This is a genomic window from Micrococcus lylae (assembly GCF_900163825.1).
Lineage (GTDB): Bacteria > Actinomycetota > Actinomycetes > Actinomycetales > Micrococcaceae > Micrococcus > Micrococcus lylae.
The window spans coordinates 1-56,386 of record NZ_FUKP01000056.1; the positions used below are offsets into that span (position 1 = coordinate 1).

Below are 56,386 nucleotides of genomic sequence, written 5' to 3' on the forward strand. Positions count from 1 at the left end.
CCGCCCTCCCGCCCCTTCGTACACGGCACGGATAGGCTGGCGAGCATGGAACACCGCCACTCCACCGCCACCGGCACCCTGCCGCAGGTGGAGGAGCTCGGCCTCGGCGAGCGGCTGCGGCGCTTCGTCGGACGCCGCGCCCGCGCCGGCTGGATGCGCGCCCGCTCCTCGGCCGGCCATGCGGCCCTGACCACGCTCGCCGCCGTGGCGGCCTACTGGTTCGCCGAGGCCGTGCTCGGCCACGAGGGGCCGCTGTTCGCCGCGACCGCCACACTGGTGGGCCTCGGCTGGGGCCGCGAGCCGAAGCTGCGCCGCGTGCTCGAGGTGTCCGTCGGCTGCACGCTCGGCATCCTGGTCGGTGACGCCCTCATGCTCGGGCTCGGCCGCGGGATGTGGCAGGCCGGGATCGTGCTGTTCGTGTCCATCATGGCGGCCCGGTTCCTGGACTCCGGGCCGATCTTCACCACGCAGATGTCCCTTCAGGCCGTCCTGGTCGTGCTGCTCCCGGCACCCGCGGACGGCCCGTTCTCCCGCAGCCTGGACGCAGTCGTGGGCGCCGGCTGCGCTCTGATCGTCACCTTCCTCAGGCCGCACCGCACGCAGAGGTCCACGGCGAAGCGACTGCAGGCCCTGTACGACCCCATGGTCTCGATCCTGCGGGACCTGTCCACGGCGTTGCGCACGCAGGAGTCCAGCACGGCATGGATGGCGCTGATCACCGGGCGCGGCACACAGTCCGTGCTGGACGAGCTGCGCCGCGAGGTGAAGATGGCGCGCGAGGTCACCACCTACTCCCCGCTCGAACGTCGGCAGAAGGGCTTCGTGACGGTCGTCGCCTACGCGGTGGACCGCTCCGACCTGGCGATCCGCTCCCTGCGCATCGTGGCCCGCCGCGTGGTCAGCCTGATCGACTCGGGCGCACTCACGGACGAGGCGGCCGAGGCCCTGAGCAGCTGGTTCGACGAGGCCGCAGACGCCGTCCAGATCCTGAACCGGTGCTTCGACGAGCCCACGCCCGCCGGCCGCCGCCAGGGCCGGCTCGACGCCCGCGAGGCACTCGGCGCCGCGGCCTCCCGGCTGCACCCGACGCACCTCGGCGGCGGCTCGCTGCACGGCGAGGCCCTCGTGATGCTGCTGCGGCCCATGATGGTCGACCTCCTCGAGGCCTCCGGCGCGGACCACGAGGAGGCCGTGGGCTACCTGCCGGGCGTCTGATCGCGTCCGGGTCCGCCCCTAGAGTGGCGTCCATGGCGAGCTCGAAGTCCTCCTCCCGCAGGCCCCCCGGATACCGGTGCACCGAATGCGGCTGGACCACGGTGAAATGGGTCGGCCGCTGCGGCCGGTGTCAGGCATGGGGAACCGTGGAGGAGGCCGGCATGACGGCCACCACGGGCAAGACGAAGGCCTCCACGGTGGCCGAGGCGGCTCCGCGCATCGCGGACGTGGACGCCACCCTCGCCTCCTTCCGCAGCACCGGGGTGCGCGAGCTGGACCGCGTGCTCGGCGGCGGGCTCGTCCCGGGCGCCGTGATCCTGTTGGCCGGCGAGCCGGGCATCGGCAAGTCGACCCTGCTCCTGGACGTGGCGGCGCAGACCGCCCGCGGCACGGACGGCACGCCGCGTCCGGTCCTGTACCTGACGGGTGAGGAGTCCGCGGCCCAGGTGCGCTCCCGCGGCGACCGCATCGGCGCCCTCGCGGACACCCTGCACCTGGCCGCTGAGACGGACCTCGGCCGGGCGCTGGGGCAGATCGAGCGGATCCAGCCGTCCCTGGTGATCGTGGACTCCGTCCAGACCCTGCAGTCCGCCGAGGTGGACGGCATCGCCGGCGGCGTCACCCAGGTGCGCGAGGTGGCGGCCTCCCTGATCCGCACGGCGAAGGAGAAGGGCATCACCACCGTGCTGGTGGGCCATGTGACGAAGGACGGGACCATCGCCGGCCCGCGCCTGCTCGAGCACCTCGTGGACGTGGTCTGCCAGTTCGAGGGCGACCGCCACTCCCGGCTGCGCCTGGTGCGCGCCGTGAAGAACCGCTTCGGGCCGACGGACGAGGTCGGCTGCTTCGACCTGCGCGAGGACGGCATCGAGTCCCTGGACGACCCCTCGGGGCTGTTCCTCTCCGGCACCGCGGAGCCGGTGGAGGGCACCTGCGTGACCGTGACGCTCGAGGGCCGCCGCCCGCTCGTGGCCGAGGTGCAGTCCCTGCTCACCCCGTCCGCCGGGGGCAGCCCGCGGCGCACCGTGTCCGGCGTGGACTCGGCCCGCGTGAACATGCTCCTCGCCGTGCTGCAGCGCCGCGCCCGCTTCGCCCTGGCCCAGGACGACTGCTACGTGGCCACTGTGGGCGGCGTGCGCCTGTCCGAGCCGGCCTCCGACCTCGCCGTGGCGGTGGCGGTGGCGTCCGCGAAGCTCGGCGCACCCGTGCCGACCGGCATGATCGCGGTCGGTGAGCTGGGCCTGGCCGGGGAGGTGCGGCCGGTGCCCGGCATCGGCCGGCGGGTGCGAGAGGCGGCCCGGCTCGGCTTCACCCGGGCGATCGTGCCCCGCTCCCCCGAGCCGCTCGGCGAGGTCCCGAAGGGCTTCACCGTCGCGCAGGTGGGTTCGCTGTCCGAGGCGCTGAACACCATCCCCACATGGACCCGCTGAGGCGAGCCGACGGACGGGCGAGGCCGCCGGCGGACGGTGGGCGGCCGTCGTCGTGGAGGGGACGGGGGAAGACGAGGCCGGACAGGCCGCCGTCGCTGCTCAGCCTTGGCCCTCGGGCTTGTCGTCGGTGAGGCGGAAGGCGACCGGCTGGGAGGAGTGGTCGCCCAGCGTCACGGTGAGGCGGTAGGAGCCGGGATCCACGAGCTCACCGCGCTCGGTGCAGTCCTTCTCGGAGTTGCGGCGGTTCCATTCGAACAGTGCGGTCTGCTCGTCGTGCGGGACGAGCACCATGTCCTGGTCCTGCGGGTCGGCCTGGCAGATCTCGGTGGAGAACACGTCGTCCCCCTCGGCCGTGGTGACCTCGAAGACCTGCTCGGTGGTGCCCACGTTGAGGGTGCACGGCTCCTGGGACAGGTTCATCACCTTCAGTGCCAGCTCCGGACGCTCGCCGCGGTCGTAGACGGTCTTGTCCGTGCCCGCCGTGACCTGGATGGCAGAGCCCCGGCACGGCGGCTCGAGCGCCTCCGGAGCGGTGGAGGACGGCGAGGGGTTCGGCTCCTCCGAGGGCTTGTCACGGGCGTCGTCGGAGGGCTTGCCGGACGGGCTCTCGGTCGGTTCGGCGGAGCCGCTGCCGCCGGCATCGTCCGAGGCGGATCCGGACGGGGAGGGGCCGGAGGACGGCTCCTCGGAGGGGCCGGGACTCGCCGAGGGTGTCGGGGTCGCGCTGACGGCGGCCGGCTCCGGGTCGGACTCCCCGGTGATGTCCTGCACCAGGCGCGAGATCAGGCCGCCCAGGGCGATGCCCGCCAGCACCAGGAGCACCACCACGGCAAGGGCCACGACGCCGAACACGATCCGGCGGCGGCGGAACATGGCGGCACGCTGCCGGGCGCGCTCGGACTCGGTGGGGGGAAGGCCGTCCATGCCCACCAGGGTAGGGCTGGAGCCCGCCGCTACAGTGGACGCCATGCCCGAGGTCGCCGAACTCACGCCTGCCGCCCAGGATCGCCTCCACACGGCGGTCCTGGACTGGTTCGACGTCCACGCGCGGGACCTGCCCTGGCGCAGCGCCGACTGCTCGCCGTGGGGCGTGATGGTCTCCGAGATCATGCTCCAGCAGACCCCGGTGGTCCGGGTGCTGCCGCGCTGGCGGGACTGGATGCAGCGCTGGCCGTGTCCCGCCGACCTCGCGGAGGCCTCCACGGCCGAGGTGCTCACCGCCTGGGACCGGCTCGGCTACCCTCGCCGGGCGCTGCGCCTGCAGCAGGCGGCCGCGGCGATGGTGGACCGGCACGGCGGTAAGGTGCCGGCGGACCCTGCCGCCCTGCGCGCCCTGCCGGGGGTCGGCGAGTACACCGCGGCGGCCGTGGCGAGCTTCGCCTTCGGCATCCCCGAGACCGTCGTGGACACCAACGTGCGCCGGGTTCTCACCCGCGCGGTCCGCGGGCAGGGGTTGCCGCCGAAGACCCTGACCCGCGCGGAGATGCGCGACGCACACGCGCTGATGCCGGCGGACCGCACGCGGGCCAACCGCTGGAACGCCGCCGTGATGGAGCTCGGGGCGCTGGTCTGCACGGCCCGATCGCCGCGCTGCGACGACTGCCCTCTGCTCGAGCAGTGCGCCTGGGTGTCCGCCGGACGGCCGGAGCCGGAGCACACCCCGCGCGGGCAGGACTGGGCGGGAACGGACCGCCAGCTGCGCGGCGCCGTCATGGCCGTGGTCCGGGAGGCCGGCCGCGTGGAGGTCGGCGCCGTGCGCCAGGCCGTGGCCGGAACGCGGCGCCTGGGCACACACGTGCCGGACGAGGCGCAATGGACCCGTTGCCTGGCCGGCCTTCTCGACGACGGTCTCCTCCTCGAACGCGACGGCGCCTACTCGTTCCCCGACTGACAGCCGCCCCTGCGGGACGTCAGAGGGTGCGGATCATGCGGGTGTTGCCGAGAGTGTTCGGCTTGACCCGGGCGAGGTCCAGGAACTCGGCGACGCCCTCATCCTGGGAGCGCAGCAGCTCGGCGTACACCTCAGGGTCCACGGCGGACTGGTCCTCCATGACGTCGAAGCCGTGGGCGGAGAAGAAGTCCACCTCGAAGGTCAGGCAGAACACCTGGGAGACGCCGACGGCGCGGGCACGCTCCAGCAGCTCCTCCAACAGGGCGTGTCCCACTCCCCTGCCGCGGGCACGGTCCGCGACGGCCAGGGTGCGGACCTCCGCGAGGTGCTCCCACATGACGTGCAGGGCGCCGAAGCCGACGAGCTCTCCGGCCTCGTCCTCCGCCACCACGAACTCCTGGATGGCCTCGTAGTAGGCCACCGTCTCCTTCTGCAGCAGGACGCGGCTGTCCGCGTGGGGGCGGACGATGTCCTGGATGGCCGGGACGTCGGTGGTGCGGGCGGGACGCAGGGCGACCGGGAGCTTCGGCATCCGCCCAGTGTAGGACCGGCACCGTGCCCGGCGTCCACGGCGTGTGCCGCACCGAACCAGTGTGTGCTGCACCGAGCCAGAAGAAATGGTCACTTCACCGGGTCTTGAACCGGCCGAATCCTCTGGTTCGGCGCGAGGGGCCGGGCATGCCGGACATGACGAAGGCCCCCGCGACACCGTCCCTCGAGGGGAGGCTGCGGGGGCCTTCGGACGACCGGTTCAGGGCCGGTCAGGACCCGGGCAGAGTCACTTCTGCTCGTTGTCCTTGTTCTCGCCGCCGTTCAGGAACTTGTCCTGAGCGCCGTCGATGCCCTTGTTCACGGTGTCCTTGTGCTCGCCGAGCTTGTCGCCGTGCTGCTCCTGAGCCTGGTCGACAGCGTCGTTGATCTTGTCAGAGTGCTCGTTGGCAAGGTTGCCGAGATCGCCGATGCCCATGGTGTGGACCTCCTTGGAGTGGGGGACATTTCATCCGCTCCGGATCCCGTGGACCGAAGTCCTCGATCTCCGTGGCGACCGGTCGGCCGCCTGAGCGGTTGCCCCCACCGTAAGCAGATCCACAGACGCGGCGCCACCCTCGGGGCCGCCTATTCCCTGGGAACATCCTGGGCATTCTGGTACCCGATGTACCGCCTTTTCCTCACAGCGGAGCAGGGACGATGCTCACGGCGCCGCCCCTGCCTTGCGTCTGCCCAGGTCGGCCTGGGTCTGCCGCCTCAGTCCTTCGTGAAGGCGTTCTTCACGCCGTCGGCGGCACCCTTGAGCTTGTCGCCGGCGTTCTGGACGGCATCCTTGGCTCCGGCGGCGGCAGACTCGGTGCGTCCCTCGGCCTTCATGCGGTCGTTGCCGGTGGCCTCGCCGAGGCCGGACTTGGCGTCGCCCTTGATCTTGTCGAACGTGTTCTCCATGTCAGCCATGGTGTCTCCTCTCATCCGGGCAGGGCCGCCCGCCTCTCGGGCGGCCGCCCCGCCGGACCGTTGCTCCCGGCTCCGTCCGGGCGGGGCCGTCCGGCGGGGGACGGTGTTACCTGCGAGTCAACGCGCCGCGGGGGCGAGGGTCAAGCCCCCGCCCCCGCGTGCTGCATCGACCGCCGGACAGCGGCGCGGCGTCACTCGGACACGCCGGCCTCCAGCTCCTGCATCTGGGAGCCCTCGACCTCGCTGCGGCCGCCGGAGAACGTGAACGTCAGCTCGCGGCCCTCGCCCTCGCCCGTGGTGTCCACGGTGATGAGGGAGCCGGCCGGGATCTCGCCGAAGAGGATGCGCTCGGAGAGCTGGTCCTCCACCAGGTTCTGGATGGTGCGGCGCAGCGGACGGGCGCCCATGGCCGGGTCGTAACCCCGGTCCGCGAGCAGCTCCTTGGCGTCCTGGGTGAGCTCGATGGACAGGTCCTGCTCCGCCAGGCGCTTGCCGAGGCGGGCGATGAACAGGTCCACGATCTCCACGATCTCGGACTTCTGCAGCTGCGGGAAGACGATCACGTCGTCCACGCGGTTCAGGAACTCCGGGCGGAAGTGCTGGCGCAGCTCCTCCCGCACCTTGCCCTTCATGCGCTCATAGCCGGTGGCCGTGTCCGTGGCGGACTGGAAGCCGGTCATGACGCCCTTGGAGATGTCCCGGGTTCCGAGGTTCGTGGTCATGATGATCACGGTGTTCTTGAAGTCCACCACACGGCCCTGCGAGTCGGTCAGGCGACCGTCCTCGAGGATCTGCAGCAGCGAGTTGAACAGGTCCGCATGGGCCTTCTCCACCTCGTCGAACAGCACCACGGAGAACGGACGGCGGCGGACCTTCTCGGTGAGCTGGCCGCCCTCCTCGTACCCGACGTAGCCGGGAGGCGCGCCGAACAGGCGGGACACCGTGTGCTTCTCCTGGAACTCGGACATGTCCAGGGTGATCAGGGCGTCCTCCTCGCCGAAGAGGAACTCGGCGAGAGACTTGGCCAGTTCAGTCTTTCCGACGCCGGTGGGGCCGGCGAAGATGAACGAGCCGGACGGGCGGTTCGGGTCCTTCAGGCCGGCACGGGTGCGGCGGATGGCGCGGGACAGGGACTTGATGGCCTCGTCCTGGCCGATGACGCGGCGGTGGAGCTCGGCCTCCATGTTCTTGAGACGGTCGGTCTCCTCCTCGGTCAGCTTGAAGACCGGGATGCCGGTGGACTTGGACAGCACCTCGGCGATGAGGTCCTCGTCCACGGTGGCGACGTCGGAGGCCTGACCGGTCCGCCAGGCCTGCTCCTTCTGCTTCTGCTCGTCCACGAGCTGCTGCTCCTGGTCGCGCAGGCGCGCGGCACCCTCGAAGTCCTGGCCGTCGATCGCGGCCTCCTTCTCGGAGCGCACCTCGGCGATGCGGCCCTCGTAGGCCTTGATCTCCGGCGGCACGGTCATGCGGCGGATGCGCAGGCGGGCGCCGGCCTCGTCGATCAGGTCGATGGCCTTGTCCGGCAGGAAGCGGTCCGAGATGTAGCGGGCGGACATCGAGGCGGCGGCCTTGAGGGCGTCGTCTGTGATGGACACCTTGTGGTGCGCCTCGTAGCGGTCGCGCAGGCCGCGGAGGATCTTGGTGGCGTCCTCGACGGACGGCTCGTTGACCTGGATCGGCTGGAAGCGACGCTCGAGCGCGGCGTCCTTCTCGATGTGCTTGCGGTACTCGTCCAGTGTGGTGGCGCCGATGGTCTGCAGCTCGCCGCGGGCCAGCATCGGCTTGAGGATGCTGGCGGCGTCGATCGCGCCCTCGGCGGCACCGGCGCCGACGAGGGTGTGGATCTCGTCGATGAACAGGATGATGTCCCCGCGGGTGCGGATCTCCTTGAGGACCTTCTTCAGGCGTTCCTCGAAGTCGCCGCGGTAGCGCGAGCCGGCCACGAGCGAGCCGAGGTCCAGCGAGTACAGCTGCTTGTCCTTCAGCGTCTCCGGCACGTCGCCACGGTCGATGGCCTGGGCCAGACCCTCCACCACCGCGGTCTTGCCGACGCCGGGCTCACCGATGAGGACCGGGTTGTTCTTGGAGCGGCGCGAGAGCACCTGCATGACGCGCTCCATCTCCTCGGCGCGGCCGATGACCGGGTCCAGCTTGCCGTCGTGGGCGGCGGCGGTGAGGTTGCGGCCGAACTGGTCCAGCACCACGGAGCCCGCGTTCTGCCCCTCGGACTGCCCGCCCGGGGCGACGCCGGCGGTCTCCTTGCCGCCCGGGCCGGAGCCCTGGTAGCCGGAGAGCAGCTGGATGACGGTCTGACGGACGCGGTTCAGGTCCGCGCCGAGCTTCACCAGCACCTGGGCGGCGACGCCCTCGCCCTCGCGGATCAGGCCGAGCAGGATGTGCTCGGTCCCGATGTAGTTGTGGCCGAGCTGCAGCGCCTCGCGCAGGGACAGCTCGAGCACCTTCTTGGCACGCGGCGTGAAGGGGATGTGGCCGGGCGGGTTCTGCTGCCCCTGACCGATGTCCTCCTGCACCTTCTCGCGGACCGCGCCGAGGGAGATGTCCATCGACTCGAGGGCCTTGGCTGCGACGCCCTCACCCTCGTGGATCAGGCCGAGCAGGATGTGCTCGGTCCCGATGTAGCTGTGGTTGAGCATCCGCGCCTCTTCCTGCGCGAGCACCACCACCCGCCGCGCGCGGTCGGTGAACCTTTCGAACATGGACACACTCCTTGGCTCTTGCCTTGGCTTTCGATTGGTCCCGAGCCTACGCACGCAGACAGGGCGACGGGCGGCTGTTCGCCACAGGGTGAAGCGATCAGCCGCCCGTCGTCACGGACCCCGTCGGGGCCGATCCACGGGGCCCCGGCTCCTGGAGCCGGGCTCCGCAGGTCACCTGCGCTTGGCGTTGCGGTAGGCCTCCACGACGTCGCGGTGCAGGCGGCCGCGGGAGGAGACCTCATAGCCGTTGTCCGCGGCCCACTTGCGGATCTCCGCGGCCTCGGCCTTCGGGGACGGCGGCGCCACGGCGCGGCCCTTCTTCATGTAGGGCTTGAGGAAGTTGCGCAGCTCGCGGGCGTTGTCCTCGGACAGGTCCACCTCGTAGTGGCGCCCGTCGAGCGCGAACTTCACGGTCTCGGCGGCCTCCGAGCCGTCCAGATCGTCCACCAAGACGACTTCGACCTTCTGTGCCATGTGCTTGCCCATCTCCCTCATTCGTCTGCAGCGACCGGGATTTCACCCTGGCAAGCCGATTCACCCAAGGGAAAAGGCTGCGCTGGAAGGTTCTCCGGCCACCTGGCTCTCTGTGTCCGCTTCCACGGTAGCCGATCTATGCCTTTCCTGCGGATGAACATTTCTCCTGCGGGCGTCGTCTGTCAGCAGAATCCCAGGTACGGGGAAACCTGCCTCCGGGGGGGTCATTCCCCTGCAGCGGATACTCGCTGCATGAAAGGGTGTCCGCCGGACGGAACCGCGCCCTCAGGCGCGCGGCGCACCCTCCTCCGGAGCCCGACCCTCGCCGACCTCCTCGGCGGGCGCCTCGGCGTCGGCCTCCAGGCGATCCTCGCCGTCCCCCTCGGCGTCGGTCTCCAGGCGACCCTCGCCGACCTCCGCGGCGTCGGCCTCCGCATGCCCCGCGGCGGGCGTCTCATCCGTGCGCCGCCTGCGCGCCCATTCCCGGGCTTCGGCCTCCTCGGCCGCCGCGCGCGCGTCCGCGCCCGAGCGCCTCCGGCCCTCCGCCTCACGCTCACCGGTGTCCGCGCGGAGCAGGGAGCGCATGATGAGCCAGAACAGCAGCGCCAGGCCCACGGACGGGGCCAGCACTGAGAAGTAGTCCCAGAACGTCGCCATGGCGGATCAGGCCTCCGGCTTCAGCAGCGGGAAGAGGATGGTCTCGCGGATGCCCACGCTGGTGAACAGCATGACCAGGCGGTCGATGCCGAGGCCGAGGCCGCCCATCGGCGGGGCGCCGTACTCGAGCGCACGGAGGAAGTCCTCGTCGAGCTGCATGGCCTCGTCGTCGCCGGCGGCGGCGGCGCGGGACTGGGCGGTCAGGCGCTCGCGCTGGATGACCGGGTCGATCAGCTCGGAGAACGCGGTGCCGCGCTCCGTGCCGCCGATGACCAGGTCCCAGGCCTCGATGACGCCCGGCTCCTCCCGGTGCGGCCGGGCCAACGGCTGGGCGGCCGGCGGGTAGTTGTACACGAAGGTCGGGTTGATCAGCGTCGGCTCGACGATCTCGCCGAACAGCTCGATGACCAGCTTCTCGGCGCCCCACTGCGGGTCCACCGGCACCTCGTGCCGCTCGGCGATCTCCCGCAGCACCGCCACGTCGGTCTGAGGGGTGATCTCCTGGCCCACGGCCTCGGACAGGCCGGGGTAGACGGCCACCCATGCCCACTCGCCGTCGAGGTCGATGGTGCCCTTCTCGGTCTGGATCTGCCGGCCGGCGCCCACGGCGTCCGCGGCGGCGAGGATCATCTGCTGCATGCGGTCGGCCATGACGTGCATGTCCGCCCACGCCTCGTAGCACTCGAGGGTGGTGAACTCGGGCGAGTGGGTGGAGTCCACGCCCTCGTTGCGGAAGACACGGCCGATCTCGTAGACGCGGTCGATCCCGCCCACCACGGCGCGCTTGAGGTAGAGCTCGGTCGCGATGCGCAGCGTCATGTCCTGGTCGAACGCGTTGAGGTGCGTCTGGAACGGGCGGGCCTGGGCGCCGCCGTGGACGAGCTGCAGGATCGGGGTCTCGACCTCCACGTAGTCGTGGCCTTCCAGGGTGCGCCGGATCGCGGAGACCACCTTGGCGCGGGTGTAGACCATCTCACGGGCGGCGTCGCGCACGATCAGGTCCGCGTAGCGCTGGCGGACGCGGGTCTCCTCGTTGAGCTCGGCATGCAGCACCGGCAGCGGGCGCAGCGCCTTGGAGGCCATCTGCCAGGAGTCGGCCATGATGGACAGCTCGCCGCGGCGGGAGACGATGACCTTGCCGGTCACGGACACGTGGTCGCCGAGGTCCACGGCCTTCTTCCACTCGGCCAGGGACTCCTCGCCCACGTTGGCCAGGGACAGCATGACCTGCAGGCGCACGCCGACGCCGTCGGGGCCGCCCTCCTGGAGGGTGGCGAAGCACAGCTTTCCGGTGTTGCGCTGGAACACGATGCGTCCGGCGACCGACACCTCCGGGCCGTCCTCCCAGCCCGGCTCGTGCTTGCCGTCGAACTCCTCGCGGACCGCGGCGAGCGAGTGGGTGCGCTTCACCTCGACCGGGAACGCCTCTGTGCCCTCGGCGAGCAGGGCGTTGCGCTTGGCGGCGCGCACGGCCTGCTGGTCGTGGTGGTCGACTGCGGTCTGAGCGGGGGTGTTCTGCGTGGTCACAATTCCCCAGTCTAGAGGCGTGGCCAGGCGGTTCCACGACCCCGGCCAGTGGGGCCCGCCACGTGGGACGGGCTCCGGGCGACGGTAGCGTGCAGGCATGCCCGCACGCCGTTCTCCCCGTCGCACGCTGGAGCGCCTCGTGACCCTCGACGGCGGCACGCGCCTGCGTCTGCGCACCCACCTGCCGCCGGGGTGGGCAGAGGGCACGACGACGGCCGCCTCCCCCGCCTCCCGGCCCACCGGGGCGGGAGGCGGGGCGGGCAGGTCGCCCGCGGGGGCCAGCGCCGCGCCGACAGTCGCGGACGCGGCGACAGGCGACGCCGAGGCGAGTGCCGTCGTCGTGATGGTGCACGGGACGCTGGTGACGGACGCGGCCTACGCGGCCACGGCACGGGCGCTGGCGAAGCGCCTGCGGGCCCCGGTGGCCACCTACGCGCGGCGGGGCCGGTCCGGGTCCTCGCCGCAGCCGGAGCAGGACCTGCTGGCCGCCGAGGTGGCCGACCTGCGCGCGGTCATGGCGCTGACCGGGGCGCGGTCGGTGCTGGGGCACTCGTTCGGCGGGTCGGTGGCGCTGCTCGCCGCCGCGGAGCACGCCGCGGCCGGGGGCCGGCCGTGGTCCGTGGTCACCTGGGATGCGGCGCTGAACCTGGACGGGATGCTGGCCGGGCTGTGGCGCCCCGGGATGGCCGAGGCCGTGGCGGACGCCCGCTGGGGCACCGCATGGGCGCATCTGGTGCGGGACCTGGGCACGGCCGGGCCGCTGTCCCGGCTGCCGGTGACGGTGCTGCGCGGAATGATCGGCGCGGCGTCCTTCACCCGGCCCGGGAAGGGGATGCTGCGGCTGCTGCCGGCGTCGTCGGCGGAGATGCGGGCGGCCGTGGCCGAGCCCGTGGACGCGCAGGCACTGGCGCGGAACCTCGCGGACACTCGGGTGACCCTGGTGACGGGAGGCCGCTCCCCCGGGTTCTTCGCGGACACCGCGCGCGTGCTGACGCAGGCCGCCCACCGGGCCGGGGCGCCGCAGCGCACAGCGGCCATGGCCTGGCGCGTGATGCCGGCCCGCCTGCATGACGGGCCCATCACGCCTGAGCCGTTCATGCTGCGGGCGCTGGCGTCCGCCCTGCGCTGACCGACGGGGCGGCGGTGAAGTGCTCGGCGAGATCGGAGAGCACGGCCTCCACGGCGAACGGGATGGCGCCGTGCATGCAGCGCGGGGAGCGTTCGAAGGTGGTGGTCGGCATGGCTGCGTGCAACCGGCGGACGACCTCCTGGAAGTACTGCGGGGACAGGCCGCCGCACATCAGGTGCACCGGGGCGGTGATGGCGGCGAAGTCCTCGGGGCGGTCGTCCTCGTGCATCGCCGCGATGAGCTCACGGGACAGGGTCGGCAGCATGCGGCGGGCCATCTTCCCCAGCGGGGTGGCCACGAGGCCGGCGAAGGTGAAGGTGAGGAACCACTCCGGCACCTGGGACAGCACGGCGGAGGATTGAAGGCCACGCTGGAGGATCGCCAGGCCGCGGGCGGTCTTCCCGTCCTCCACGGCCTGTTCCAGGCGGGACAGCCAGTGGGCGGTCCGGGGGCCGTCCAGGTTCACGCAGGGGTCGTAGAGCGCGGTGCGGTCCGGGACCAGTTCGGCAGGGAACAGCCCCCCGGCCTGCTGCAGCGCGTTGAGCACCACGGAGCCGCCGAGCGAGTGGCCGATCAGCTGGCGGGCGCCGGTGTGCTCCAGGACGGCGGCGAGGTCCGCCACCTCGGTGTCCATGGAGTAGTCCTCCGGCTGCGGGGCCGAGTCGCCGCGGCCGCGGCGGTCGTAGACGTCCACGGCCCAGTCCTGCCCGGAGATCTCCCGCAGGCGAGCCCGCAGCACATGGGCGAAGGGACGGTAGTACCAGGCGCTGAGATGCGCGCCCACCACCACGACCACGCGGCGCTCCCCCGGGGCCGTCTCGTCGCCGCAGGTCGTCATGGCCAGGGCGGCGCCGTCCGCGGCGGTCACCACGTCATGGGTACGGCGGGCTGTGCGCAGCGCGCGGACCAGGCGGCGGGCGCGGGTCAGGAGCATCACGCGGGGTTCACGCAGGCCGGGATGTCCCCGCCGGTCGCCATGGCGATCGCGTTCCGGGCGGTGAGGACGGCCATCTCGTCCCGCGTGTTGCGCGTGGCCGAGCCCAGGTGCGGCAGGACCATGACGTTGTCCAGCTCGGCGAGGCCGGCGGCCATGGCCGGCTCGTCCTCGAACACGTCCAGGCCGGCACCGAACAGATGCCCGGAGCGCAGCGCCTCCACCAGGGCCGACTCGTCCACCACCGGGCCGCGGGCGGTGTTGATGAGCACCGAGCCGCGCTTCATGCGGGCCAGGACGTCCGCGTCCACGAGGTGGCGGGTGTCCTCGGTGAGCGGCACGTGCAGGGAGAGGATGTCCGCGCGCTCCACCATCTCCTCCCAACGGACCTGCTCCACACGGCCGGCCAGGTCACCGAGCTCCGCGGCGGACACGTCACGATGGGCCGGCGGGCGCGGGGCGAAGACGACCTGCATGCCGAAGGCGAGGGCGCGCTCGGCGACCGCCCTGCCGATGCGACCGAAGCCGGCCAGGCCCAGGGTGGCGCCCGCGACGTCCTTGCCCACCAGCAGGTCCGGCGCCCAGCCGGTGAACTGCCCGGCGCGCATCATCCGCTCTCCTTCGTAGGCACGGCGGGTGACGCCGAGGATCAGCAGCAGCGCGATGTCCGCGGTGGCGGCGGTGAGCACGTCCGGGGTGTTGCCCACGCGGATGCCGGCGGCGGTGGCGGCGGGCACGTCGATGTTGTTGTACCCCACCGCGTAGTTGGCGATGCCCTTGAGCTGTGCCTTCTCGAGCGTGGCGGCGTTGAACGTCTGGTCAAGGGCGCAGACGATCACGTCGTAGTCCCCGGAGGCGGCCAGCTCGGGCAGGGCGGCGTTCCCGCCCACGTCCTTGCCGTGCGTGATCTCGCCGGCCTCGCGCAGCAGGGCCAGCCCGGACTCGGGCAGGTCGATCATCGTCAAGAAGCGAGCAGTCATGGGGCACCTCCGTGCGGGTGGATCAGCAGGGCGAGGGTGGCCGGGGGCTGCGGCGCCGGCCGCCACCGGGCATTGCGTCCCAGGCTAGCGCTGACGCGGACGGAGGCCGCCGGAGGTGTCAGGAGGCGTCAAGAAGCGACCATTGACGATCGTCAATCATTGACTAGAATCAACCGTTGACTCCACGCAATGACCTGACCGGAGTGCCCCGCCGCACGCACCGGCCCGCCGCAGCCTGAAGCACCTTCCCAGGGGTGCCGCTGCCGCCCGCCGCCGCCACGACGTCGCCTCCCTTCCCCGGAAGGACCGCATGTCCACCACGAACCCCGAGACCTCGTCCGTCTCGATCGTCGCCGCCGACCCGCAGGAACGGCACCGCAAGATCCTGCAGGCCCTGACCGGCCTGCTCCTGGGCATGTTCGTGTCGATGATCGCCAACACGGTGGTCTCCACGTCCCTGCCGGTGATCGTCCATGACCTCGGCGGAGACCAGGCCACCTACACGTGGGTGGTCACCGCGATGATGCTCGCCACCGCGATCGCCACCCCGATCTGGGGCAAGTTGGCGGACCTGTACTCCCGCAAGCTGCTGTTCCAGATCGCCATCGTCGTGTTCGTCGCGGCCACCGCCGCGGCCGGCTTCGCGCAGGACCCGGCGTGGATGATCTCCTGCCGCGTCCTGCAGGGCCTGGGCGGCGGCGGTCTCATCGCCCTGTCCCAGGTGATCATGGCGGACATCATCAGCCCCCGTGAGCGCGGACGCTACATGGGGCTGTTCGGTGCCGTCATGGCCGTCGCCACCGTGGGCGGCCCGCTGCTCGGCGGCCTGATCACGGACACCCTGGGATGGCGGTGGAACTTCTTCGTCTCCGTGCCGTTCGCCCTCGCCGCCCTGGTGATGGTGGAGAAGAACCTCAAGCTCGAGCGCCTCTCCCCCCGGAAGGCCAACATCGACATCCTCGGCATCGCCCTGATGGCCACCGCCACCACCCTCCTGCTGCTCTGGGTCACCCGCGCCGGCCAGGACTTCGAGTGGGTCTCGGCCACCAGCGCCTGGATGGTCGGCGGATCCCTGCTGGCTGCCGCGCTGTTCGTGGTGGTCGAGCGCAGCGTCTCCGAGCCGCTGATCCCGTTGCGTCTGTTCCGGAACCGCACATTCACCCTGGCCGTCGTGGCCTCGCTGTCGGTGGGCCTGGCCATGTTCGGCTCCGGCGTCTACCTGGCCCAGTACATGCAGCTCGCCCGCGGTGCCACGCCGTCCCAAGCCGGATTCATGACCCTGCCACTGATGGCCGCGTTCCTGATCTCCTCCACGCTGGCGGGCCGGCACATCACCAAGCACGGCAACTGGAAGCCGTTCCTGGTGGCGGGCTCCGTGTTCCTGACCATCGGCCTGGCACTGCTGGGCACCCTGCGCTACGACACGAACTTCGCCCTGGTCTGCGTCTACATGGCACTGGTGGGCCTGGGCATGGGCATCACCATGCAGAACCTCGTGCTGGTGGTGCAGAACACTACGGATCCGCACGCCATGGGCGTGGCCACCTCGGGCGTGACCTTCTTCCGTACCCTCGGCGGCTCGGCCGGCGTGGCCGCGATGGGCGCCGCCGTGGCCACCACGGTGACGGACGGCATCCAGTCCCGCGCCGCCGAGGTCCAGGCCGCCCTCGCGGGCATGGGTCCCGAAGGGGCCAAGTGGGCCACGGACATGCAGGCCGGCCGCCTGCCCGCCGTGGCCTCCATGCCGCACGAGCTGCGCGTGATCTTCGAGGAGACCTACGCCCAGGCCATCTCGAACGCCTTCCTCTGGACCGTGCCGCTGGCCGTGCTGGGCATCGTGGCGGTGCTGCTGCTTCCGAACATCCCGCTGGGCCGTCGCAACGCCCAGGAGCAGCGTGCCGCCCAGCGCGCCCGCCGCAGCGCCCAGCAGGAGGCGGCGGCCGCCGCGGTGGGCCCGCACACCGGCTCCCTGCCGCAGATCCGTGACGAGCGCCCGGACGCCGGCGGACAGCCGGGCGTCTCCCGCGGCACGGACACGGCCCGGGGGGACACCGGCGTGCAACCGGACGCCCCCCGGGGTACCGGAACCGAGGCGACCCGCCGGACCGGAGGCGACCGATGAGCAGCACCCCGCTCCCCCTGGGCGCCGCCGCCGAGCACCCGGAGGAGTTCGAGGCCGCCATCCGCGACCTCGAGGGCTCCTTCGTCACGCTCGTCCGCCAGTACCGCCAGCTCGTGGCCCGGCACGCCGAGCAGCTCAGCCCCGGCATGTCCTCCGGTGCGATGAAGGCGTTCCTGACGATCGTCAACGCCGCCCCGCTGTCCCCGTCCGCCCTGGCCGAGACGATGCTCGCCGACCGTGCGCAGATCTCCCGCTTCGTCAAGGAGCTCGAATCCCTGGAGCTCATCACCCGGGAGGCCGATCCGAAGGACCGCCGTGCGGCCGTCCTGCGCCCCACCGAAGAGGGCCTGCGCCGCCTCCACGAGGTCCGCACCGGACCGGTCGGCGGCGGCATGCGCCGCGACCTCGCCGGCTGGGACCTGGAGGACGTCCGGCAGCTCGGCACCCTGCTGCACCGCTTCACCGAGGAGCGCGCCCGCCGCGCCGAGTGAGGCCTCCGGCGCCGCAGGCGCCCCTCCCCGCCGCGCACCCCGGGTGCCGCGGTGCGCCGAGGCCTCCGAGACCCCGAACCCACGACGACGGCCGCTCACCGTCCGACTGCACATGCAGTCGGACGGTGAGCGGCCGTCGTCGTTGTTCCCCTGCGGGGTCGGGTCACCAGATGGAGACGCGCTCCTCCGGAGCCAGCCACATCGGGTCCTGCTCGGTGGTGCCGTAGGCGGCGTGGAAGGCGTCCAGGTTCTTCACCACCTGGTTGCAGCGGAACTCGTTCGGTGAATGCGGATCCGAGGCGATGCGCGTGACCATCGTCTCCGGACGCGTCAGCTGACGCCACACCGAGGCCCAGGAGGAGAAGAACTCACGGTCCTGCGCCGCAGTGTCCTCGTCCGCGGACTCAGACTGCTCCTCACGCCAGATCTCCAACGCCTGGTGCGCGATGCCCAAGCCGCCGAGATCGCCGATGTTCTCACCCAGAGTGAACTCGCCGTTGACGTGGTGGTCCGGGGCCTCCGCCGGGGACAGGGCGCTGTACTGGGCGACCAGCTTGGCGGTGCGGTCCGAGAACGCCTCCCGGTCCTCGTCCGTCCACCAGTTCTTCAGGGTGCCGGTGCCGTCGTAGCGGGAGCCCTGGTCGTCGAAGCCGTGGCCGATCTCGTGGCCGATCACCGCGCCGATGCCTCCCAGGTTCGCGGCCATGGAGCGCTCCGGGTCGAAGAACGGGGGCTGCAGGATGGCCGCCGGGAACACGATCGCGTTCTCCAGCGGCGAGTAGTAGGCGTTCACGGTCTGGGGAGTCATGTGCCACTCCTCCGGATCCGGGCCCTTCTCGATCTTCGCCAGGTCCCAGTCCCAGGCGAACTCATCCGCGCGGCGGGCGTTGCCGAGCAGGTCGTCCGCGTCCACCTCCAGAGTGGAGTAGTCGATCCACTTGGACGGGAATCCGACCATCGGGCGGAACATGGACAGCTTCTCCAACGCACGCTGGCGTGTGTCCTCCCCCATCCAGTCCAGGCGGGAGATGGAGCGCCGGTAGGCCTCGTTGAGGAGGCCGACCAGCCTGTCCATCTGGTCCTGATGGCCGGCCGGGTAGTGCTTGGCCACGTACAGCTGTGCCACGTCCTCGCCGGCGGCGGAGTTCACGAACGCCACGGCGCGCTTCCAGCGCGGGCGGACCTCCTCGGTGCCGGCCAGGCGGCGGCCGTAGAACGAGAAGTTCTCCTGCACGAACGCCTCAGGCAGGTACGCGGCGAAGGAACGAAGGACCTGCACCTCAAGCCAGTGCTTCCAGGTCTGCAGGTCCACGGCGTCCTCGCCGGCGAGCAGCGACTGGACGCCGGCGAGGAAGTCCGGCTGCCACACCACGACCTCGTCCGAGCGGGTGCCGGCGGCACCGATGCCCTCCAGCCAGGCCTGCGCCAGCGGGAACGTCTCGTCCAGCTGAGCGCGGGTGAGCAGGTTGTAGCGGGCCACGGCGTCGCGGGAGCGCACCACGTCCCAATGGTGCGAGGCGATCTTCGTCTCCAGGTCCACGACGCGGCCGGCGATCTCGGAGGCCTCCGCCTCGTCCGCACCGATGCCTGCCAGGGCGAGCATGCGGCCCAGGTGGGCGCGGTACTCGGAGACGATCTCCGCGTAGGAGTCCTCGCGGTAGTAGGACTCGTCCGGCAGGCCGAGGCCGCCCTGGAGCAGGTGGAGGAGCATGCGCTCGGGGTCGCCGGCGTCGTTCATGGCGCCGGTGTTGATCAGGCCGGAGACGCCGTGCCGCTGCAGGGCGCCGGAGAGGGTGAGCAGCTGCTCCGGGGTCTCCACGGTCTCGATGGCGGCGAGGTCTCCGGCGATCGGGGCCACGCCGCGGGCCTCCACGACCTCCTCGTCCATGAACGAGGTGTAGAGGGCGGCGATGCGGCGGCGCAGCGCGGTCCGGTCGGCGGAGGTGTCATCGGAAGAGGCGTCCGAGGCGGCGGCGTCCTCGGCGGAAGAGGTCTGCTCCGGGGCGTCCGCGGAGGCGGCGTCCAACACGGTGTCCGGGGAGGCGATGTCCGCAGAGGCCTCCACACGGGCGCGGGCGGCATCATGGCCGGTGCCGACGGCGCGCACAGCGTCCTCGCACAGGTGCCGGACCGCGAGCTCGGCGTTGTCCCGCAGCTCGAGGAACGCGCCGTAGGCGCCCTGGTCAGAGGGGATCTCATGGGAGGCCAGCCACTCGCCGTTGACGTGGCGGTAGAGGTCCTCGGTGGGGCTCGGGACGGCGTTCTCGGCAGGTGCGGTCACAGGTGGTGCTCCTTTGGATGCTGTGGACGATGGGCGGGCATGCTTCCCCGAAGCCTAGTGGGTCAGGTCACACCCGCGCAGGGACGACGACGGCGGCGCACCCGGGGAGCACTGCATGCAGTGCCCGGGTTCGCCGCCGTCGTCGGGTCGGCTCAGAGGACTTTGCTGGGTGCGGAACTCCTCCGGCGGGCCGTCACTGCCCCGCCGACCATGCCTCGCTCAGGTCAGGAGACCGCGGCCGCGAGCTTGGAGACGGACTCCTCCATCTGCTCCTGGCTGATCAGCGGGAACAGGTTCTTCGCAAGGAGGTCCGGGTCGGTGACCTTGGACCAGTCGTAGGTCAGGGTCACCTCCGTGGAATCCTGGCCGGTGGCCTCGAGGGTCCAGATCCACTCCCATCCCGGCGGCTCGGTGCCGGCGGGTGCGGTGGCCCAGCCGACCATCTTGTTCTCGTCGTAGGCGACCACGTGGTTGTCGGTCCGGTACTCGCCGCCCATGTGCTCGCCCTGCATGTTCATGGTGAACACGTCGCCGACCTTCTGGATGCGCTGCGTCTTCTCGTCGTCCACGACGAAGCCGCTGGAGTCGAAGAGCTTGTGCTTCTCCGGCAGGGTCAGCACCTCGAAGATGTCCTTGGCCGGAGCGTCGATCGTACGGGTCACGGACTGCTTCGTCTCGCCCTGGGGGCTCTGATTCATGCTCATGCCTGCACCGTAGACACGCCCGCCCCCGCACTGGCAAGGGCGCAGGAGCGACGCGCTTCCGCCGCGGCTTCCTGAGCGGCTCTTGATCTGCACTCGGATCTGCGCCTGCCCGCGCCTCGATCTGCCACTGCCCGCGCCTGCCCGCGCCTCGATCTGCCACTGCCCGCGCCTGCCCGCGCCTCGATCTGCGCCTGCCCGCGCCTGCCCGCGCCTCGATCTGATCCAGAGCCTGCCCGGCGTGCTCCCTTTCGGAACGAAGCCCCCCGGGGCCAAGCGCTCTTCCCCTCCCAAGCGCTCGATCCGATCCGGAGCCTGCGTGGCGTGCTCCCTTTCGGAACGAGGCCTCCGGCACCGAGGCGGCCCTCGTTCCCAAGCGCTCGATCCGATCCGGAGCCTGCGCGGCACGCTCCGTTTCGGAACGAAGCCTCCGGGGCCTTGGACATCGCGGCCCGCGGCAGGCGGCCGCCCTCAGGCCGGCACGTTCCGGCCCGCACGGAAGCGGCTCACCGAGGCGTCGCCGGTGATCCAGTGCCGCCACGGGAACCGCGCCGATCCTCCCTCGCCGGAGACGCCCACCCGGGGCCCGGTCGACACGTGCGGCGGTGCCGAGCCGGCCGGCGGCGGAGCGAGGACGAACACGGCGGGTGCGAGGCCGTCGTCGGGACGCGGGATGCGGGGAACAGCAAGCCCGGGTGCTCCCCCGGGCGCAGGAGCATCGGCGAGTGTGATCGGCAGGTGCCCCATCTCCAGGGTGATGCCGAGGCCCTGGCCGAGGTTGCCGGGGCCGGAGAGCAGTCGGGCGCCGGTGTCCCGGCCCCGGCGGAGGACGGCGAGGTCATGACCGGCGACGACCTCGGCGGCGCGGACGAGGAGGCCGCCGGCCGCGTCGGGCTCGTGGACGACGAGGTTGAGACAACGGTGGATCCCATAATTCAGGTACACGTACGTCCGCTGCGGCGGCCCGAACAGCGCCGCGTTGCGCTCGGTGCGGCCACGGTAGGAGTGGGCGCCCGGGTCCTCGCCCCGGTCGCCGTAGGCCTCGAGCTCGGTGAGGCGGACGGTGACCGCCCCGTCGGCGGTGATGACCGTGAGCAGGCAGCCGAGCAGGGCCGGCGCCGCCTGCGTGGGGTGGACGTGGAAGAGTGCGGCGAGGTCGTCGCAGGAGCGCGGGACGGGCGTCGAGACCGCGTCCTCCGGGTCCCCTCCCGGCAGGCCGCGGTGAGCTGGGGACGGCATCTTCATCCTTCCGGAGACGTGCATGCGGACGCTGGACGAACCTCCACCCTGGCAGCGTGGACCGTCAGAATCCCAGCCGGGGCCGGCCTGCCACCAGGTGCCGACGCCTCAGTCCTGCGCCGCCGGCAGCACCATGTTGTCGATCAGCCGCACCGGCGGCACGTGTGCTGCCACGAGGGCGAGGGCGTCCCGGCGCAACGGCTGACACAGCAGCTCCGGGCCGAGCTCGGCGAAGGTGTCCCGGTCCACCACCACGAGGTGGTCCAACTCGACGCCCGGTTCGTCCTCGACCATCCGGCGAGCGGCTTGGACGTCGACGGGCTCGCCGGCCGCCGCGGCGTCGGCCAGGCCGCGCAGAGCGCGGCTGAGGACGAGCGCGTGCTCCAGGCCCGCGGCGTCCAGGCGGGTGTTGCGGCTGGACAGGGCAAGGCCCTCGGGGGAACGCACGATGGGCACGGCACGGACGTCGACGTCGATGTCCAGATCCGTGGCGAGGCGGCGCAGGACGGTGAGCTGCTGCGCGTCCTTCTGACCGAAGTAGCTGCGCAGGACCGGCACCGCAGGGCGGGCGATGTTCCACAGCTTGGCCACGACGGTGGCCACGCCGTCGAAGTGCCCCGGGCGGGAGGCGCCCTCGAGGACCTCCCCCATACGGCCGGCCGAGACGGTGACGATCGGCGCGTCAGGGTAGCCCGGATACATCTGCTGCACGTCCGGGGCGAACACGACGTCGGCCCCCGCCGCCGCCAACAGGTCCAGATCGGCGTCCAGGGTGCGCGGGTAGTGCTCGAGGTCGGCCGGATCGCCGAACTGCAGCGGGTTCACGAAGATGCTGACCGCCACGACGTCGTTCTCGGCGCGGGCCCGCTGCACCAGGGCCGCGTGGCCGCCGTGGAGGGCTCCCATCGTGGGGACCAGGCCGACAGTGACGGGCTCGGCGTCGGAGGCATCGTCGTCCGCGGCGCCGGCGACGAGCTCACGGAGGGCAGAGCGCATCTCTGCGACCGTCCGGGTCAGACGAGGACGCGCAGGCACACCTCCGGCCTCGGCCTTCTCAGGTGCCGGGAGGGCGTCCTCGAGGGTGAGGCCGGTGCCGGCGGGAACGGGACGCTGGTCGGGGACGCGATCATAGGGGGTCACCGTCCAAGTCTAGGTGTTGGGGGTCATGAGGTTCTCTAGGTGTTGACAGTCATGAGGATCTCGCCACGAGGCACGGGGCCGGCCGGCGGGCGGCGCGCAGGGCGGTCGCGGCCCCTGACCGGATGCCCTCTGTAGCCCACGTGCTACCGTGGCCGGCACCCGGGCCGACACCCGTGCCCACCCCGTAAGGACTCCGACGCGCCCACGCGCCGTCATCCCCGCGCCCACGCGCCGTCGTCCCCGCGTCCACGCGCCGTCGTCCCGAGGAGGACCCGTGAACACCCCGCTCATCGTCACACTCGTCGTCGCCGCCGTGGTGGTGGTGCTCGCGGTGTGGGCCGTCTCCGTCTACAACGCGCTCGTCCGCCGCCGCAACGACTCGAACGAGGCCCTCAGCGGGATCGACGTCGCCCTGGAGACCCGCTATGACCAGGTGAGCCAGCAGGCCAAGGTGGTCGAAGGTGCCGTGGGCCAGGAGGTCCGCACCATCCTGGACGCGACGGCGCTGCGCACCGGCCGCAGCATCCGCGACCTGAGCGTCCCGGAGAAGGCCGAGCTCGACCAGACCCTCGGCGACGTCCAGCGGCGCATCATCAGCTCCCCCGGCAGCCTGGCCAGCTTCGAGGCCTACCCGGAGATGCGGTCGCTGGCGAACGTGGAGACCCTCCAGCGCACCGTCAACGAGACCGAGGAGCGCCTGCAGGCCGCCCGGCGCGCCTACAACGCGGCCGCCACGGAGTACAACACCGCCCGCGGGCAGTTCCCCACCGTGCTCATCGCCGGCCTGCTCGGCTTCCAGCCGCACACGCTGTTCACGCTCACCGATCCCGTCAAGCGCGGCCAGACGGACCTCGACGGCTTCCTCTCCGGGGGGCAGGCATGAGCGGCATCGAGGTCCCCCCGTTCGAGGAGGTCTGGTCCGGGCTCGACGCCGAGCGGACCCGGCAGGTGGGCGAGCAGGTCGACACGGCCCGCACCGATGTCCCCTGGTACTTCAAGGTGATGCTCGCCGGAGGACTCGCGGTCTTCGTCCTCGCACTGCTGCTGGGCCAGGTCCTCATCGCCCTGGGCGCCGCCGTCGTGTTCGCGATCCCGGCCTTCGTGGTCGTCCGCCGCCTGGCGAACGCGTCCCGCACCGTCAGCACCGACGTGACCGCCCCCGTGTTCGAGGCCATCGCGGCGGGGCTCACCCTCCCCCACGCCGCCCACGACGGCGCCGCCCTGCGCGCCGAGTACGAGCCGGAGGGCAGCGTCCCGCAGCCCCGCCTGCGCTCGGCCGGCTTCATCGTGGACACCAGCGTCCTGCAGGAGGACGTCGTCACCGGGACCCTGGGCGAGACGGACTTCGTGCTGGCCGACCTGAAGTGGCAGCAGATGCGTCCGCCGGCCCCCGAGGCCGACCCTGAGAAGGAGGCGCGGGACCGCCGGCGCATGGAGCGCCTTCAGGACTCGGCGCGCCGGGGCACCCTGGACTCGCGACGCCGCCAGGACGAACTGTCCAGACTGGAGGCACGCTTCGAGCGCGGGGGCGACCTCAGCGCGCTGGTGCCCAAGTCCCTGCGCACCTCTGTCCAAGGCTGGGCGGAGCAGGTCACCACGGACACCGCGATGCTGGGCCCGTCCTCCGTGTTCTTCTCCGCGGACTTCCACAAGGACTTCACCTCCACCGTGTACCTGCTGCCCCGGAAGGACCACCAGGCGTTCCGCGGACTCAGCGAGGACACGGCCCGGGAGCGCGGGATCACCCCGCTGCGTCTGGAGGACGTGCGCATCACGCGCCAGTACGAGGGGTGGGCCTCGGACCAGGTCGAGGCGCGCTACCTCATCACCCCGGAGCTGATGGACACGCTCGACCGGCTGCGCGAACGCTTCGGCACCGAGCACATGGCCGTGTCCTTCACGGGAGGGCGCATGAACATCGGTGCGGCACTGGACACCAACCGGTTCGGCTTCGACCTGGCCCGGCAGCACGAGCGCACCATCGAGGACATGGGCCGGGACATCTACGAGGACCTCGTCCTGTTCCTCGGCCTCGTGGAGGACTTCCGCCTCAACACGCGCATCTGGTCCAAGGACTGAGCCGCGGGCCGACGCGCAGTCAGCGCACCGTCAGACCGCGCTTGGAGCCCTTGCCGGCCGTGCTCGGCGGCGGCCTGGACGGTGCCCCCTCCCCGGACACGACGTCGGCCGCCCGCCTTCTGTAGGGAAGGCGGGCGGCCGGCGTCGGGCAGGGCCGTCAGGAGGGCCGTCAGGGGTTCAGGCCGAGCTCCTTGGGCAGGGGTGCGGCCTCCTCGCCGAGGACCTTCTCGGCGAGGAACGCCTGGACCACCTCGTACCAGACCTTCGCGTGCTGCGGGGTGAGGATCCAGTGGTTCTCCTGCGGGAAGTACAGGAACCGGTGCTCGGTGGAGCCGTCCTCGCCCGCCGGCAGGCCGGACGTGGCGAGCAGCTCGTACCAGAGGCGCAGGCCCTCGCCGATCGGCACGCGGTAGTCCTTGTCCCCGTGGATCACGAGCATGGGGGTGACGATGTCCTGCACGAACCGGTGCGGGGAGTTGGCCGCCATCATCTCCGGGCTCATCTCACGGTCCCAGTAGAAGGAGGCGTCCGTCGTCGGGCCGAAGCCCTCCAGAGCCCAGAGGGAGGCGTGGGTGACGATCGCGTTGAAGCGGTCCGTGTGGCCGGCCACCCAGTTGGCCATGTAGCCGCCGAAGGAGCCGCCCATGGCGGCGGTGCGGGTGGCGTCGATGTCCGCCCGGGCCTCCACGGCGTCCGTGATGGCCATCAGGTCCGTGTAGGGCTCGGCGCCCCAGCGGCCCCAGCCGCGCTGCACGAAGTCGCGGCCGTAGCCGGTGGACAGCGCCGGGTCCGGCAGGAGCACCGCGTAGCCCTGGGCGACCATGAGCCACGGGTTCCAGCGCCAGGACCAGGCGTTCCAGGAGGACACCGGGCCGCCGTGGATCCACAGCAGCAGCGGGTGGCCGCCCTCGGGGGCCTTCCCGGCAGGCAGGGCGAGCCAGCCGCGGACGCGGGTGCCGTCCTCCGTGGTGGTCTCCACGTCCTCGAGGGTGCCGGGCACAGCCGGGCGCTCGGACGGGTTCTGCAGGCGGGTGGCCTCGCCGGTGGCGAGGTCCACGCGGGCCACCTCCGGTGGGAACAGGTAGGAGGAGCGCACACCGTACAGGGTGGTGCCGTCCGGGGAGACGACGACGTCGGACCACGCCTCGTCCTGGTGCGTCACCTGGGTGACGGCGCCGGAGGGGACGTCGATGCGGAAGAGGGGGGCGCGGCCGTCCTGGTCCGCCACCGCGATGACCGCGGAGTCGTCCGGCAGCCAGCCGACCACGTGGGGCCAGCGGTCCCAGTCATGGGCCAGCGGAGTGAGCTCCCCGGTGACGGTGTCCATCAGGTACAGGTGCGGGTCCTGGGTGGACTCCGGGGTGGTGTGCGGGCCGACGACGACCACCGCGCGGGTCCCGTCATGGCTGATCGGCCCGGCGTGGGCGTCCTGGCCTGGCTCGTCCACGAGGGCGGTGACCCGGCCGGTGGCGGTGTCCACGCGGGCGATCCACTCCCTCATGTCCGCCTTCGCGCCGGCGCGGGACGCCGTGACCAGCGCGAACGAGCCGTCCGGGGCCACCTGGGCGGAGACGCCGAAGCCGTGGGAGCGGTCGAAGCCGGTGAGGTGGCGCAGATGGTGTTCGCCCTCCTCCGGAATGCCGCCGGCCTGCTCGATCGTCGCGGCGCTGGGGTGATCGGCGGAGGCGTCGTCCTGGTCGGCCGGGGCGTCCGGGTCCGGGCCGTCGGCGAGCACGAACAGCTCGGGCGTGGCCGGGCCGAGGTCGTGGTCCCAGAAGCGGACCGGGTAGCCGGTGTGGAGGATGGCGTCCACGCCGGCGTCCTTGCGGGCCTTCGACAGCTCGGCATGCTCGGCCTCGGTGGCGGCGCCGGGCAGGCGCGGGGCACCGAGGACCACCGTGTCCGCCGCGGAGGCGCAGGAGACGGAGGAGACGCCACCGGGGCGGGTCAGCACCACGCGGGCCTCGCCGCCCTGGGCCGGCAGCGCCCACAGCGCAGAGGACTTCTCCTCCTCTCCCGGGGCAGGGCGGCCGGAGGTGAAGTACAGGGTGCCGTCCGCCGCGAACTCGGCACCGGCCTCGCCCTCCACGGAGCGGGTCAGGCGGTGCGCCGGCCGCTCGCCCGACGGGTCCACCTCCCACAGGGCGGAGGCGTAGCCGGTGCCCTTGACGTTCGGTGTGGCCAGCGTGGTGACCAGGCGGGTACCGTCCGGGCTCAGGGTCAGGCCGGAGGTGCGCGGCAGCGCGATGAAGTCGGTCAGGTCGTGGAAGGACGTGCGCGGTTCACTCATGAGAACCGTTCTATCCGCGGGGTGTGATGCGGGTCAATCGGCTTCGCGGCGGACGGAACCGGTGGAGCGGGAGGTGCAGATCAGGGCAGGGCCAAGAAGTCTCGAAGCCAGACGTCCACCTCGCGCATCGTCGTGACGTCGACCCGCCCGAGCAGGGATCCCAGCCTGTCCCTCGTGATCGTCCGAGGCTGCTCCGTCAGGACGAAGGTCGGCCGAGGCAGCTCCAGGTGGGGGCCCGTCAGGCGGACATGGTTGGGCCAGCCCCGGTCGGCGGTGGCGCAGGGAAGCACGATGGCCAGTGTGTCAGCTTTGGCCAGGAAGAGGTCGCTCGCCACGACCAACACCGGCCGCCGGCCGGCCTGTTCCCTCCCCAGGGTCGGGTTCACATCCGCCCACACCACGTCTCCGCGATGGAGCTCAACGGTCACCGTCGTGCCCCTCTGGCGCAGGAAGTGCGACGTCCCATTCCCAGAACTCCAGCCTTCCGCCCGCCCACGGACGCCCATGGCGCGGCTGTGCGAACGCATGGAAGGATCGAGGCATGCGCATCATCACCGTCTGCCTGGGCAACATCTGCCGCTCCCCCGCCGCCGAGGCCGTGCTGAAACGCGCCCTACAGCGCTCCGGCCTGGACTCCCAGGTCTCGGTGCGCTCGGCAGGGACAGCGGACTACCACGTGGGCGAGCAGCCCTACCCGCTGGCCCTCGAGGTCGGCCGGGAGCGCGGCTACACCTTCGACTCCGTGGGCGCGCAGCTCACTCGCGAGGACATCGACGACGCGGACCTGATCCTCGTCATGGACGAGTCGAACTATGACGACGTCCTGGCCCTGGCCGGACCCGGCGACGCGGAGGACAAGGTGCACCTGCTCGGCGAGTTCGCCTCCTCCGTGGACACCCAGGGCGTCCTGGAGGTCCCGGACCCCTGGCAGCGTCCGAAGCACGTGTTCGTGGACATGTACGAGCAGATCGAGGACTGCGTGGAGGGAGTCGTCGCGGCCATCAAGGCCGGAGACCTCTAGGACCTCCGCCGACGGCGAGACGTCGTCACGCCTGCGCCGGCAGTGCCTCGGCGAGCGCCGTGATCAGCGCGCAGAGGGCCTCGCCGGTCCGGGAGGCCTCGTCCGGCCGCGGCGCCGGATGCACCCGCCAGGTCAGCGGGGTCCCCGGGACGTGGACCGCGTCCGCGATCACCCAGTCCTGGGACGTGCTGCCGTCGATGACAAAGAACTCGGTCTGCGCCTCCTCCACCCGGTGGCTGACATGCAGCTCCACATGCCACGGCGTGTCCGCGCCCGGCCCGTGCCAGGTGGCCGTCATGCGCACCACCTCGTCCCCCGCGGCCTGCTCACGATGGGCCAGCCACAGCCGAGCCTCCACGGGACGGTCCGGCGCAGTGTCCACGACGATGTTCCAGGCCCCGCCGAGGGCGCGCTGCACCGGCGCCGGCTGGTCCCCGTCCGGAAGGCCCCCGGCCAGACCGTTGGGGGCCACCACCGCGTCCCACGCGCTGACCTGTGCCACCCGTGCGCGCGGTGCCGCCACCGGCGGTGCGCTGACCTGCGCAGCCGGTGCCGCAGCACGCAGGACCTCGACGGCGGCGGCCAGGATCTGCCCGGCATCGGAACGCTCCGGTGCGGACAGCCAGACCACCTCACCGCCGCCGTCCGGCACCAACGCGGCACCGACGGAGCACAGGTCGCCGCACAGGCCCGACCGCAGCACCTCCACCCGCACCCCCGGGACGGGGCTGGGGCACCTCTGTGTGCTGAGGGCAAGGCCGAACGTCGGGCCCGGATCCTCCAGCGTCAGTCGCGGCAGCGCGTCCGGTCCTCCGTGGTCGCAGCGCAGGACGACGACCCCGCCATCCGTGAGAATGCGCACCGCCCCCACGTCAGCCCTGCCCCCGCACCTGACGCACCTGTCCGCCGAACCACTCGACGAACTGCGGGACCCACCCGGTGGCGCCGTCGTTCCAGTGGGTGCCCACAGTGGACTGCGGGAAGACCACCGCAGAGGAGAAGGGATCCCGCAGGCCGAGGTGCGTGCCGTCGTCGTCCCTCACGGTGACCCACTGCAGACCGTGCGCGGCGCCCAGGTGCTCGCCGAGCAGCACGGCCACCACGTCCAGCATCACGGAGGCGACCTCCGGCTCCAGCTCCCCGGCCTGCACGGCCGCGAGCTGCCGGTCCGCGTAGGCGCTGACCTGGTCCAGCTCGAGGTGGTCCACGCCCTCCTGACGGGCGAAGCCGAGGCGGTCCTGGACCCACTGCTCCTCCGCATCGGTGAGCGGGCCGACGGCGTCGGTGTGCGGGGCGTTCTTCTGCGCGGCATCCTCGGTCATGGACACCATTCCATCACGGTGGTCGTTCCCCCGGCCGGGCCCATGCGCTAGCGTCTCACCCGGACAGGGATGGCCACAGGCCGCCGGACAGACGGACTCCCGGAAGGCGCGGGAGGCAGAGGAGGGAACCTTGCTCGGATTCGGGCCCGGAGGGTTCAGCACGTTCCAGCTCATGTTCGCGGCGGTTCCGCTGTTCATGATCGCCATCGCCGGATGGGGGCTGGTCTCCGTCGCCCGGCGCCGCGCGGACGCGAACCGCATCGTCCGCGTCGGGCAGCGCGTGCAGGGCAAGGTGATCACCGCCTACGTGGGCCAGAGCGGCTCCGGGGACAACCGGCAGACCTACATCGTGGAGACCATCGAGTTCATGACCCTGGACGGCCGCACCGTACGCGCCTCCCCCACCTATTCGGACGTCGGACTCACCGACCGCGGCGGCATGTTCGTCACCGTCATCTACGACCCGCAGGACCCCTCCCGCTTCCTCGCCCCCCAGGACGGCCAGGAGCTGCGGATGCGCGGCCATGGTGTCCAGATCGGCGTCCGGGTGTTCATCATCCTCTTCGCCCTGTTCTTCCTGGTGTCCTCACAGCTCATGTTCTTCAGCTTCACCTCCCTGCTGGACCGCTGAGCATGGCGGGAACCGGCTCCACGCACCGCGTCCGCCACGACGACGGCACGCTCGCCTTCCGCAAGACCGCCGCCCTCCCCGGGCTCCTCGCCTTCGAGGCCCGGGGCCTGCGCGCCCTGGCCGGTGCCGGCGCACGGGTGCCGGCCGTGCTGCGGGCCGAGGACGACCTGCTCGAGATCGAGTGGATCGAGGACACCGGGCGGGCCACCCCGCAGACGGAGGAGGCGTTCGGCCGGGAGCTGGCCGCCCTGCATCGGGAGTCCCGACCGCCGGAGGCAGGTGCCGACTGGTTCGGCGCGGTGGACGGACACCCGCACCGGCCCGCCGGATCCGACCGTGGGCCGGTGCGGGCCTGGCTCGGCGCCGCCGCGATCGACCTGGCCCCGTGCGACACCTGGGCGGAGTCATGGGTGGTCCGACGCATCGTGCCGCTGGCCGAGCAGGCCGTGGACGCAGGCAGCGCCCCCGAGCGCGTCCGAGAACTGGCGGCCGCGCTGGCGGAGCTGACGGCCGGCTTCGGACCCGACTCCCCGAACACGCACCCGGGTGCGGCGGTGCTGGGAGGGGCGGAGCCGTCGTCGTTGGTCCACGGTGACCTGTGGGCCGGGAACCGGCTGATCGACGCCGCCGGGCGCAGCTGGCTGATCGACCCGTGCGCGCATCGCGGACACCGCGAGGTGGACCTGGCCATGATGGACCTGTTCGGCGGTTTCGGGCCCGGGGCGTGGGAGGCGTACGAGGAGGCCTTCCCACTCGCCGACGGGTGGCAGGAGAGGGTGCTCGCCTATCAGGCGGTGCCCCTGCTGGTGCACGCCGTGCTGTTCGGCGGCGGGTACGGGCGGCAGGCCGAGGCGGCGCTGGAGCACGCCGTGCGGCTGGGAGGCTGAGGCGCCGGCCAGGGCGGAATGAGTTCCTCCTCCCCTTCCACCAACTGGTGAGGACTCACCCCCTCGGGGCCCGAAAGCAGGGCGGGAGAGGGTGAGTCCTCACCAGTAAGCGGGGGGACCAGAAAGCGGGGGACCAGAAAGCGGGGGCGTGGAGGGGTCAGAGCCCGCCGGTCTCGCCGCCGGTCTCGCTGCCGGTCTCGCTGCCTGTCTCGCCGCCGGTCTCGCCCGACTCCTCCGCGCCGTCCAGGGCGGCGCGGATCCGCCCCGCCGCATCCGGGCGCAGGGCGCCGCGGTCCTCGGCGCGGTCTGCGGTCGTGCGGGCCATGGCCTCCCAGGCGTGGAGGATGTCCGCGGGCATACCCTCCTCCACCATCTGCTCCAGGGTCTCGCGGTGACCACGCACCGTCTCCACGTCCCCGCGGGCCACCGGGCCGGTCAGCGCAGCGTCCCCGTTGGACAGGGCGTTCTCCAGGGAGGCCGAAAGCAGGGGCCGCAGCAGGCGCTCGGTGTCCGTGACACCGATCTCCGCCAGCAGCTGCGCCGACTGTGCGGTCAAGGTCACCAGATGGTTCGAGCCGTGGGAGAGGGCCAGGTGATAGGCCGGCCGGTCCGCCTCCTTGATCACCACCGGCTCACCGCCCATCTCCACGGTGAGCGCCTGCGCCACCGGCAGCACCACCGGGTCCGCGGTGACGCCGAAGACGCAGTCCTTGAGCCGGTCCAGATCCAGGGACAGCCCGGTGAAGGTCATGGCCGGGTGGATGGCCAGCGGGATCGCACCGACCGCCCGGACGGACGTCATCACGCCCACGCCGTAGCGGCCGGAGGTGTGCACCAGCAGGTGCCCGGCCTGCACGTGGCCGGCCTGCACGAGACCGTCCACGAGCTCGCCGAGCACGTCGTCCGGGACGGCGAACAGCACCATCTCGGAACGGCGCAGGATCTCCGGGATCTCCAGGACCGGCACGTCCGGCAGCAGCGCCTCGGCCCGGGTCTTCGAGGCCTCGGACACCGCGTGCACGCCGGTCACCGTGTGCCCGGCGCTGCGCAAGGCCGCGCCCAGCACGGCACCCACCTTCCCTGCGCCGATCACGCCGACGCCCAGGCGTCCCGGACGCTGGGCGGGGTCGATCGCGGTGTCCAGTCCGCCGGTCACGGTGTCTCCTTCGTGGGGGTCGGGCCCGCCTGCGCGCTCGGCAGCCGGCCGGGGTCCTGTGCGGCCGGCGCGGGCGCCGCAGCACCGGCCCCCGCAGGCTGCAGCTGCCGCTCGAAGCGCTCGAGCTCCTCGGGGGTCATCCACTGATCGCGGTCCTTGAGGCGGCGGGCCACGGCGGCGATCTGCGACTCATGCTGGAACAGCTTCTCGGCCGCCGCACGGTCCTGCGCCTTCACGGTGACCTGCTTGCCGCCGGCCAGGTGGACGGCCACGTCCGCCACGCGCAGACGGCGCTGCACGGGTCCGGCATCGATCCGCAGGTCCTGGATGCGCTCGTGCTCGGCCACCTCGAGGCGGCGGGCGAAGCGTCCGCCGCGCACCAGCAGCAGCCGGGAGGTGGTGAGGAAGCCGGTGCGGCGCCACGTGAACCACGTGAACCAGGCCCGCGCGCGGCGCGGGATGTGGGTGAATCCGCCGTCGGTGAGGTCGCCGTGCAGGGCCACGTGCATCAACTCCGCCGGACTCAGCTCTGCGGCCGCGCCCTCGGCCACGCCGGGCTCCGGGGACACGATGGTCAGCACGCGCAGCACGTCCTCCCACGGGCCCACCGGCAGCACGAGCGAGCGTTCGGAGTCCACACCGGTGCCGTAGCCGGCCACCTGCACCCGCACCTGGTACCAGCCCAGCGGTCGCCAGAGCAGCGACTGCCGGATGGTCACGCCCTGCACGCGCCCGGGCGGGACGGTCTGGGAGTTCGTCTCCGTCAGGCCGTAGCGCAGCTTCAGCCCGTCCCGCGAGTGGCGGACGGTGAAGCCCCAGCCCTTGTTCAGGCCGGACCAGGTGCTGGTGACGATCGCGAACAGCAGCGGGACCGCGAAGCCCGCCGCGCCGAGCCCGATGATGGACCACCGCGTCTCCCCGTCGCCCAGCCATGCCTCGGGCATGAGGCCGACGAACAGTCCCGCGGCCCCCAGGAACCCGGCGAAGCCGATGAGGGTGGCCAGCGGGCCCGAATCGGACAGCATCACCGAGCCGACCAGCCGCCCCGGCGGGACCTTGAGCATGAGCACGCCCTCGTCCCGGTCGCGCAGCATCGGCTGCCCGGCCGGGACCACCGTGTCCGGCGAGCCGGAAGCGGCGGGTGCGGTGCCGTCGTCGGGAAGGGGGCCGGGGGCGGACGCGCCCTCCGCGGGCAGGCCGTCTGCCGGCTGCGCCTGCTCGGCCCGGTAGTCGGCGACGCCCGAGGCGTGGTCGAGGATCTCGCGGCGGACCTGCTCGGCGCGGTCCTTCTTCAGAAAGGACAGCTCCAGGGCGGTGTCCCCGCCGTCGGCGGCCTCGACCTTCACCGCGGCCAGCCCGAACAGGCGCGGGATCAGGGGGTGCTGCAGGTCCACGGCCTGCAGGCGGTCATAGCGCATCTGCCGGTTCTTCCGGAACAGCCAGCCCTCGCGCAGCTGGACCTCCGAGTCCGTGAGGCGGAAGCGCCTGAACCACCAGGACAGGAAGAAGACCACGCCGAGCAGCAGGATCACGCCGGCGGCGATGCCGATGGCCGGCAACAAGTCCATGATCGAGTCCGGCCCGGAGCCGCCCGAACCGGAGTCCCCGCCGCGGCGGCCGGCGCCGAAGACGCTGTCCACCCACTCCTCCACGAACTCGCGGCCGACGAAGAACAGCATCACGGCCAGGAAGGTCCAGCTCTTCACCCACGGGGTCAGCGGGTGCATGCGGGTCCAGCCCTCGGCGTCCGTGGGACGCCCGGTGTCCGTCACCGGGGCCTCGGCGGCGTCTGTGGGCCGCTCGGTCTCCGCCGCGGGGGCGTCATCGGCGGGGAGGTCCTGTCCCTGGGGCTGGGGTCCGGGCAGGTCGCGGCGGTCGTCGTCCTGAGGCGTCGGCATGCGGTCCTCCGGGATCACAGGCCCGCCAGCCTTGCCTGGCCGCGCTGCATGAGCACCTCGCGCAGCCGCTCGGACTCGGCCTTGGACAGCCCGGTCATCTCCAGGTCCGCGCCGGCGGTCTTCAGGGTCACCGTCTGCACGCCGAAGCGGCGCTGGATCGGCCCCTCCTCCACGTCCACGTACTGCAGGCGCCCGTAGGGCACGGCCTTCACGGAGCGGAACATCAGTCCCTCCCGCCAGAGGATGTCGTCCTCCCGCTCCGCATAGCCCCGGGCGCGCACCTGGCGGGGGGTCAGGGCGAGGTCGATCAGACCCCACAGCAGCATCGCGCCGGGCAGACCCCAGGCGAACCAGTCCCAGAGGCCCGCCCAGACGCCGGTGAGCTTGAGGATCAACGGGACGGCGGTGACGCCCACGAAGAACAGCGTGCCCACCACGCCGGTCACCAGCTGGGCCGGGATCTCCCGCTCGGACACGGGCGTGAATTCGACGCCCTCAAGCTCCATGGCGCGCACTGGCGTATCCCTCCTCCGTCTCGGGTGGACGGCGGACGCCCCGCCCGCCGGACTGCCCATCCTGCCCGAGGCCGCCCTCGGGATCCGAATCGTCGCCGCGGATGCGGCACCAGGACTCCACCAGCAGGCCGATCACCACCATCACGGCACCGGCCACCACCATGAGGATCGCGTCCAGGAGCACGCCGCGGGCGGCGACCGCCCTGGTCAGCACCTGCACCAGCACCCCGGCGTGCCAGCCGCCGAACAGGGCGCCGGCGAACGCCCCCGCCTGGGCCAGCACCAGGATGCGGGCGGCGGCGAGCGGGTCCATGCGCTCGGCGGGCTTCCGGCCCCGGTCCCGGCGGATGCGCAGGCCGAAGCCGAGGCTGATCAGGGCCACCACCAGCAGGGTGATCAGGGCCGGAGGGCCCAGCACCGGGGTCAGCCGGCCGGCGCCCTGGGAGAGCAGCGCGACCGTCCAGCCCAGCAGGCCGGCCAGCAGCGCCATCCCGGGCAGCCACCAGGTGCGCAGCGTGATCATGTGCGGTCCCTCCACGTCGAGTCGATGCGCTCTCCGGGAGCAGTCTCCTCCTGCCGTGAGGTCCCGCGCGAGGCCGACGACGCACCCAGGGTGAGGCGGCCGCCGTCGGGAAGGGAAGGCTTCGGGCGGGCGGGCCCGCCGTCCAGGTGGACGCGCTCCGGCGGCATGCGGCGGACCGTGTCCGCGCGCTCGGCGCGTGCGGCGAGCTCGGCCACCGGCACCCCGGCGAGCGCGGCGTCCGGGTCCAGCCAGAGCCACGGCAGCAGCACGAAGGCGCGCTCGGCGGCGCGCGGATGCGGCAGGGTCAGGTCCGGGTGATCGCTGGTGAGGTCCCCATAGGCGACGATGTCCACATCCAGGGTGCGGGCGCCCCAGCGGACAGTCCGGCGGCGGTGGTGCTCCTGCTCCAGCAGGTGCGCGATGCCCAGCACCTCCCACGGCGAGCGCGTGGTCCGCGCGGTGACCACCTGGTTCCGGTAGTCCGGCTGTCCGGGCGGGCCGCCGACCGGCTTCGTGAGCGCACGCGGGGACGCCTGCACGTCCGTGAACCCGGGCATCACCGTCAGGGCGGCCACGGCCGCGTCCATCGTCTGGTCCGCCTCCCCCAGGTTGGCGCCCAGCGCCAGCACGACGACGGCCGGCCGGCTCGGCCTGTCCCCCAGGGTCTTCGTGGGGGCCGGGCCCTGTGCCGGGTGGGTCCAGTCCCGCGGGACGGGCTCGCCCGGGGCAGGGGTGGAGGTGTCCGACATCAGCGGGAGGCCTCGAGGTCGGCGCGGTCGCGGACGACCGTCACCTGGACGTCGTGGAACTCGTGCGGCAGCGGGGCCTGCGGCTTGTGCACGGTGACCTCCACGGCCCCCGCCAGCGGCTGGGTCTGCAGGATCGCGCCGGCGATGCGGTCCGCCAGCGTCTCGATGAGGTCGAAGGGCTCGCCCATGATGAACCCGGCCACCAGGTCCCCGGCCTCGGCGTAGTTCACGGTCTTCGTCAGGTCGTCCGTGGCGGCGGCCTCGGCGACGTCCACGTGCATGACCACGTCCACGGCGAACGGCTGTCCCTCGCGCTTCTCCGCCTCGAAGACGCCGTGGTGGCCGACGGCGGAGATGCCCATCAGGCGGATGACGTCTCGGCGGGCCGGACGGACCGGGCGGACGCTCTCAGCGCCGGTCTGCTCGGAACGGACGCCGCGGCCGGTGGTCGGGCCGGAGGCGCTCTGGTGGCGGGCGAACATCAGACGGTCTCCTTGCCTCGCCAGGCGGCGGCTGCGCGGACGGCGTCCGCGGTCGGGGGGACGTCGTGCACCCGGACCGCCCACGCACCGTAATGCGCGGACAGGGCGGACACGGCGGCCGTGGCGGCGTCGCGCTGCGTCGGGGACGGTGAGGCGCCGTCGTCTTGGGTGTGCCCGGGCTGGCCCTGAAGGAGGGTGCCCAGGAAGCGCTTGCGGGAGGCGGCCACCAGCACGGGGTGGCCGAGGGGGGTGAGGCGGTCGAGGCCGCTCAGCAGCTCCCAGTTCTGCTCCCCGGCCTTGGCGAAGCCCAGGCCCGGGTCCAGGATCAGCTGCTCCGGGGCGACGCCGGCGTCGTAGAAGCGCTGGCGGACCTCGATCAGCTCGGCGATCACGTCCTCCACCACGTCCCCGTAGTCCGCGAGGGCGTCCATGGTGGTGGGGGTGCCGCGGTTGTGCATGAGGATGTACGGCGCGCCGGTGGCGGCGATGAGCGCGGGCATGTCCGGCTCGTGGTTCAGCCCGGAGACGTCGTTGACGATCACGTCCCCCAGGGCCAGCGCGGCGCGCGCGGTGGCGGTGTGCCTGGTGTCCACCGAGAGGACCGCTCCCTCGGCGAGCAGCTGCTCGATCACCGGGAGGATGCGCTCCTGCTCCTGCTCCTCGGTGACGAACGCGGCGCCGGGCCGCGTGGACTCGCCGCCGACGTCCACGATGTCCGCCCCGGCGGCGAGCAGCGCGCGGCCGTGCTCGATCGCGGCCGGGACGGAGGCGTGGAGGCCTCCGTCCGAGAAGGAGTCCGGGGTGACGTTGAGGACGCCCATGACGAGCGTGCGGTCAGCCGGCAGTCGGCGCAGAAGGGCGGGCGTCTGGTCCTCGGCGGTCATGGGTTCATTGTGTCAGAGCGGGCACGGGCGCCGGCAGACGTGGCCGGGCGTCGGGGCCATGCCGCGCTCACGCCAGGATCTGCCCGTGCACGCCCACGGTGACGTCGCCGCCGATCCAGAGGTCCCCGGCCTCGTCCGCGCTCACCCGCACGCGCCCGTCCCTCCCGACGGCGGCACCCTGCCCCGCCTCGAACGGCACCGTCAGCCGGTGGCCGCCGTCCGGCGCGTCCGCGCCGGTGAGCCAGCAGGCCAGACCGGCGTTCAGGCTGCCGGTCACGGGGTCCTCCCGGACACCCGAGTCCGCGAGCAGGGCACGGACCTCGAGGGCGACGGCGGCGGTCCGTGCGTCGGTCAGCGCGCACAGACCGACCTTCACCGCCGAGCCGTCCGCCGACGGCCGTGGGCGGACCCCACGCAGGGTCTCCACGTCCCGCAGCAGCAGGGACAGCCAGCCGGGGCCGTTGTCCGTCCAGCGAGCGGCGACCACATCGTCCCCGTCCAGGCCGGCCACGTGCAGGGCCGCCTCCAGTTCGGCCCCATCAGGCTCCGTGTCCCGCGTGAGGGCGGGCGCACGGAAGGCCAGGCGCAGCGGCGACCCCGCACCACCGGTGAGGCAGCCCTCGGAGGCGACGGGGCCGTCGTCGGGACGCAGGTGCGGGCCGGACTCGACCCGGACCTCCACGAGGCCGGCGGCGCACTCCTGCACCACGACCCCGGGCGTGCGCGGACGGCCGCCGGCCAGCAGCCAGGCCGCGGCGGTCCCGAGCGTGGGGTGCCCGGCGAACGGCAGCTCGCCGGTGGGGGTGAGGATGCGGACGCGGTAGTCGGCGGCCGGGTCCGTGGGTGGCAGGACCACGGTGGTCTCGGACAGGTTCGTCCAGGACGCGATCGCCGCCATCCGCTCCTCGGACAGGCCCTCGCCGTCCAACACCACCGCCAGCGGGTTGCCCGCGAACGGCCCGGCGCCGAACACGTCCACCTGGGTGAACGGTCGGGGGCGGAGGCGGCAGTCGTGGGAGGCGGACATCAGCCGTTGAGGATCAGGCTCATCGCCTCGGCCCGGGTGGAGGGGTCGCGCAGCTGGCCGCGGACCGCCGAGGTGACGGTCTTCGCGCCGGGCTTGCGGACCCCGCGCATGGACATGCACATGTGCTCGGCCTGGATCACCACGATCGCCCCGCGCGGGTGCAGATGCTCCACGAGCGCCTCCACGATCTGTGTGGTCAGGCGCTCCTGGACCTGAGGGCGGCGTGCGTAGAGCTCCACCAGCCGGGCCAGCTTGGACAGGCCGGTCACCCGGCCCTGCGCGGACGGGATGTACCCGATGTGCGCGGTGCCGTGGAACGGGACGAGGTGGTGCTCGCAGGTCGAGTAGAACGGGATGTCCTTCACCAGCACGAGCTCGTCGTGCGCGATGTCGAACGTCGTGCCCAGCACCTGGTCCGCGGACTGGTGCAGGCCCGCGAAGAACTCCGCGTAGGCCTTCGCCACGCGCTTCGGGGTGTCCTGCAGTCCCTCGCGGTCCGGGTCCTCCCCGATCGCCTCGAGGATCTCGCGGACGGCCCGCTCGACGCGCGGCCGGTCCACGGTGGTCTGCTGCGGGTCGAAGGTGCCCGGCACCCCCGTCACGACGTCGGCTCCGTCACCCCGGCCGGCCGCCTCCCCCTGCGGGGCGTTCCGATGGGGATCCTGGGCGCCCCGGTGGGGATCCGGGGAGGTGCCGTGCCAGGCGGAGGTGCCGGCGCCGTCGTCGGGACGCTGCGCCTGCGGCGCCGAGGAGACGAGCACGGGATCCGTGTCCGCCGACGTCACCACCGACTCCTGCGCCGACGGGTCCCAGACCGCAGGCGACGCGCCGCCGTCCATCCAGTCCTCCGGCCAGGCGTCACGGCCGGCGTGCTCGCGGCCGGGCTGGTTGCTGCCGGCGTGGTCGCGGCCGGGCTGGTCACGGCCGGGCTGGTTGCTGCCGGGCTGGTTGCTGCCGGGCTGGTCATGGTGGTCAGTGGATCGGGTCATGGCCGGCTCCGGGCAGGTCGGGGCCGCCGTCACCGGGCGCCGAGCCCCGGTCCGGTCCGGCCGTGGTGGGCGGGGCGTCCGGCGCGTGGCCGGGGACGGTGGTCGACTCCACGCCGATCGGCTCCTGCTCGCCATCTCCGAGGCGCGAACGGCGCTCCTGCGGGGACAGCACCGGGGGCAGATCCTGCTGCGGGCGGTCGTCCGCAGCCAGCCAGACCGGGCGAGGCTCGCGCTTGCGCACGTCCTTGAAGATCTCCGCGACCTCCTCCTGGTTGAGCGTCTCCCGCTCGAGGAGCTCGTAGGCCAGGCGGTCCAGGACGTCTCGATTCTGAGTGAGCACCCAGTGGGCCTCCGCGTGCGCCTGGTCCATCAGCTGACGGACCTCGGCGTCCACGAGGTAGGCGAGCTCCTCCGAGTAGCCGCGGCCGGAGCCTGCGCTGCCGTGGCCGAACGCCTCCGAGTTCTCGCCGCCCAGCTTCACAGCGCCCACCTTGGAGGACATGCCGTACTGGGTGACCATCTTCTGCGCCGTCTCGGTGGCCTTCTGGATGTCGTTCGCGGCGCCGGTGGAGGGATCGTGGAAGACGATCTCCTCGGCCACCCGGCCGCCCATGGCGTAGGCCAGCTGGTCCAGCAGCTCGTTGCGGGTGATGGAGTACTTGTCGTTCTCCGGGACCACCATCGTGTAGCCGAGCGCCCGGCCACGGGGCAGGATCGTGATCTTCGTGACCGGCGCCGAATGGCGCAGGCCCGCGGCCACCAGGGCGTGGCCGCCCTCGTGGTAGGCGGTGACCTTGCGCTCGTGCTCGTTCATCAGGCGCGTGCGCTTCTGCGGGCCGGCCATCACCCGGTCCACGGCCTCGTCGAAGGCGGTGGCGTCGATGACGTTGTTGTTCGAACGGGCCGTGAGGAGAGCGGCCTCGTTGATGACGTTCGCCAGGTCTGCACCGGTGAAGCCCGGGGTGCGCTTGGCGATGGTGCGCAGGTCCACGTCCAGGGCGATCGGCTTGCCGGTGGCGTGCACCTCCAGGATCTTCGCGCGGCCGTCCAGGTCCGGGGCCTCCACCGGGATCTGCCGGTCGAAGCGGCCCGGACGCAGCAGGGCCGGGTCCAGGACGTCCGGCCGGTTGGTGGCCGCGATCATGATGACGTTGGTGGAGGCGTCGAAGCCGTCCATCTCCACGAGCATCTGGTTCAGGGTCTGCTCGCGCTCGTCATTGCCGCCGCCGATGCCCGCGCCGCGGGAACGGCCGACCGCGTCGATCTCGTCCACGAAGATGATCGCCGGAGCGTTCTGCTTCGCCTGCTCGAACAGGTCACGGACACGCGAGGCGCCCACGCCCACGAACATTTCCACGAAGTCCGAGCCGGAGATGGAGTAGAACGGCACGTTCGCCTCGCCGGCGACGGCCTTGGCGAGCAGGGTCTTGCCGGTGCCGGGAGGGCCGTACAACAGGACGCCCTTCGGGATCTTCGCACCCACGGCATGGAAGCGCTGCGGCTGGGTCAGGAACTCCTTGATCTCGTGGAGCTCCTCGACGGCCTCGTCCGCGCCGGCGACGTCCTTGAACAGCACGTCCGGGTTGTCCTTGTTGATCAGCTTCGCCCGGGACTTGCCGAACTGCATGACCTTGGAGTTGCCGCCGCCCATGCGGCCCATGAGGAACCAGAACAGGCCCAGGATGATGATGAACGGCAGGACCAGGCCGAGCATGGACAGGAACCAGTTCGAGCGCTCCGGCTCGTCCTGGTAGCCGTCCAGGGAGGACTCGTCGATCGCCGCGACGACGTTCTCGGCGCGCGCCTCCGAGTAGTAGAAGTAGACCTCCTTGCCGAAGTCCTTCCCCTCCTGCTTGTAGTTCTCGCGGAGGGTGAGGTCCACGCGCTGGTCGCCGTCGGAGATGAGGGCCTCGGCAGCCTTGTTCTCCTTCAGGAGCGTCATGCCGACGTTCGTGTCCACCGCCTCGCGCTGCGGCTGCATCACGGAGGGGATCACGAAGCCCAGCACCACCAGAGCGAGCAGGATCCAGAAGAAGGGTCCCTGGAGGAACTTCTTCAGACCCGAAGGCCTGTCCTTCGAGCCGGCGTTCTTGTCCGCCACGTGGCCACGCTCCTGTCCTGAAACACGGCCTGCCGGCCGGGTGCACTGGTCCGGGGGCCTACGTTACCGGCCGGGGCCGACGGGATGCTGGCGGGCGGCGGAGAGTTCGCCGCAGGTGGACAGCGGGCGAGGCGTGGGCGGCGTGGGGACGTGTGGGCGGGAGCAGTCTGGCGGTCGACGGCGGCCAGCTCAGCGGGCGAGGCGTGGGCGAGGGCGTGAGCGCGGGGCAGTCTGGCGTCGTCGTCACCGTCGTGGCGGCGTCACCGCCCTTCGCTGTGTGCCACGGGTCGGAATGCCCCTGCTCAGCAGCGCGAGTTCCGACGCAGGGGATACAGACGGCGCGTAACGCTCCTCTCCGTCAGCCCGGCACCCACGTCATCGTCCCGCCACCGACGTCGGAAGGAGGATCGCTCCCCCGCATGCGGTTATCCACAGATTCCCCGCGGACACCCCACAGCTCCCACGCCTCATCCACGCTGGTGTCGATGAGACACCCCGCCCCGTTCCCCTCCTCCCTGCGCTCCCGCGCCTTCACCCTCAGGGATGCAGAGAAAGCCGGTGTCAGCAAGGAGCGCCTCCGACGCCGGGACGTCCAGCGGATCGGCCGGGGCGTCTACCGCTGGATCGGCCTCGAGGGCGACGGACCCACACCGCCCGGCCCCGCACAGACGGAGAACCCTCCGTCCGGACAGTCCACCACCGGCGTGGACGGTGGCTCACGCCTGTCCGACGAACAGCCCTACACCTGGACCCGTCATCTGGACATGGAGGAGATGAGGCGCCTGGATCACCTCCTCCACCTGCGTGAGAGCGTGGTCCTCTCCCATGTCACCGCCGCCCGGGTCCAGGGACTGTGGCTGCCGGCACGGGTCATGGACGACCCGCGTCTCCATCTCACACGCGACCCGCGCGCCGGCGTCCCCCGCGCCCGGGGGTTCGCAACCCACCGCAGTCGCATCGGTGCCGAGGAACTCGTCGTGAGCCAGCTTCTGGGACGGGAATGGCAGGTCACCGATCCGATTCGGACGTGGCTGGACATGGCCGCGCTGCTGGAGCGCAACGAGCTCATCGCCTTCGGCGACCACCTGGCCCGACGCGCCGTGCGCTTCGACGGAGGCGACGGTGGAGTCTTCTTCCTGTCTCGCCTCACGGCGGCCGTGGAAGGCCGGGCCGGCCGCCGCCACCGGCGGTTGCTCCGCGAGTGCGCCGCGCAGATCCGCATCGGAGCAGACTCCCCGAAGGAAACGGAGCTGCGGCTCGCGCTCGTGGACGCCGGCCTTCCAGACCCGGATCTGCAGATCACCGTCGTCGACCGGGAGTTCCATCCGACGTACCCGGCCAGTGCGGATCTCGGATACCGCAGGCAGCTGATCGCCATCCACTACGACGGCAAGCACCACGGCAGGGAGCGGCAGCTGAACAAGGACGTGCTGCGCAACGCCGCCTTCGAGCGCCACGGCTACCGCAACATCGTCGTCACTGCACGGGATGCGGACAACGCCTATGCGCGGGTGATCCGTGAGGTCAGGCGTCTCTGGCCGAGTCCGTGAGCGCAGACGGACGGGGAACGGCTCGGCTCGTACCTGTCCGCCGTGGAGCCATCATGTCGATGACCTGCTGACTGTGTGCCACGGGTCGGAATCGCCGCAGATTCGACCGCTTTTCCGACGCAGCCGATACAGACTCAGAGTAGATGTCCGCGAGACGTGGTGTAGATCTCCGCCGCCCCCGGTCTGCACCCTCGGCCCTACCAGCGCACCAACCGGCACCCCCGCCCGGCACGCACCGCCGCACCAACCAGCACCCCCGGCACCTCGGCTCAGGAGTACACGTGCGGGGCGAGGGTGCCCACGAAGTCCAGGTTGCGGTACTTCTCGGCGTAGTCGAGTCCGTAGCCGACCACGAACTCGTTCGGGATGTCCTTGCCCACGTACTTCACGTCGATCTCGACCTTCATGGCGTCCGGCTTGCGGAGCAGGGTGCAGATCTCCACCGAGTTCGGGTTGCGGGACTCGAGGTTGGTCTTCAGCCAGGACAGCGTGAGGCCGGAGTCGATGATGTCCTCCACGATCAGCACGTCGCGGCCCATCAGATCCGTGTCCAGGTCCTTGACGATCCGCACGACGCCGGAGGACTTGGTGCCGGAGCCGTAGGAGGAGACGGCCATGAAGTCCAGCTCCACGTGGGACTTCAGCGCGCGGGTGAGGTCGGCGACCACCATGACGGCGCCCTTGAGGACCGCCACGATCAGCAGGTCCTTGCCCTTGTAGTCCTCGTCGATGCGGGCGGCGAGGGACTCGATGGTCTCCTGCACCTCCTCCTTGGTCATGAGAACGTGAAGAAGGTCGTCCCGGACGTCGTTGGCATCCATGCTGAGCCGCTCCTGTAGGGGTGTGTGGTGACAGGTGGGAGGCGTCCGGTCGGGGCGGCCCGGGTGGCGGGCGGGCCTGCGGCGGACGCGTTCAGTCGACCGCGGGGTCGGGGTGGAACTCCAGTCTTGCACACGTGCGCGCGCCCGCGCCCGGGCGCTCTCCGCTTCCGGCGGCTTCCCGACGACGGCGCCTCACCCGGGTGCCCCCGCCCAGTTGCACAGGGCCCGCCGAGGTGCCGCCGCGGCGCGCCTGCGTGACGAGGGCGTCCACCGCCAGGAGGCGTTCGCGGGTGGTGGGCTCGGCCCCGGTCAGGGCGGCGGCGCGGGCGTAGATCCGGTGCCGGACGGCGGCGGGGAGGGCGGCCAGGCCGCCCAGGTCGAGCGCGAGCGGGCGAGGCGACGCGGTGGCGGCCGTGTCCTCCACGTCCCGCCGCAGTCGGGCCAGCTCCCGGCCGGCCCAGGCGTCGAGGGCGGCGGCGTCCTCGGCTGCGATGGCCGCGGAGCGGACGAGCCCGGCGCGCACTCCGGCGCCGAGGCCACGCTCCTCGTCCTCGAGCAGCGGCAGCAGGTGCTCACGCACCCTCACCCGGCGGATGTCGGGTTCGGCGTTCATGGGATCGGTCCACCAGGTCGCACCCGCCCAGGCGCAGATCGCCTCGGTGTCGGCGCGGGTCAGCCCGAGCAGCGGACGCACCAGCTCCACGCCCCCACCGTCGGCCCCGTCCGTCGTGCCCGCCCCTTCTGCGTCGCCGGCCTGCGTCGCCGGGAGCAGCCTGCGCCGGGCCGGCATCCCGGCGAGGGAACGGGTGCCGGAGCCCCGGGCGAGGGCGAGGAGGACCTGTTCGGCCTGGTCGTCGGCGGTGTGGGCGGTGACCACCAGCCCTGCCCCGGTCCGGCGCGCGGCCTCGGCCAGCGCCGTCATCCGTGCCGCACGGGCGGCGGCCTCGGGGCCGTCGCCGCGGTCCTCGACGCGGACCGTCTCCACGCAGGTCGGTTTCATCCCGAGGCGACGGCACACCTGGGCGGCCGCCGCAGCGACCTCGGCGGATCCCGGCTGCAGCCCGTGGTCCACCACCGCGGCCCCGATCCTGAGTCCAGCGCCCTCCCGCGTGCCGGTCAGGACGGCGGCGAGCACGGCGAGCGCGAGCGAGTCCGCCCCGCCTGAGACGGCCAGGAGGGCCGGCCGCTGACCTTGAAGGACACCCTTCAGCGCGGCGATCCCACGGTGCACGGCGTCCGGCCATCGGGTGCGCGGGGGCCACTGCCCCAGAGCCGGCATCGCGGCGTCCGCTCCCCCGCCGGTCATCGCGTTCATGCCTCGCGGCGCATGCGGGCGACCCACAGGTCCGGCGCGTGGATCTCGGCCTCGGTGGGCAGCAGCGCGGGGTCGTCCCAGACCACGTTGAACCCGTCCATGCCGAGTTCGGCGACCGCTGCGTCCACGAACCTCTGCCCGTCCGCGTACTGCCGCATCTTGGCATCCATGCCGATCAGCCGGCGCACGAACCTCTCCAGCGGGCTGCGCCGGTCGCCGCGCGCGTTGAACCGGCGGCGGATGGTCTTCACGGTCTCCACCACCTCGGCGTCCACCGCGTCCATGACCACGTTGGCGTGCCCCTCGAGCAGGGACATCACGGCGGTCAGGTGAGACAGGCGAGCCCGGTCCTCGTCGTCCTGCAGGGCCCCCAGCAGCCCGCCCGGCCTCTCGGCACCGCCTGGCCCCTCGGCACCGCCCGGCCTCTCGGCACCGCCCGGCCCCCCGGCACCGCCCTTCCCGACGGCGGCTCCCGCCCCCGTCTGCAGGTCCACCGCGGCCTCCTCCTCGGCGGAGGCGCCCCCGGCGCCGTGCGCCGGGTCCTCCCCCACGGCGGTGACCGCGGGATCGGCCGAGACGGCCGGACGTCCGGTGGGGCCGTCGTCGTTGCTCTTGCCGGGCAGCGCGGCGGCGAATGCTGCGCGGAGGCGCTCGGGCAGGGAGTCCGACTTGTCGAACAGGGCGGAGGAGAGCTCCGTGAGCTTCTCCTGCAGGTGCGCGGCCAGCCAGCCGGCGGCAGCGAACTGCACGCGGTGGGTCTGCTCGTGCAGGCACACCCAGAGCCGGAAGTCCTCGGGGACCACGTTGATCTCGGCGCGCACAGCGGCCACGTTGGGGGCCACCAGCATGAGGCGTCCGCCGTTGCCGGAGAGGGCGGCGAAGGGGTCATACTGGCCGAGCACCTTGGAGCCGAGGAACGCGAGGATCGCGCCGAGCTCGGCTCCGGTGGCAGCGGTGGCGACCGGGGTGGTGGAGACGGCGTACTCCTGCGGGCGGGTGGCGGCCAGGTGCGCGAAGGTCGGGGCGAGCAGCGCCTTGAAGGACCGTGTGTTCGCCGTGGCCCAGGTCGCGCGGTCCACGATCAGCACCTGAGAGTCCCGCAGGTCGCGGGCGGCCTCGAGGCCTGTGAGCCGGTGGACGTGCTCCACGGAGGCGTCCGCGGCGCGGCGCAGTCCCTCGGCCTCGGCCTTCGCCTGCCGCGCGGAGAGCCGGGGACCCGGTGGAACGAGGGCCCCGGCGGTGCGGGCAGCCACGGCCCAGTCGATGGGATCGCGGCGGACGGCGTCGGCAGAGGGGCCAGGGGCGTCAGAGCCGGCCGGGGCGATGGCGGCGGTGGAATCGGTCATGCGCCCAGTCCACCACACGGTCCCGGGCGGCGGGCGGCTTGAGGGTCGCTGTGCAGGAGGCTTCGCTCAGAGCTGGGCTAGCGCCACCACGGCCCGGTCGGTGGCGGCGCGGGCCTCGCCGACCTGGGAGTCGATGCCGGAGAGGACCACGGAGAAGACGAGCACCCGCCCCCGGGGGGTCACCACGCGTCCGGTGAGGGACACGGACTCGAGCAGGGTGCCGGTCTTGGCCGCGGTGACCTCCTCCGCCGCGGTGCCCACCAGCCGTTCGGAGAGCGTGGAGTCGCTGCCGGGTTTCGGCAGGCCCTCCAGCGCCGCGCTGAGCAGCGGCATCTCCGCGGACGCGGCGAGGACGCCGGTGAGCGCGGACGCGCTGATGCGGTCCTGCCCGCTGAGCCCGCAGGCGTCCTTCAGGTCCATCCCCCCGGTGTCCACGCCGAGGTCCGCCGCCACGTCCGTCATCAGGCCGGCGGCACCGTGGTGGTCCGGGACGCGGCCGACCGCGTAGGCGGCGTTGCGGGCGAGGGCCTCGGCGAGCTGGTTGTCCGAGTGCGCCAGCATGTAGTCCACCTGTTCGCGCACCGGGGCGGAGCGCACCTCGCCCACGGAGTCGGCCTCCTCGACCATCTCACGCGGGACCGTGGTCTGCGGGATGTCCTCACGGACCTGCAGCTGCAGGTCCGCGCCGGACTCAGCGATCTCCTCCTTCAGCATGGACTGGAAGCGCTGTGCGGCGAACTGGGCCGGGTCGGCCACGCGCTCCTCGGCGGTGCCGGCCTGCGGGCGGCCGCCGAAGGTCGCCAGGGGCTGGACCCGGGAGATGTACCCCTCCTCCAGCAGGCCCTCGCTCCAGCCGGGGTTCACGCCGTCGCCGGCGTAGAGGCGCAGGTCCAGGGACAGCTCGACCTCGCCGGTGACGCCCTGCTCCTCGAGGCCCTTCACGGTCTGCTCGGCGAGGGTCGCCAGGCCGGCACGGCCGTCCACGCGGGAGGCGTCCGAGGCGCCGGTGCCGAGCATGACGTCGCCGCCGCCGACCAGCACCAGCTGCTTCGGACCGGAGGGCTTCGGGGACGACGACGGCGGCACGCCCTCGCCGTCCGACTCGCCCTCCGAGGGGCTCGCCGAGGACGGGCTCTGGCTCGGCTCGCCGCTCTTGCTCGGCTCGGCACTCTTGCTCGGCTCGGCACTCTTGCTCGGCTCGGGCGTGGGGCTCGGGGCCGGGGCGTCGCTCGGCGAAGGGGTCGGCTCCGGTGTCGGTACGGGGCTCTGCGTCGGTGTGGGCGAGGGCGTCCCGGAGGGGGACGGGCTCGGCTGCCACGTGGACGACGGGCTCGGGGTCCAGGACGAGGAACTCGGGGCCCAGCTTGAGCTGGGCTGGGGCTGCCAGGTGGAGCTCGGAGTCGGCTGCGGCGTCCAGGAGGAGGGCTGCGGCTGCGTGGTCGCCGCCGGCGCGGGCTGCGCGGTCGCCGCCGGCGCGGGCTGGGCGGGGGCCGCGGGCTGCCAGGTGCTCGCCGGCTGCGGCTGGGTGTGCACCGCGGAGCGGGCCGGGTCCACCAGCACGGTGCGGGTGCGGAACTGCCGTTCGGAGCCCAGGGTGCGCAGCGCGGTGGCGGCGGTGAGCAGCTTCAGCGCGGAGGCCGGGGCGACCCCTGCGTCCTGGTTCTGCCCGTAGAGCTCTTCCCCGGTGACGGCGTCCCGGACGGACACGTGTGCGGTGCCCGGATGCTCGGCGAGCGGCCCGGCGAGGACGGAGGCGACCTCGTCCTCCGTGGGGATCGGCGCGGTGGCCGCATCCTCCGCGATCTGCCGCACCGCCGCCGGGGCCGGGTCGCCCTCCAGCGGGCCGAAGTCCCCGGGATGGGGCTGGACGATCGGTGACGCGGCCAGCAGCGCGGCCGCTGCCGCGGCGAAGAGGGAGGTCTTCACCGGCGGCCCTCGGCCAGCTCGGCGGCCCGGCGCAGCACGGAGGCGAGCGGCCCTTCTCCGGCGGCCTCCGCGGCGGAGGTGAGCTCGGCCGGACAGCCGAGGGAGGCCAGGGCGGAGGCGAGGCGGTCGTGCCCGGGTGCGGTGCCGTCGTCGGCGTTCTGGGAGGAGGTGGGCCGCACCTGGGTGGTGAGCACGGGGTCGGACTCGCGGACCTCGGCGAGGACGGCGGCCTTGTCCTCCTCCTGGATGCGCTCCTCGAGCATGACCAGGCGGGCGTAGACGGCGGGGTTGCCGATCTTGATGCGCCGGGCGCTGGCGAGCTGGGACAGCATGGGCGCGGAGAGGCCGAGCGTGGCGGCGAGCGTGCGCTGGCTGATGCCGTACTCCTTCAGGACCACGCCGAAGCGCTCGCCCAGAGGGGCGCCGTAGAGGGCGCGCTGCTGTTCTGCGTAGTCGTGTGTGGCGGTCATGCGCTCCATGATCCCAAAGGTGTTTGCAGACGCGAAACCTCTGGCCCGTCGCGCCGGACGGCTCAGTCCTGGACCACGGTCCAGCTGTAGGCGCCGTCGGTCCAGGTGCACATCAGGTGCTTCTCGTCCAGGCCGATCACCTCGGTGCCGTGCTCGGCGGGGATGCATCCCTGCCCTTCGCGCACCGAACTGCTCAGGTTCGGTCGCCCCGTGGAGCGCGGGGTCGCCGGCGCGTCGGGGCTCGGCTGTCCCGTGGCCGGTGGGGTGGACTCGTCGCTACCCGACGACGGCTCCTCGCCTTCCGACGACGCCGCGCCCGAGCCGTCGGTCGGCGCGGCGGAGGTCTCGACGTCTGCCGTCGGCTCCGAGCTCGCGACGTCGGAGGACGGTTCGGCGGAGGACGGCGCGTCGGTCGTCGGAGCGTCGGTCGCCGGAGCGGTCGAGGTCGGTCCCGTGGGCGCCTGGTCCCCGGGTTCGTCCCCTCCTCCGCCGCCGAGGAGCATCACGAAGGCGACGACCACGGCGAGCACCCCGGCGCCCACCAGGGTCCAGGCCAGCAGGGGCGAGCGGCCGCGTCCAGCGGCACCCGGGCCGGAGGCACCGGCCCCGACCGCCGCTGCACGGGCATGCGCGCCCTGGGGCGGGGCTGCCTGGGGCGGGGCCGCCTCGGCGGCGATCGGCCGCGGCGCGGGTGCGGCGCTTGCCTCCACACGCTCGGGGGCGGACAGGACGCTCGTCGGCCGCTCCGGGGACAGGTCCACGGTCCGCGTCTCGGTCTCCGGCTCGGCCGGTGAGGGCCCCGACGCACCGCCCTGGGCTGCCGCAGCAGTGTCGAACTCCTCGTCCAGCCCCTCGAGCTGGTCGAACACCTCGAACGGCTCGCCGGAGGCGGTGACGTATCCACCGCCGGGACCCGCGGCCGCCACCACGGCCAGCCGGGTAGGCGCCTGCGCGGCGGCGCGCACCCTGGCGTCGGGGTCGTCGGCGACCAGTCCGGTCAGCACCTGCCGCAGCCCGGCGTCCTGTACGCCGGCGAGCACCCGTGCGATCTCGCCGACGTCCCGTGGTCGGCAGCCGGGGTCGAGCATGCGCAATGCGGTCACGCCGGCGGCGAAGAGGTCCTGCGCCGGGGCCGGGGCCGCCTCCGTGTAGGCCTCCGGGGGCACGTAGCCGGGCGTGCCGTGCAGGTACCCGAGGCTGGTGAGGCGGGGGTCGTCGTCGCGCATGGCCAGGCCCATGTCCCCGAGCCGCAGATGGGGCGCGCCGGCACCGGTGGCGTCGAGCAGCACGTTTCCGGGTTTGACGTCCCGGTGAATCCAGCCGGAGCCGTGCAGCTCGGCCAGCCCGTCCAGCAGCTGCAGCAGCAGCGCGGCGGTCAGCGACTCCCCGAGTGCACCCCAGTCGGAGAGGGCGCCTTCGAGCGACCCGCCGGCCACGAGCGGCATGGCGATGGCCACCTCGTGGTCCTCGGCGGCCCAGCCGTAGGGCGAGGCGAGGTGCGCGTGGTCCACCTGCACGCCCTGCTCGCGGACGAAGCGCAGCAGGGAGGCGGAGTCGGCCTGGTCCAGCACCTTGGCGGCACAGCGGCGTCCGATGCGGCGGTCGACCGCCAACCACACCGTCCCCTGCCCTCCGCGAGCGATCGGGGCGAGCAGCTCGAAACGCCCTGCGATGACCTGACCCATACGTCCCATCATGGCGGATGCCTGCGGCTGCGCCGGTACTGTGGTCCCAGACCAACCCCCATTTCCTACCTGAGGAGCGTCATGGAGCACGACGTCACGATCGAGATCCCCGCCGGCTCGCGCGTCAAGTACGAGTTCGACCACGAGACCGGCCGCCTGCGCCTGGACCGCGTGCTGTTCACCTCGATGGAGTACCCGACCCACTACGGCTTCTTCGAGAACACCCTGGGCGAGGACGGCGATCCGCTGGACGCGATGGTGTTCCTGCCGGGCTTCGACCTGCTTCCCGGCGTGGTGGTGGAGGCCCGCCCGGTCGGCGTGTTCAACATGACCGACGACGGCGGCGGCGACGCCAAGATCCTGTGCGTCCCGGCGGACAAGCGCTTCGACCACATCCAGGAGCTCGAGGACATCGACGAGTGGCTGAAGAAGGAGCTGGAGCACTTCTTCACCCGCTACAAGGACCTGGAGCCGGGCAAGTGGGTCAAGGCCGAGGGCTGGGAGGGCCGCGCGGCCGCCGAAGCCGAGCTCGAGGCCTCCATCAAGCGCTTCGAGGCCACCGGCGAGCACTCCGAGTCGGACGAGCCGCAGGGCCGCGACGTGGACACCGAGGCCGCCGAGCCGGCCACCGAAAAGGAGTGATCCGCGCGGCAGTGATCCACCTTTCCTGAGCGCCGCCGGGACCTGTGCTCCCGCCAGTGCTTGACCGACGACGGCCGCTCGCCTTCAACCGAACCGCACCGGAGGGTGCGGGGTCCGGCGGAGGCGGGCGGCCGTCGTCGTGATGTGCGGAGCGTCAGGATGCCGAGCGGGGAAGGCGGCTCTGACCTGGCGTTTCACCTGCAGTCGAGCGGGAGTTCACCGATTCGTCGCCGCGGTGGACGAGAATCCTTCGCGCCTGGTGTTTGCATTTGCGATCACCTGGGGTATGTTTGCAACAGCAAACGCAAGGGAGTGGTCGCCGACGGGGCGGCCGCAGAACACCTGGAGGATCGACATCATGCAGCACCAGGCCAGCACCAACGCACAGACCGACCGCACACGGACCGGGCGTCGTCCGGTCCTCGCCGCCGCGACCACCGCAGGCCTGCTCGGCCTGGCCTCGCTGACCGCCGCCCCCGCACTGGCCGAGCAGCAGAACGAGCAGGCCCAGGCTCCGGGCACCTCTCAGCAGCCGGTCGTCGTGGTCATGGACTACTCCGAGTCCATGCTGGAGAAGGACGCCGATGAGAACGGCACCGCCCGCATCGACGCAGCCAAGGACGCCACCAAAGACCTGATCGAGAAGACCCCCGAGGACGCCAAGCTCGGCATGGTCGCCTTCGGCCACGCGGACCGGAAGACCTGCACGAAGATCGAGACCCTGCAGAAGGTCGCGAAGGTCGACGCCAAGAAGCTGACGAAGAAGGTCGACGCCCTGGACGCCCAGGGCGGCACCCCGATCGGCCAGTCCCTGCAGCACGCCGCGGACGAACTGAAGGACGTCGAAGGCGAGAAGTCCATCGTCCTGGTCTCCGACGGCGAGCCCACCTGTGACGAGCCCCCGGCCTGCGAGATCGCCCAGCAGCTGGCCGAGGACGGCATCGACCTGACCGTGCACACCATCGGCTTCCGCCTGCAGGGCAACACCAAGGCCCAGGAGACCCTGGAGTGCATCGCCGAGGCCACCGGCGGCACCTACTCCTCCGCCGACGACGCCGAGCAGCTCACCGAGACCCTGACCACCCAGACCACCCGCGCCCTGCAGGGCTACCAGACCGCCGGCACCCCCGTGGAAGGCGGCAGAAGCGCCGAGGACGCGCCCCGCATGAGCGCCGGGCAGTTCACGGACACCATCGCCACCCAGAAGGGCAACGAGGACGACGGTGACGACTCTGCCGGCCGCCGCTACTACCGGATCCCCTACCACGAGGGCTACACCCCGGTGGTCACAGCCACGGTGGTCAAGGACCGCGAGACCCACGAGATGCTGGGCAACAGCGATGTCTGGATCCGGCCCGTGGACCTGTCCGAACGCCCCTACGAGACCTGCAGCTCGCTGAGGGACACGGTGGTCCCGCCGCACGGCAGCGGCATGCACGCGACCGTCCACTGGTTCGAGCATGACTCCTTCAGCAAGGAGCTGAGCGAGGACACCCGGGATAACTGCCTGACCAAGGACGACGAGGTGGTCGTCGAGGTCGTCCACGCCGCCGACACCGCCTCGGACGAGGAGATCCCCCTGGAGCTGATGGTGGCCTACGCCAAGCAGGAGAAGGCCTCCGGCTCCCCGGCACCGAGCCCGAAGTTCAAGGACGTCAAGACCGCCAAGGCAGAGCAGGTCGCCGGCGGCGGCTCCTTCAACGACGCCACACCGATCGAGTCCGGACAGACCATCACCGATACGCTGGTCCCCGGCGAGGCGAAGTACTTCAAGATCGACGCCGCGACCAACCAGACCCTGGCCGCCCGAGTGGACATCACCTCGGACGCAGAGGACAACCTCATGATCTGGGCCCTCGCCTACAACCCGCTGCGTGAGCACATGTCCTTCATGTCCGACCCCGACGCTGGGGGAAGCGGAGTGAACGGCACCGGCGACCTGTCGATCATCGGCCCCGGAGAGGGCTCGTACGCCAACGGCGTGCTGGAGGAGCACATCCACCCGAACCGACGGATCTCCAGCGGCGGGGCCGAGGCCTACTCCGTCCCCGGGGGCCAGTACATCAAGGTCCAGCGGGAGTACGACCCCTCTGCCGCAGACGTCCCCCAGTCCTTCGAGCTGACCGTGGACGTGCGCGGTGAGGCCGAGGAGGAGGCCGGCGAGTTCATCACCACCAGCGCCGAGTACACCGAGGCGTTCGGTGAGGACAGTGACACCGGGCGCGAGGAAGGCGCCGACCGCGAGGACGAGACCGAGCGCGAGGAGGACACCGAGCGGGACGACGCGGACGAGTCGGACGACACCGACCGTGAGGACGACGCCGAGTCCTCGGACCTCTCGGACGAGGCGGAGGAGACCGACGAATCCGAGCCGTCCCCGTCCGAGGCGGGAGGATCCGAGGACGGCGAGGAGCCGTCGTCGGGAACCGATGAGCAGAAGGACAAGGACACCGAGGCGGACGTGCAGGCGGCCGAGTCCCAGGACTCCGGCGGCATCGGTGGGATCCTGCCGTGGGCCATCGGCGGGCTCGGCGTGATCGCCCTGGCCGGCGGAGGCATCATCCTGGCCGGCCGGCGCGGCGCCTGACAGCACCCCCGGCAACGACCGCCCGGCCCCACACCGTCCACTGTGGGGCCGGGCGGTCGTCTGCGTGGGGCAGACGGCCGGGTTCCCCGGCGGGAGTCGAGCCGGCTGGCAGGATGGAGGGCATGTACGTCCTGACCGTGAACCAGCGTGACTCCCGCGAGGTCGGAGACATGGTGGACGAGCTGATCCGCCGGCTCCGCCACGTGGACACCCTGCTGCCGTTCCAGCGCTCCGTGGGGGACGAGCTGATCGGTGTGGTCGCGGACCCGCACACTGCCGTGGACGTGGCGCTGCGGGCGGTGCGGGAGCGGCGCTGGAACGTCGGCGTGGGGGTCGGACCGCTGCTGGCCGCAGACGGCACCCCGGGTCTTCCGGACTCACAGGACCTCGAGGACGTCACCGGCCCGGGCCTGGTGGCCGCCCGCCAGGCGGTGGAGGCCGCCGCCCACGGCCAGCGCATCCCGGTGGCCGTGTCAGCCCGGAACGCGGAGGCCGCGGCCGAGGCCGAGGCCGTGCTGCGGCTGATCGGCCAGCTGGTGTGGACCCGCACGGACGCCGAGTGGCGCGTGCTGGACCTGATGGTCCCCGGTGTGCGCGGTCAGCAGAAGCTCGTGGCCGCCGAGCTGGGCATCACCACCCAGGCCGTCTCCCAGGCCGTGCAGCGCTCCTTCTGGACAGAGGAGCACGCCTGCCGGCCGGCCGCCGCCCGCCTGCTCGCGCTCGCGGACGAGGTCGCCCTGCCGGAGGCGGGCTGAGGTGCCGGGGCGGATGTGGGAGCCGGCGGCCGTCTGACCCCCGAGGGGCGCTCTCGACCGGCCCGGGTCCCGGGCGAACGTGTTCCGAGCGAACGTCTTCCGCGCGGTAACCCGACGGTCTCCCGCACGAAAGTGCGCGGGGACTCGACTGTTTCCCGAACGAAAACGTCCGGGTGGGGTTCAGAGGAGGGAGTCGAGGACGTCGGCCAGGCCGTCGTCGTCCACGTGGCCGGTCACCTCGTCCGCGGCGGCCACGACCTCCTCGGGAGCCTGCCCCATGGCCACGCCGCGGCCGGCCCAGCGGAGCATCTCCACGTCATTGCGGCCGTCGCCCACCGCCACGGTGTCCTCCTGGGACACGCCCAGCACGGTGCGCAGCGCTTCCAGCCCGGAGGCCTTGGTGACGCCGGCGGCGGCGATGTCCAGCCAGGCGGTCCAGCCCACCGAGTAGGCCACCCCGGACAGGCCGATGCCCTCCACTGCCCGGCCGAACTCCTCGGCGGAGGAGTCCGTGGAGAACACCACCAGGCGCACGGCCGTCTGATCCAGCAGCCGGTCGAAGGGGACCCCCTCGGAGCGCACACCGAAGGACATGTCCTGGAACCGCTCGGTGCCGAGGAACGAGCCGTCCGGCAGCTCGATCGCGTACTTGGACGCGGGCAGGCGCTCACGCAGCCTCCGCAGCACCGAACGCGGATCGAATGTGCGCAGGTCCGTGACCTCGTAGCCCTCCTCCAGCTCCGGATCCAGGCGCAGGGTGACGCCGCCGTTGGAGCACACCACGTAGCCACGGTCGATGCCGAGCGTTTCGGCCACCGGGAGGGTGGCGCCGCGGGAGCGGCCGGTCGCGATCACCACGTGGTGGCCAGCGGCCACCACGGCCTTCGCAGACTCCCGCACGCGGTCATGCATCCGCCCGTCATGGTCCACGAGCGTTCCGTCCACATCCAGGCACACCATCTTCGTGATCATGTCCCCCATCCAATCAGGTCCGGCGGACAGCACGCCGCTCGCGGCGGAAGCGCCGGTGGCGCACCGGTGAACTCTGCGGGACACGCCGGCTCGACGCGGGCTCAGACGAGCTCGAACCGCTCCATCCCGCCCAGGTACGGGCGCAGGGCCTCCGGGACGGGCACGGAGCCGTCCTGGTTCTGGTGGTTCTCCAGGATCGCCACGATCCAGCGGGTGGTGGCCAGGGTGCCGTTGAGGGTGGCGACCATGCGGGTGCCTCCCTTGGAACCGTCCTCCTTCACCACACGCTCGCGGGTGTTCAGGCGGCGGGCCTGGAAGGTGGTGCAGTTGGAGGTGGAGGTCAGCTCGCGGTAGGTGCCCTGGGTGGGGACCCAGGCCTCGCAGTCGAACTTGCGGGCGGCGGAGAGGCCGAGGTCGCCGGCGGCGGTGTCGATCACGCGGTAGGGGACCTCGATCTTCGCGAGCATCTGCTCCTCCCACTCGAGGAGCCGCTGATGCTCGGCCTCGGCCTCCTCCACGGTGGTGTAGACGAACATCTCCAGTTTGTTGAACTGGTGGACGCGGATGATGCCGCGGGTGTCCTTGCCCGCAGAGCCGGCCTCGCGGCGGTAGCAGGTGGACCAGCCGGCGTAGCGGATCGGGCCGTCGGAGAGGTCGAGGATCTCGTCCGCGTGGTAGCCGGCCAGGGCCACCTCGGAGGTGCCGACAAGGTACAGGTCGTCGCGCTCGAGACGGTAGATCTCGTCGTCGTGCTGGACGTCGAAGCCGGTGCCCTGCATGGTCTCCGGACGCACGAGGGTCGGCGGGATGACCATGGTGAAGCCGTGCTCGACCGCCAGGTCCAGGCCCATCTGCATCAGGGCCAGCTCCAGCCGTGCCACCACGCCCTTGAGGAAGGAGAACCGGGCGCCGGAGACCTTCGCGCCGCGCTCCATGTCGATGCCGCCGATCAGCTCGCCGATCTCCAGGTGGTCGCGGGGCTCGAAGCCCTCCGCGGCGAAGTCCCGCGGGGTGCCGACCTCCTTGAGCACGGCGAAGTCGTCCTCGCCGCCGGACGGGATGCCCTCCACGATCAGGTTCGGGAAGGAACGCTGCTCCTCGGCCAGAGCGGCCTCGGCCTCGCCGGCGGCGGCCTCGGCGGCCTTCACCTGGGCGGCCAGCTCCTTCACCTCGGCCAGCAGGGCCTGCTTCTGATCGCCCTGCGCCTGCGCGACCTTCTTGCCGAAGGACTTCTGCTCGGCACGCAGCTCCTCGTACCTCGCGATGGAGGCGCGGCGGGAGCTGTCCGCCTCGATCATGCGGTCCACGGCTGCGGCGTCCGCCCCGCGGGCTTCCTGGGAGGCGCGGTACTGGTCCGGGTTCTCGATGAGGTGCTTGACGTCGATC

Annotated in this window: 51 protein-coding genes (1 of these 51 cut by a window edge); 15 read left to right on the forward strand and 36 right to left on the reverse strand. The window is 72.2% G+C overall.

Going from position 1 to position 56,386, the window contains the following annotated elements; translation table 11 throughout:
- Positions 1-45: 45 nt before the first annotated feature.
- Positions 46-1,215 (forward strand): FUSC family protein, encoded by a 1,170-nt coding sequence (locus tag FM125_RS07885; RefSeq protein ID WP_087134223.1) that lies wholly within the window; start codon positions 46-48, stop codon positions 1,213-1,215.
- A gap of 32 nt (positions 1,216-1,247) precedes the next feature.
- A complete protein-coding gene (radA, locus tag FM125_RS07890; protein ID WP_087134224.1) occupies positions 1,248-2,645 on the forward strand; it encodes a DNA repair protein RadA in 1,398 nt (465 codons plus the stop codon).
- 99 nt (positions 2,646-2,744) lie between these two features.
- On the opposite strand, the gene FM125_RS07895 is transcribed toward radA, so the two are convergent.
- Positions 2,745-3,569, reverse strand: coding sequence for a hypothetical protein (locus FM125_RS07895; protein WP_087134225.1), 825 nt, complete (start codon positions 3,567-3,569; stop codon positions 2,745-2,747).
- A gap of 43 nt (positions 3,570-3,612) precedes the next feature.
- Between FM125_RS07895 and FM125_RS07900 the strand changes: the two genes are divergently transcribed.
- Positions 3,613-4,536 carry an HhH-GPD family protein gene (locus tag FM125_RS07900; protein ID WP_087134262.1) on the forward strand — a complete coding sequence of 308 codons (924 nt, stop codon included), beginning with the start codon at positions 3,613-3,615 and terminating at the stop codon, positions 4,534-4,536.
- Positions 4,537-4,555: 19 nt separating this feature from the next.
- Here FM125_RS07900 and FM125_RS07905 read toward each other — a convergent pair whose 3' ends face one another.
- From FM125_RS07905 to lysS, 7 genes are all read right to left on the reverse strand, one after another.
- A complete protein-coding gene (locus FM125_RS07905) occupies positions 4,556-5,068 on the reverse strand; it encodes an amino-acid N-acetyltransferase (protein ID WP_087134226.1) in 513 nt (170 codons plus the stop codon).
- 246 nt (positions 5,069-5,314) lie between these two features.
- The gene (locus tag FM125_RS07910) at positions 5,315-5,503 is read right to left on the reverse strand and encodes an Rv0909 family putative TA system antitoxin (RefSeq protein WP_067190087.1); all 189 of its coding nucleotides are present in this window, start codon (positions 5,501-5,503) and stop codon (positions 5,315-5,317) included.
- A 278-nt stretch (positions 5,504-5,781) separates the two neighbouring features.
- Positions 5,782-5,982 carry a CsbD family protein gene (locus FM125_RS07915; protein ID WP_067190085.1) on the reverse strand — a complete coding sequence of 67 codons (201 nt, stop codon included), beginning with the start codon at positions 5,980-5,982 and terminating at the stop codon, positions 5,782-5,784.
- 191 nt (positions 5,983-6,173) lie between these two features.
- Positions 6,174-8,702 (reverse strand): ATP-dependent Clp protease ATP-binding subunit, encoded by a 2,529-nt coding sequence (locus tag FM125_RS07920; RefSeq protein ID WP_087134227.1) that lies wholly within the window; start codon positions 8,700-8,702, stop codon positions 6,174-6,176.
- Between the two features lie 171 nt (positions 8,703-8,873).
- Positions 8,874-9,188, reverse strand: a complete 315-nt coding sequence (locus tag FM125_RS07925; RefSeq protein WP_371327620.1) for a histone-like nucleoid-structuring protein Lsr2 — start codon at positions 9,186-9,188, stop codon at positions 8,874-8,876.
- Between the two features lie 273 nt (positions 9,189-9,461).
- Positions 9,462-9,833: a hypothetical protein gene (locus tag FM125_RS12275; RefSeq protein WP_245829902.1), complete on the reverse strand. Its 372-nt coding sequence runs from the start codon at positions 9,831-9,833 to the stop codon at positions 9,462-9,464.
- A 6-nt stretch (positions 9,834-9,839) separates the two neighbouring features.
- The gene (gene lysS / locus FM125_RS07935; RefSeq protein WP_245829904.1) at positions 9,840-11,360 is read right to left on the reverse strand and encodes a lysine--tRNA ligase; all 1,521 of its coding nucleotides are present in this window, start codon (positions 11,358-11,360) and stop codon (positions 9,840-9,842) included.
- Positions 11,361-11,457: 97 nt separating this feature from the next.
- Between lysS and FM125_RS07940 the strand changes: the two genes are divergently transcribed.
- Complete coding sequence (locus tag FM125_RS07940; RefSeq protein WP_143745297.1) at positions 11,458-12,489, forward strand: thioesterase domain-containing protein; 1,032 nt, start codon at positions 11,458-11,460, stop codon at positions 12,487-12,489.
- On the opposite strand, the gene FM125_RS07945 is transcribed toward FM125_RS07940, so the two are convergent.
- Positions 12,455-13,423 (reverse strand): alpha/beta fold hydrolase, encoded by a 969-nt coding sequence (locus tag FM125_RS07945; protein WP_087134230.1) that lies wholly within the window; start codon positions 13,421-13,423, stop codon positions 12,455-12,457. The genes FM125_RS07940 and FM125_RS07945 overlap by 35 nt on opposite strands.
- Positions 13,423-14,403: a 2-hydroxyacid dehydrogenase gene (locus FM125_RS07950; protein ID WP_087134231.1), complete on the reverse strand. Its 981-nt coding sequence runs from the start codon at positions 14,401-14,403 to the stop codon at positions 13,423-13,425. The genes FM125_RS07945 and FM125_RS07950 overlap by 1 nt, the downstream gene beginning before the upstream one ends.
- Before the next feature lie 310 nt (positions 14,404-14,713).
- Between FM125_RS07950 and FM125_RS07955 the strand changes: the two genes are divergently transcribed.
- Both FM125_RS07955 and FM125_RS07960 read left to right on the forward strand, forming a co-directional pair.
- Complete coding sequence (locus FM125_RS07955) at positions 14,714-16,525, forward strand: DHA2 family efflux MFS transporter permease subunit (protein WP_087134232.1); 1,812 nt, start codon at positions 14,714-14,716, stop codon at positions 16,523-16,525.
- Positions 16,522-17,016 carry a MarR family winged helix-turn-helix transcriptional regulator gene (locus FM125_RS07960; RefSeq protein ID WP_067190074.1) on the forward strand — a complete coding sequence of 165 codons (495 nt, stop codon included), beginning with the start codon at positions 16,522-16,524 and terminating at the stop codon, positions 17,014-17,016. The genes FM125_RS07955 and FM125_RS07960 overlap by 4 nt, the downstream gene beginning before the upstream one ends.
- Before the next feature lie 163 nt (positions 17,017-17,179).
- Here the strand turns inward: FM125_RS07960 and FM125_RS07965 are convergent, their stop codons facing one another.
- The 4 genes from FM125_RS07965 to panC form a co-directional block, all read right to left on the reverse strand.
- On the reverse strand, positions 17,180-19,297 hold the full coding sequence (locus FM125_RS07965; protein ID WP_067190072.1) for a M13 family metallopeptidase: 2,118 nt from the start codon (positions 19,295-19,297) through the stop codon (positions 17,180-17,182).
- Positions 19,298-19,521: 224 nt separating this feature from the next.
- Positions 19,522-19,995 carry an SRPBCC family protein gene (locus FM125_RS07970; RefSeq protein WP_067190070.1) on the reverse strand — a complete coding sequence of 158 codons (474 nt, stop codon included), beginning with the start codon at positions 19,993-19,995 and terminating at the stop codon, positions 19,522-19,524.
- Between the two features lie 474 nt (positions 19,996-20,469).
- A complete protein-coding gene (locus FM125_RS07975; RefSeq protein WP_083315145.1) occupies positions 20,470-21,237 on the reverse strand; it encodes a DNA-3-methyladenine glycosylase in 768 nt (255 codons plus the stop codon).
- Between the two features lie 108 nt (positions 21,238-21,345).
- Positions 21,346-22,377 (reverse strand): pantoate--beta-alanine ligase, encoded by a 1,032-nt coding sequence (panC, locus tag FM125_RS07980; protein ID WP_087134233.1) that lies wholly within the window; start codon positions 22,375-22,377, stop codon positions 21,346-21,348.
- Positions 22,378-22,651: 274 nt separating this feature from the next.
- On the opposite strand from panC, the gene FM125_RS07985 reads away from it, so the two are divergent.
- Positions 22,652-23,260 (forward strand): LemA family protein, encoded by a 609-nt coding sequence (locus tag FM125_RS07985; RefSeq protein WP_180525441.1) that lies wholly within the window; start codon positions 22,652-22,654, stop codon positions 23,258-23,260.
- A complete protein-coding gene (locus tag FM125_RS07990) occupies positions 23,257-24,456 on the forward strand; it encodes a DUF3137 domain-containing protein (RefSeq protein WP_087134235.1) in 1,200 nt (399 codons plus the stop codon). The genes FM125_RS07985 and FM125_RS07990 overlap by 4 nt, the downstream gene beginning before the upstream one ends.
- Before the next feature lie 169 nt (positions 24,457-24,625).
- Here FM125_RS07990 and FM125_RS07995 read toward each other — a convergent pair whose 3' ends face one another.
- Together FM125_RS07995 and FM125_RS08000 are read right to left on the reverse strand one after the other, a co-directional pair.
- The gene (locus FM125_RS07995) at positions 24,626-26,746 is read right to left on the reverse strand and encodes a S9 family peptidase (protein ID WP_087134236.1); all 2,121 of its coding nucleotides are present in this window, start codon (positions 26,744-26,746) and stop codon (positions 24,626-24,628) included.
- Between the two features lie 80 nt (positions 26,747-26,826).
- On the reverse strand, positions 26,827-27,174 hold the full coding sequence (locus FM125_RS08000) for a type II toxin-antitoxin system PemK/MazF family toxin (RefSeq protein ID WP_425435813.1): 348 nt from the start codon (positions 27,172-27,174) through the stop codon (positions 26,827-26,829).
- A gap of 113 nt (positions 27,175-27,287) precedes the next feature.
- Here FM125_RS08000 and FM125_RS08005 point away from each other — a divergent pair, with 113 nt between their 5' ends.
- Positions 27,288-27,767, forward strand: a complete 480-nt coding sequence (locus tag FM125_RS08005) for a low molecular weight protein-tyrosine-phosphatase (protein WP_087134237.1) — start codon at positions 27,288-27,290, stop codon at positions 27,765-27,767.
- Between the two features lie 25 nt (positions 27,768-27,792).
- On the opposite strand, the gene FM125_RS08010 is transcribed toward FM125_RS08005, so the two are convergent.
- Positions 27,793-28,476 (reverse strand): hypothetical protein, encoded by a 684-nt coding sequence (locus FM125_RS08010; protein WP_087134238.1) that lies wholly within the window; start codon positions 28,474-28,476, stop codon positions 27,793-27,795.
- A gap of 163 nt (positions 28,477-28,639) precedes the next feature.
- The gene (locus tag FM125_RS08015) at positions 28,640-29,089 is read right to left on the reverse strand and encodes a DUF3806 domain-containing protein (protein WP_087134239.1); all 450 of its coding nucleotides are present in this window, start codon (positions 29,087-29,089) and stop codon (positions 28,640-28,642) included.
- 130 nt (positions 29,090-29,219) lie between these two features.
- Between FM125_RS08015 and FM125_RS08020 the strand changes: the two genes are divergently transcribed.
- Complete coding sequence (locus FM125_RS08020; RefSeq protein ID WP_083315139.1) at positions 29,220-29,720, forward strand: DUF3592 domain-containing protein; 501 nt, start codon at positions 29,220-29,222, stop codon at positions 29,718-29,720.
- A gap of 2 nt (positions 29,721-29,722) precedes the next feature.
- Positions 29,723-30,607 carry a fructosamine kinase family protein gene (locus FM125_RS08025; RefSeq protein ID WP_087134240.1) on the forward strand — a complete coding sequence of 295 codons (885 nt, stop codon included), beginning with the start codon at positions 29,723-29,725 and terminating at the stop codon, positions 30,605-30,607.
- Between the two features lie 157 nt (positions 30,608-30,764).
- Here the strand turns inward: FM125_RS08025 and FM125_RS08030 are convergent, their stop codons facing one another.
- The 10 genes from FM125_RS08030 to ftsH all read right to left on the reverse strand — a co-directional run bounded on the left by FM125_RS08030 (position 30,765) and on the right by ftsH (position 40,889).
- Positions 30,765-31,763: a Rossmann-like and DUF2520 domain-containing protein gene (locus FM125_RS08030; protein WP_087134241.1), complete on the reverse strand. Its 999-nt coding sequence runs from the start codon at positions 31,761-31,763 to the stop codon at positions 30,765-30,767.
- Complete coding sequence (locus tag FM125_RS08035; RefSeq protein ID WP_087134242.1) at positions 31,760-33,661, reverse strand: PH domain-containing protein; 1,902 nt, start codon at positions 33,659-33,661, stop codon at positions 31,760-31,762. The genes FM125_RS08030 and FM125_RS08035 overlap by 4 nt, the downstream gene beginning before the upstream one ends.
- Positions 33,662-33,675: 14 nt before the next feature.
- Positions 33,676-34,137: a PH domain-containing protein gene (locus tag FM125_RS08040; RefSeq protein ID WP_227718687.1), complete on the reverse strand. Its 462-nt coding sequence runs from the start codon at positions 34,135-34,137 to the stop codon at positions 33,676-33,678.
- 19 nt (positions 34,138-34,156) lie between these two features.
- Positions 34,157-34,699 (reverse strand): DUF3180 domain-containing protein, encoded by a 543-nt coding sequence (locus tag FM125_RS08045; protein ID WP_067190106.1) that lies wholly within the window; start codon positions 34,697-34,699, stop codon positions 34,157-34,159.
- Positions 34,696-35,448 carry a 2-amino-4-hydroxy-6-hydroxymethyldihydropteridine diphosphokinase gene (gene folK / locus FM125_RS08050; RefSeq protein ID WP_087134244.1) on the reverse strand — a complete coding sequence of 251 codons (753 nt, stop codon included), beginning with the start codon at positions 35,446-35,448 and terminating at the stop codon, positions 34,696-34,698. The genes FM125_RS08045 and folK overlap by 4 nt, the downstream gene beginning before the upstream one ends.
- Entirely contained in the window at positions 35,448-35,930 is a 483-nt protein-coding gene (folB, locus tag FM125_RS08055) for a dihydroneopterin aldolase (RefSeq protein ID WP_087134245.1), read from the reverse strand. The genes folK and folB overlap by 1 nt, the downstream gene beginning before the upstream one ends.
- Positions 35,930-36,814, reverse strand: coding sequence for a dihydropteroate synthase (gene folP, locus FM125_RS08060; RefSeq protein WP_087134246.1), 885 nt, complete (start codon positions 36,812-36,814; stop codon positions 35,930-35,932). Before folP ends, folB begins: the two co-directional genes overlap by 1 nt.
- Before the next feature lie 67 nt (positions 36,815-36,881).
- Positions 36,882-37,841, reverse strand: coding sequence for a PhzF family phenazine biosynthesis protein (locus FM125_RS08065; protein ID WP_087134247.1), 960 nt, complete (start codon positions 37,839-37,841; stop codon positions 36,882-36,884).
- The gene (gene folE / locus FM125_RS08070) at positions 37,841-38,443 is read right to left on the reverse strand and encodes a GTP cyclohydrolase I FolE (protein WP_087134264.1); all 603 of its coding nucleotides are present in this window, start codon (positions 38,441-38,443) and stop codon (positions 37,841-37,843) included. The genes FM125_RS08065 and folE overlap by 1 nt, the downstream gene beginning before the upstream one ends.
- Before the next feature lie 370 nt (positions 38,444-38,813).
- Positions 38,814-40,889: an ATP-dependent zinc metalloprotease FtsH gene (ftsH, locus tag FM125_RS08080; RefSeq protein WP_070637446.1), complete on the reverse strand. Its 2,076-nt coding sequence runs from the start codon at positions 40,887-40,889 to the stop codon at positions 38,814-38,816.
- 527 nt (positions 40,890-41,416) lie between these two features.
- Between ftsH and FM125_RS08085 the strand changes: the two genes are divergently transcribed.
- Entirely contained in the window at positions 41,417-42,481 is a 1,065-nt protein-coding gene (locus FM125_RS08085) for a type IV toxin-antitoxin system AbiEi family antitoxin domain-containing protein (protein WP_070637404.1), read from the forward strand.
- A gap of 269 nt (positions 42,482-42,750) precedes the next feature.
- On the opposite strand, the gene hpt is transcribed toward FM125_RS08085, so the two are convergent.
- The 6 genes from hpt to FM125_RS08115 all read right to left on the reverse strand — a co-directional run bounded on the left by hpt (position 42,751) and on the right by FM125_RS08115 (position 50,056).
- Complete coding sequence (gene hpt / locus FM125_RS08090; RefSeq protein ID WP_067190043.1) at positions 42,751-43,302, reverse strand: hypoxanthine phosphoribosyltransferase; 552 nt, start codon at positions 43,300-43,302, stop codon at positions 42,751-42,753.
- Positions 43,303-43,393: 91 nt separating this feature from the next.
- Positions 43,394-44,617 (reverse strand): tRNA lysidine(34) synthetase TilS, encoded by a 1,224-nt coding sequence (tilS, locus tag FM125_RS08095; protein ID WP_087134248.1) that lies wholly within the window; start codon positions 44,615-44,617, stop codon positions 43,394-43,396.
- The gene (locus FM125_RS08100) at positions 44,614-45,963 is read right to left on the reverse strand and encodes a zinc-dependent metalloprotease (RefSeq protein WP_087134249.1); all 1,350 of its coding nucleotides are present in this window, start codon (positions 45,961-45,963) and stop codon (positions 44,614-44,616) included. The genes tilS and FM125_RS08100 overlap by 4 nt, the downstream gene beginning before the upstream one ends.
- Positions 45,964-46,029: 66 nt before the next feature.
- Entirely contained in the window at positions 46,030-47,889 is a 1,860-nt protein-coding gene (locus tag FM125_RS12415; RefSeq protein ID WP_087134250.1) for a D-alanyl-D-alanine carboxypeptidase, read from the reverse strand.
- A complete protein-coding gene (locus FM125_RS08110) occupies positions 47,886-48,359 on the reverse strand; it encodes a hypothetical protein (protein WP_087134251.1) in 474 nt (157 codons plus the stop codon). Before FM125_RS08110 ends, FM125_RS12415 begins: the two co-directional genes overlap by 4 nt.
- Before the next feature lie 62 nt (positions 48,360-48,421).
- Positions 48,422-50,056: a serine/threonine-protein kinase gene (locus tag FM125_RS08115; protein ID WP_082740149.1), complete on the reverse strand. Its 1,635-nt coding sequence runs from the start codon at positions 50,054-50,056 to the stop codon at positions 48,422-48,424.
- Positions 50,057-50,125: 69 nt separating this feature from the next.
- On the opposite strand from FM125_RS08115, the gene FM125_RS08120 reads away from it, so the two are divergent.
- The 3 genes from FM125_RS08120 to FM125_RS08130 all read left to right on the forward strand — a co-directional run bounded on the left by FM125_RS08120 (position 50,126) and on the right by FM125_RS08130 (position 54,028).
- On the forward strand, positions 50,126-50,686 hold the full coding sequence (locus FM125_RS08120; RefSeq protein ID WP_067192283.1) for an inorganic diphosphatase: 561 nt from the start codon (positions 50,126-50,128) through the stop codon (positions 50,684-50,686).
- Positions 50,687-51,044: 358 nt separating this feature from the next.
- Entirely contained in the window at positions 51,045-53,273 is a 2,229-nt protein-coding gene (locus FM125_RS08125; RefSeq protein ID WP_180525444.1) for a vWA domain-containing protein, read from the forward strand.
- 122 nt (positions 53,274-53,395) lie between these two features.
- Entirely contained in the window at positions 53,396-54,028 is a 633-nt protein-coding gene (locus FM125_RS08130) for a hypothetical protein (protein WP_067191712.1), read from the forward strand.
- 180 nt (positions 54,029-54,208) lie between these two features.
- On the opposite strand, the gene FM125_RS08135 is transcribed toward FM125_RS08130, so the two are convergent.
- Entirely contained in the window at positions 54,209-55,000 is a 792-nt protein-coding gene (locus FM125_RS08135; RefSeq protein WP_067191710.1) for a Cof-type HAD-IIB family hydrolase, read from the reverse strand.
- 101 nt (positions 55,001-55,101) lie between these two features.
- Positions 55,102-56,386, reverse strand: partial view of a serine--tRNA ligase gene (gene serS / locus FM125_RS08140; protein WP_087134253.1) — the 3' portion only. The gene runs 2 nt beyond the window's last position; 1,285 of the gene's 1,287 nt are visible here — the last part of the coding sequence; its start codon straddles the right edge of the window (only 1 of its three bases is visible, at position 56,386); it ends in the stop codon at positions 55,102-55,104.

Bases quoted from the DNA above. Each gene is read 5' to 3' on its own strand.
- FM125_RS07885 (WP_087134223.1), top strand. From the start codon at position 46: ATGGAACACCGCCACTCCACCGCCACCGGCACCCTGCCGCAGGTGGAG.
- radA (WP_087134224.1), top strand. From the start codon at position 1,248: ATGGCGAGCTCGAAGTCCTCCTCCCGCAGGCCCCCCGGATACCGGTGC.
- FM125_RS07895 (WP_087134225.1), bottom strand. From the start codon at position 3,569: ATGGACGGCCTTCCCCCCACCGAGTCCGAGCGCGCCCGGCAGCGTGCC.
- FM125_RS07900 (WP_087134262.1), top strand. From the start codon at position 3,613: ATGCCCGAGGTCGCCGAACTCACGCCTGCCGCCCAGGATCGCCTCCAC.
- FM125_RS07905 (WP_087134226.1), bottom strand. From the start codon at position 5,068: ATGCCGAAGCTCCCGGTCGCCCTGCGTCCCGCCCGCACCACCGACGTC.
- FM125_RS07910 (WP_067190087.1), bottom strand. From the start codon at position 5,503: ATGGGCATCGGCGATCTCGGCAACCTTGCCAACGAGCACTCTGACAAG.
- FM125_RS07915 (WP_067190085.1), bottom strand. From the start codon at position 5,982: ATGGCTGACATGGAGAACACGTTCGACAAGATCAAGGGCGACGCCAAG.
- FM125_RS07920 (WP_087134227.1), bottom strand. From the start codon at position 8,702: ATGTTCGAAAGGTTCACCGACCGCGCGCGGCGGGTGGTGGTGCTCGCG.
- FM125_RS07925 (WP_371327620.1), bottom strand. From the start codon at position 9,188: ATGGGCAAGCACATGGCACAGAAGGTCGAAGTCGTCTTGGTGGACGAT.
- FM125_RS12275 (WP_245829902.1), bottom strand. From the start codon at position 9,833: ATGGCGACGTTCTGGGACTACTTCTCAGTGCTGGCCCCGTCCGTGGGC.
- FM125_RS07940 (WP_143745297.1), top strand. From the start codon at position 11,458: ATGCCCGCACGCCGTTCTCCCCGTCGCACGCTGGAGCGCCTCGTGACC.
- FM125_RS07945 (WP_087134230.1), bottom strand. From the start codon at position 13,423: ATGCTCCTGACCCGCGCCCGCCGCCTGGTCCGCGCGCTGCGCACAGCC.
- FM125_RS07950 (WP_087134231.1), bottom strand. From the start codon at position 14,403: ATGACTGCTCGCTTCTTGACGATGATCGACCTGCCCGAGTCCGGGCTG.
- FM125_RS07955 (WP_087134232.1), top strand. From the start codon at position 14,714: ATGTCCACCACGAACCCCGAGACCTCGTCCGTCTCGATCGTCGCCGCC.
- FM125_RS07960 (WP_067190074.1), top strand. From the start codon at position 16,522: ATGAGCAGCACCCCGCTCCCCCTGGGCGCCGCCGCCGAGCACCCGGAG.
- FM125_RS07970 (WP_067190070.1), bottom strand. From the start codon at position 19,995: ATGAATCAGAGCCCCCAGGGCGAGACGAAGCAGTCCGTGACCCGTACG.
- FM125_RS07975 (WP_083315145.1), bottom strand. From the start codon at position 21,237: ATGCCGTCCCCAGCTCACCGCGGCCTGCCGGGAGGGGACCCGGAGGAC.
- FM125_RS07990 (WP_087134235.1), top strand. From the start codon at position 23,257: ATGAGCGGCATCGAGGTCCCCCCGTTCGAGGAGGTCTGGTCCGGGCTC.
- FM125_RS07995 (WP_087134236.1), bottom strand. From the start codon at position 26,746: ATGAGTGAACCGCGCACGTCCTTCCACGACCTGACCGACTTCATCGCG.
- FM125_RS08005 (WP_087134237.1), top strand. From the start codon at position 27,288: ATGCGCATCATCACCGTCTGCCTGGGCAACATCTGCCGCTCCCCCGCC.
- FM125_RS08015 (WP_087134239.1), bottom strand. From the start codon at position 29,089: ATGACCGAGGATGCCGCGCAGAAGAACGCCCCGCACACCGACGCCGTC.
- FM125_RS08025 (WP_087134240.1), top strand. From the start codon at position 29,723: ATGGCGGGAACCGGCTCCACGCACCGCGTCCGCCACGACGACGGCACG.
- FM125_RS08035 (WP_087134242.1), bottom strand. From the start codon at position 33,661: ATGCCGACGCCTCAGGACGACGACCGCCGCGACCTGCCCGGACCCCAG.
- FM125_RS08045 (WP_067190106.1), bottom strand. From the start codon at position 34,699: ATGATCACGCTGCGCACCTGGTGGCTGCCCGGGATGGCGCTGCTGGCC.
- folK (WP_087134244.1), bottom strand. From the start codon at position 35,448: ATGTCGGACACCTCCACCCCTGCCCCGGGCGAGCCCGTCCCGCGGGAC.
- folB (WP_087134245.1), bottom strand. From the start codon at position 35,930: ATGTTCGCCCGCCACCAGAGCGCCTCCGGCCCGACCACCGGCCGCGGC.
- folP (WP_087134246.1), bottom strand. From the start codon at position 36,814: ATGACCGCCGAGGACCAGACGCCCGCCCTTCTGCGCCGACTGCCGGCT.
- FM125_RS08065 (WP_087134247.1), bottom strand. From the start codon at position 37,841: ATGTCCGCCTCCCACGACTGCCGCCTCCGCCCCCGACCGTTCACCCAG.
- FM125_RS08085 (WP_070637404.1), top strand. From the start codon at position 41,417: ATGAGACACCCCGCCCCGTTCCCCTCCTCCCTGCGCTCCCGCGCCTTC.
- hpt (WP_067190043.1), bottom strand. From the start codon at position 43,302: ATGGATGCCAACGACGTCCGGGACGACCTTCTTCACGTTCTCATGACC.
- tilS (WP_087134248.1), bottom strand. From the start codon at position 44,617: ATGAACGCGATGACCGGCGGGGGAGCGGACGCCGCGATGCCGGCTCTG.
- FM125_RS08100 (WP_087134249.1), bottom strand. From the start codon at position 45,963: ATGACCGATTCCACCGCCGCCATCGCCCCGGCCGGCTCTGACGCCCCT.
- FM125_RS08110 (WP_087134251.1), bottom strand. From the start codon at position 48,359: ATGACCGCCACACACGACTACGCAGAACAGCAGCGCGCCCTCTACGGC.
- FM125_RS08115 (WP_082740149.1), bottom strand. From the start codon at position 50,056: ATGATGGGACGTATGGGTCAGGTCATCGCAGGGCGTTTCGAGCTGCTC.
- FM125_RS08120 (WP_067192283.1), top strand. From the start codon at position 50,126: ATGGAGCACGACGTCACGATCGAGATCCCCGCCGGCTCGCGCGTCAAG.
- FM125_RS08125 (WP_180525444.1), top strand. From the start codon at position 51,045: ATGCAGCACCAGGCCAGCACCAACGCACAGACCGACCGCACACGGACC.
- FM125_RS08130 (WP_067191712.1), top strand. From the start codon at position 53,396: ATGTACGTCCTGACCGTGAACCAGCGTGACTCCCGCGAGGTCGGAGAC.
- FM125_RS08135 (WP_067191710.1), bottom strand. From the start codon at position 55,000: ATGATCACGAAGATGGTGTGCCTGGATGTGGACGGAACGCTCGTGGAC.